The organism is Colwellia sp. BRX10-3, from assembly GCF_014077505.1.
Lineage (GTDB): Bacteria > Pseudomonadota > Gammaproteobacteria > Enterobacterales > Alteromonadaceae > Cognaticolwellia.
On the sequence record NZ_JACGWA010000002.1, the window covers coordinates 115,343 to 173,013 of the forward strand.

Genomic DNA, 57,671 nt, shown 5'->3' on the forward strand with positions numbered 1-57,671 from the left:
TACTATAGGCAGTTTGCTGTTCATATTTAGTGGTGGTTTGATGAAATAAATCTAATAAAGAACCATAACGATTTAAATCTACTTCATGAGCCACGTTTTCTGGATAGTTTTTCATCCAAGGTTTAGTCATGTTATTTCCTTTAGCACTAAATGCATTTATGCTTGAAAAACAGAGTTGAACAAGCAAAGTAGGTTGAAACTCTAAATTGAGTTAAATATTTATTACTCATTAAGTCAATTAACGAATAAATATTTTAAATAATAGTTGATGAATTTTATTACCAAATGGAGGGAATAATAATGAACCTAAGCTTATTTTTCCTCGTGATAGCACGGACTTTCCATGCGAGAAAGTTTTAAAACCTTCACTACCGTGGTATTGCCCCATGCCAGAAGCACCAATGCCACCAAAAGGTAAATCATCAATAGCCACATGAAAAGCAGCATCGTTAATGCAAACACCACCTGCATGGGTATTTAATAAAACTTGTTGTTGAAATGACTTGTCAAAACTACAAATGTATAAAGCAAGTGGACGAGGCTTACTGTTGATATAAGCAATCGCTTCGTTAATGTTGTTATAGCCAATAATAGGTAATAATGGGCCAAAAATCTCTTGCTGCATAATGGTCATGTCATCATTAACATTAGTTAGCAGTGTTAAAGGCATTTTTCTTGAAGCGCTACCATTACTGTCTTTTGATAAAGGCATTATCGTTGCCCCTTGCGCTTTCGCATCGGCTAATAAACTATCAAGACGGGCTTTTTGTGCATCATTAATTATGCAGCTGCAGTCATCATTCTCTTCAATATTAGGGTACATGCTTTGATAAGCGGTTTGAAAAGCTTGGGTCAATTCTTCTACTTTGCTTTGCGGGCAAAAAATATAATCGGGTGCAACACAGGTCTGTCCGGCATTAAGGGTTTTACCCAAAATTAAGCGGCTAACGGCAGTTTTTATATCTATATCATTGTCAATAATGGTGGGTGATTTACCACCTAACTCTAAAGTAACAGGCACTAAATTTTCAGCCGCGGCTTTCATTACGAGTCTGCCTACGCCGGTAGAGCCAGTAAAAAATAAGTGATCAAAAGTTAGGCCTGAAAATGCTGCTGCCATGTCAGACTCACCGCAAATAATAGCCACTTTATTACGAGGAAAAATATCTGCAATTAACTTGGCTAATAGCGTGTTGGTATTAGGCGTGTACTCACTCATTTTTATCATCGCAGTATTACCTGCCGCTAATGCCGTAGTTAATGGTCCCAAAGTTAGAAAAACCGGATAATTCCACGGCGCAATAATGCCGATAACACCTTTAGGTTGAAAAACTACCTCACCCTTTGCCGGTTGAAATAAAATCCCGATATGTTTCTTTTCAGGTTTCATCCATTTTTTCAGTTTTTTTATCGCATAGTTTATGCCCATGACGGTGGTGAGAATATCTCCTATTCTAGAGTCGGCGGCACTGCGATGGCCAAAATCTTGGCTCATGGCATCAATAAAAGCTTCTTGGTTATCAATAATAATGGCTTTTAACTTTACTAAGTCGCTAATGCGCTCTTGATAGCTAGGATAAGTATTACTCGCAAAATATTCTTTTTGTTGTAAAAAAGTATCAGTTAGTGCTGTTTTTGTTGTTATTTCTTTCATTACTTTTTATCCTTTTTAGAACCTATTTTGAGTAACCATGCAATAGCTGGAATAAGTGTTAGCGCACCTAACATGTTAAAAATAAACATGAAAGTGAGTAATATACCCATGTCAGCTTGAAATTTGATTGGTGAAAACACCCAGGTAGCTACACCAATAGCTAAGGTTATACCGGTAAAAGCAACGGCTTTACCTGTTTGATTTAAAGCGTAGCGATATGTCATGTATAACGACTTGCCTTGGGTGAGGGCCTCTTTAACTTTACTGAAAATGTAAATACCGTAATCAACACCAATACCTACACCTAAAGCAATTACGGGTAGGGTGGCGACTTTTACGCCGATACCTAAAATACCCATTAAACCTTGGCTCATAATACTGGTTAAAATTAATGGTGTGATGATACAAATAACAATGCGACCACTTCTAAAAGTGATTAAACAAATAATAATAACAATGGAATATACCCAAACTAGCATTTCAGTTTGTGCGTCTTCAATCACCATATTAGTGGCAGACTCTATACCTGCATTACCTGCAGCCATCAGAAATTCTATACCATCGACTGGGTTTTCAGCTTTAAATTCTTCTACTGCTTTGACAACATTATCAAGAGTTTGTGCTTTATGATCATTGAGGAAGACCAACACTGGCACCATTGAGCAATCTTTGTTCATTAAGCCTTGCGGTGTTTTTGACAATGAAGCGTTAGTCATTAATTGGTTACGGTTTAAGCCATACCATTTTAGTGAACCTTCATTCATGCCAAATAGCCCAAACTTTGAAACATCAGCAACAGACTTAACCGCTTGAACACCTGCAACGTTGCGTAAATGCCATTGAAATTGATCAACCCACACCAGATTTTGATATTGAGCACATTGCTCAACGTCAGTTTTTACCATAATGACAAATAAGTCAGTACTGGTACTGTAATTATCAACAATATAGGCGTTGTCTAAGTTGTAGCGAGAATCAGGTCTTAGCTCGGGTGCACCGGCGTCTAAATCGCCAATTTGCATGGCTTGAGAAAAGTAAATCCCTAAGCCAAAAAGGATTATACCAACCGCTATCGCAATTTTTGCTAGTGGTGGTTTGGCAAAGTTTTTAAACAAACGTTCAACAATACCTGTTTTATGAGCAGATTTTTGTGCGTATTTTAAACCGGCAGGTGAAACACCGATGTAACTCATGAGAATAGGTAGCGCAATTAAGTTGGTAACAATAATAATAGCAACACCAATACTAGCGGCTATGGCTAATTCTCGGATCACTTCAATATCAATTACCATTAAAGTAGTAAAACCGATAGCGTCACTAACCAAAGCGGTAATGCCAGCAATATAGAGTGAGCGAAAAGCAAGCTTGGCAGAATCAATCTTATTAGCGCCAGTTACGCTATGGTGAATAATTGAATTGATAATTTGTACGCCATGGCTAACACCAATAGCAAAGACTAAAAAGGGCACCAGCATTGAATATGGATTAATGCCAAAACCGAGCAAATTTAAGATGCCGAGTTGACAGCATACGGCAAAAATTGAGAAAACTAATACCGAAACCGTACTGCGTATACAGCGTGAATAAAACCATAATAATACAAAGGTAATAACTACGGCTAAAACGAAGAATGCAACAACTTGTAAAGCACCATCGATTAAATCACCCACCACTTTTGCAAAACCAACAATACGAATAGTGACAGTATCGCTACTGTATTTGTCGCGTATTTTATCTTCTAAAATTGATGATAGCTCCCGATAATCAAGCGGCAAGCCTGTTTCAGGATTAATGTCTTGTAAGGGGGCTAAAATAATTGCTGATTGGAAATTATTAGCAACCAGCACACCTATTTGCCCTGATTTAAAAATATTAGATTTAACGCGTTCAATCATCTCGTCAGAGCCGTCGTAACCGTCAGGTATAACAGCACCGCCTACAAAGCCTTCTTCGGTAACTTCTTGCCAGCGAACATTAGGTGTCCATAATGATTTAAGGCCGTCACGACTTACGCCAGGAATATAGAAAACTTCGTCGGTGACTTGCTTTAAAGTTTGTTGAAAGTCGGCATTGAAAATATTACCTTGTTTAGTTTCAACCACAATACGAACAACATTACCTAAATCAGCGAGTTCTTTTCTGTAGGTTAAAAAATTATTGACGAACGGATGGTCGCCGGGGATCATTTTAGTAAAGCTAGCTTCAGGTTTAACTTTAACGGCTTGTATGGTTAACAAAGCGATACAAACGACAACTATCGCCATCACTAATGCACGATGACCAAAAACAAAGTTCTCTATTAGCTGCTCTAATTTGGTCGGTGAATGAACGGTTTTATTCTCTGACATAAGCTTGCCCTTACTTCTTAAGTAACCAAGTTGAAATGCCGAATTGTCCGGCGAGAACTAATGAGTTTTCTTGTACTAAAATACTAGAAAGTGCGGCACCTGATGGATGTTTATTGATACGCAGTGTGGCTAGATTTTCAGGAAGGAAGTCAACAATTAATCCACCATGGCCCACTAAGTAGGCTTGACCTTGTTTAGAAAAATCTCCACCCAATAAACTTGCGCTAGTAGGCAGTTTTTTATGTTGCCAGTTTGCACCACCGTCAAGCGATACCATTAAATTTCCTTGCAAACCAAAAGCAACAAGCTGCTCAGGTTTTTCAGTATTGGCAATAATGCCAAATAAACTGCCGTAGTAAGGCATGGCCATCGTAGACCATGTTTTACCTTGGTTAACAGAATGAAAGCCCATGCCATTTTCGCCAACAATATAAAGTTGATCATTAGTGGTGACGATAATCGAGTTGAGGTGGAAGTTATCTGGGTTATCGAGTCGCTTACTTATTAAAGACCACGTTTCACCTTTATCTTCACTGGTAAGTAATGCGCCATAGGCGCCGCTCGCAAACAGCAAGTCGTTTGCGGTTCGGGCAACAGATAATAGGGGTTTATTTGGGCCAGACTTTAATTCAATTTGGTTGTCTTCAAGTGCAAAGGCAAAGTCTTCAAGTTGGAAGGTTAGCTCTTCAAGTACATCTTCATCTTGTGTTTCGCTTATCAAAAGCTTTAAAGCTGCTTGTTGCTTGGTGAGTTGCGCTATTTTTAACTTAGTTAGCTCTGCGCCAGTAAATACTTTGCGCCAAGTGCTGCTGCTATTTTCAGCTTTGAGGATAACGCCATCATGGCCAACAGCTATTTTACTGCCGTCAGACAATATCGTTACATTGGTGATGGAGACACTAACAGGGGATTGCTGTTGCTGCCAGTCGTCTTTATTATTCCAACTAATAATGTGACCACGTTCGCCAACGACTAATACGGTATTATTGATTGATGTCATCGCCATAAGCACACTTTTGCTTGCTAACGAGCTTTGCTTAGCGGGTAACTCAAGCAGATCTAAACTGCTTTTCGCTTCGGCTACATTAAGCTGAGCGAGAAAGAACAAGTTTATCACGCTAATGACAATATAAGATGAGCGCATAAAGATCCTAATAAGTTATATAAGTCTACTTACTAGTATTGATGAAAAAAAAATAATTGAGAGGTGTTAAACGTGCCAAATGATTATCTTTGCGACACAGAGTGTTTTTAATGAGTTTTTTTTAAGCAAAAACAGCCATAAAGCATGTTCTTAATATTAATTTAAATACATCATCTTCAAGGGTTTAAATGATTCTAAGCGCTAAATAGTTAAGATGAATTATCAATTTTTTATGCTTTAGACCAGAGCAGAATGATTGATTGTTTATTTCAACTGCTGTTTCTACCTTGTCTATAATCACCAGGTGTTTGGGTTGTCCAACGCTTAAAGGCGCGATTAAAATTACCGACACTCGAAAAACCAACTAAGTAACCAATTTCACTTAAGCTTAAGTGTTTTTGAGTAATGTAATTCATGGCTAACTTTTTGCGCGTGCTTTCTAATATTTCTTTATAACTTGTTCCTTGGTCATTTAGTTTGCGTTGTAAGTTACGCAAACTCATGCCAAGGAATTCAGCTATTTCAGTTTGTGATGGCGCGCCAAGCGGCAATAATTCAAAAATTTTGTTTTTAATGATATGACTTAAATCATTTTTATCAACTCTGGCCATAAATTCGTCAAGCATTTTTTCATGGCTGTGGGTTATTAAAGGGTTACCACACATTAATTTTTCTTTAGTTTGCTTAAGATCAAAAACAATAGCTGTTTGGCTGCAACCAAATTCTACTTCACAGTTAAAGAAATTTTCTAGATAAGACGTATCATAGCGAGGAGTAGGATAACCAAAACAAATTTTTAAAGGGGCAAAATCTAAAGTAACGAGCTCGCGGGCAAACCGAATAATAGTGGCTAAAAAAGTTTCTGCTGTTGCAAGGGGAAGTACGGGTCTATTGGTTGATTCATAGGTGAAAATGTTCATTTCAAACACTAAGTGTTCATTTCGCTGGTGATTAACCAATTTACAAGTATTTGAAACAACACGCTTGTAATGGGCAATTCGCTCTAATGCATCGAATAGTGTGTTTGATGACATCATTGCATAACCAAGTGCATGAAACATACCGGGGTGAAACTGCTCTGCTACCAACACAGAAAAATCATGACGGCCCAATTTCTTATTACAATATTCAAGTAAATGCGAAAATTTTTCTGCCGCAATACGAGATTCTTGGTCCGTTACTATGTCTTGAGAAATGTCACATTCGTTAAGCGCTTTTACAATATCAATCTTGTGCGCGTCCATAGCTCTAGAAATAGGGATCATCCAGCCGGTTAATGTTGAATAATAATCTTGCACTGCAGCACCTAAATTTTTGAGGATTTTCTATTCTACGAGATTTGCACGAAATGACAATAGGTTGGCACATTTAGCGAAATATTAATTAAATCATTGGCGTAATGTAATTGCGAGACTAATATTACATTACGTTTTACTAGACAATAAATAGGCGAATAATATGCAAAATAATAACTATAAAATCAAGCCCATAGCTTTGATGGTTGCCTTGGTTTTGGGGGCGTCTTCAGCCAATGCGGTCGACTTTAATCTTGGTGAAAACGAAGACATTTTATTGCAAATCAACTCTCAACTAGACATTGGTTCTAGCTGGCGACTTGGTGATGCTGATCCTCGATTTATTGGTAAAACTAATGGCGGAACAGGTGCCACAGCGACTACTGATGATGGTAACTTAAATTATGATAAACATGACGCTTACTCACAGATCATCAAAGGTGTGCATGATATTCAGTTGAGTAAAGACAATTTTGGTGCCTTTGTTCGTGTTAAATATTGGTATGACTACGCCCTTAAAGATAAAGATGTACCACACGGTAACTCCATTAATGGTTACACGCCTAATACTCCTTTGAGTGACGATGGCTTTGAAGATAACACTAAGTTTTCAGGTATCACCTTATTAGATGCTTATGTTTATGCTTCTTTTGATATTGGCGATTCACCGTTAGACATTCGTTTAGGCCGACAAGTTGTAAGTTGGGGGGAGAGTACTTTTATTCAAGGGGGTATGAACTCATCAAACCCTTTTGATGTTGCCGCTTTAAGACGCCCAGGTGCAGACTTAAAAGAAGGTATTTTGCCGGTAGGAATGTTATATGCCAATTTAGGTGTTTCACAAAACTTAAGTGTCGAGGCTTTTTATCAATATGAGTGGGAAAAAACTCAAATTGATGGTTGTGGTACTTATTTTTCAGGCGCAGATTTTGCAGCAACAGGTTGTGACTTTGTTTCTGTTGGCCCATTGGGCGACCAAGCAGGTTTAGCCGCAGGACTAGCGGCAGAGCGAAGAGCAGATGTAGAACCCGATGACGGTGGCCAATATGGTTTAGCGGCTCGCTATTATTCAGAAGCATTAAATGATACTGAATTTGGTTTGTACTATATGAACATTCATTCTCGTTTGCCGCTAATTAATGCAATTAGAACGAGTATCCCTTTAGCTACAGGTAATGCTGCACCAGTTTTTGTACCTAAAGCGTTTGACCCAACCGGTGGTGCTTTAGCTGCATTAAATCCAGCCTATGATATTGAATTCCCTGAAGACTTAAAGTTTTACGGGGTTAGTTTTGCCACCAATGTTGCTGGTGTCGCTTTGTCAGGTGAAGTTTCTTACAAGCCTGATACGCCAGTACAAATTAGTGGCCCTGAAATACTTAACGGTGTGTTATCTGAAGCACCATTTTTACGCTACACCTCAAGAGTCACCGGTGTAGGATATGGTCAAGAAGCTAAAGGTTGGGATGAGTTTGATGTCACCCAAATGCAAATGACCGCGATTCAATTTTTTGAAAATACTATGGGCGCTTCTCGTGTTACTGTTATCGCAGAAATTGGCGTAATTTTAACCAATGGTGTTGAAGACTCGAACCAACATTATGGTAGGAATTCAGTCTTTGGCTTAGGTGACTTTGATGCTGGCGGAGGCATAAACTGTACTAATTTAGTTGCTGGAGGCAACTTGTCCGGTGATTGTAGCGCCGATGGATTTACCACTGATAGTGCATGGGGATATCGTCTTCGTGGTGTTTGGGAATACTCTGATGTCTTTGCTGGAGTGTCATTAAAACCTACTTTATCTTGGGCGCATGATGTTAGTGGTTACTCGCCTGATCCAGGTCAGCAATTTCATGAAGGCCGTAAAAACTTAGGCTTTTCATTAGAAGCAGCGTATCAACAAAAATACAGTTTAACGGTGGGTTATAACAACTACTCAGGTGGTAGCCACAATATCTTAGAAGATAAAGATTTAATCTCGTTGGCTTTCGGCATTTCATACTAATCCAAACCTTGTATTTATTAGGATTTGAGAAAAGTAAATAAAAGAGAATGATAATGAAAAAATATATAACCACAGCAAGTTTACTGATGCTATCAATTGCATCAAGTACGGTGTTAGCGCAAGTTAGCCCAGAAGAAGCAGCAAAACTAGGTACAACATTAACGCCATTAGGAGCAGTAATGTCTGCAAATTCAGCAGGCACTATTCCTGCTTGGACGGGTGGATTAAATAGTAAAAACTCAACTAAAAGTGAAGACTCAGGACGACCTGCGCATCCTTTTGCGGAAGATAAGCCTATGATGGTCATTACTTCAGCAAACTATAGTGATTACCAAGACAACTTGAGCCCAGGGCAAATCGCCATGTTTGAAAAATATGCTGATTATAAAATGCCTATTTATAAAACAAGACGAACAGCAGCATACTCAAGTGACTTATATGATGTAGTAAAGAAAAATGCCACTACTGCTGAGTTAGTTCAATCAGGCAATGGTATTGCTAATTTTGATACTACAATTCCGTTTCCTCTTGCTAAAAATGGCTCAGAAGTTATTTGGAATCATATCACTCGTTATCGTGGCGGAGCAGCTAAACGATTTTTGACCACTATTCCAGTGCAATCAAATGGTTCATTTGTACCCGTAAAAATGAATGATCAACTTGTTTGGCCAGAATTTTTGAAAGATGGTCGTGATGCAAAAGAAGATGACAACATATTATTCTATTACCTACAGGAAATTACTGCACCTGCTCGCTTAACAGGTACAGCTTTATTGGTTCATGAAACTATTGACCAAGTTAAAGAAGCACGTAAAGCCTGGGTTTATAATGCCGGCCAACGCCGAGTTCGTCGTGCGCCTAATGTTGCTTATGACGGACCAGGTGCAGGTACTGATGGTTTAAGAGCCACTGATAACTACGATATGTACAATGGTGCGCCAGATCGTTATGACTGGAAATTAATCGGTAAAAAAGAGCTTTATATCCCATATAACTCTTATAACTTACTTGATACCACAGCAAAATATGAAGACCTAATTCAACAAGGTCATTTAAATGCTGATTACTTAAGATATGAGTTACACCGTGTTTGGCAAGTTGAAGCAACATTAAAGGAAGGTGCTAGACATATTTATGCTAAACGTACTTTCTTCATTGACGAAGATACTTGGGGCGCATCAGTGATTGATCAATACGACGGTCGCGGTGAGCTATGGAAATTATCAGAAGCCCACAACATTCAATTTTATGATGTTGATACACCTTGGATGGTTGCCGAAACCTTACATGACTTAAACTCAGGCCGTTATTTGGTTACAGGCTTAAGTAATGAAGAGCCAACCTTTATGATTTTTGGCGAAAAAGTTAAGCGTACTGATTTTTCAACTTCCGCGCTTAGACGCTTGGGTCGTTAATCAAAGTAAACCCCCTGCTGATTAATATTGTTGAATTAATTTTCAACCATATTAATCAGTTTTTTTTGTCTTTTTTACCACTTTTTAAGAGAAATAGCATGTTAAAACCTAGCTTTCCACTTCTTGGGTTTGTATATTGTACTTTGTTAGCCACTATGAGTGTTGCCAATGCTAATACAAATACCGAGCTAAAGCCCGCCAGTAAATATACTGTTGCTCATCAAGCAGAGTTATTAGAAAACTTACCATTTAGCGATAAACTTGATTTCACTTTGGCTGAGAAAGGCTTAATTAAACGACCAGAAAAGCTCATTATTAAAGATAAAGCGGGTAATGTTGTTTGGGAGCTCGGCAATTATCAATTTTTACTTGATAACCAAAATATTGACAGCGTAAACCCAAGTTTATTGCGCCAAGCTAAGTTAAATATGGCTTACGGTTTATATCAAGTAACCGATCGTATTTATCAGGTTAGAGGCTACGATCTAGCTAATATTACTTTTATTAAAGGTGATAGTGGTTGGATTATTTTTGATCCCCTATTAACCGCTGCTACTTCTCGAGCCGCGTTCGCACTTGTTACTCAAGAATTAGGTCAGTTTCCCGTAAAAGCTGTGGTATATAGTCACGCTCATGCCGACCATTTTGGGGGCGTAAAAGGTGTTGTTAGCCAAGCACAAGTTGATGCCGGTGAAGTAGAAATTATCGCTCCGCGTGGTTTTATGGAACACGCCATTAAAGAGAATGTATTAGCAGGCAATGCGATGACACGTCGTGCCACATATCAATACGGTAATGCGCTTGCAAAAGGTGTTAAAGGCCAAGTTGATGCCGCCATTGGTAAAGGCTTATCTACCGGCTTTATAAGTTTAATTGCACCGACTAGAGAAATTTTGGCTGACGAAGAAACTATCATTATTGATGGCATTGAAATGGTGATGCAAAACACTCCAGGTACAGAATCTCCTGCGGAAATGAATACTTATTTCCCACAATTTAAAACCCTTTGGTTAGCTGAAAATGTAACCGGCACACTACATAATATTTATACTCTACGCGGCGCTGAAGTTCGTGACTCGCAAGCGTGGAGTAAGTTTATAAACAAAGTTATTTACCGTTTTGCTCATGAAAGCGATGTGATGTTTGCCTCACACTCTTGGCCGAGATGGGGTAAGGAATATATTATTGAAGTATTAGAAAAACAACGAGATATGTACGGTTTTCTACATGACAAAACCTTAAATCTTGCTAATAAAGGTGTGACTATTAATGAGATACACAATCAATTATCGGTGCCTGATGTTTTAGCACATCAGTGGTATAACCGGGGTTATCATGGCTCTTATTCTCATAATGTTAGAGGCATTATAAATAAATACTTAGGTTTTTATGATTCTAACCCAGCCAACCTTAATAAGTTAAGTCCGACTGAATCATCCGTTAAATATATTGAGTTAATGGGCGGCGCAAAAAATGTGTTAACTCAGGCGAGCAAAGCGTTTTATAAAGGCGAATATCGCTGGGTAGCTGAGTTATTAAATCACTTGGTTTTTGCACAGCCAGACAATGAGCAAGCAAAAAATCTTCAGGCTGACACCTTAGAGCAATTGGGTTATCAAGCAGAAAATGCCGGCTGGCGTAATAGTTATTTAGCTGCAGCGTTTGAATTGCGTCATGGCATACCGACAACAGCTAAAGCCACAAAAGGTGGCCCAGATATGATCAGAGCAATGAGCAGTGAGCTGATTTTTGATTACCTTGGCGTACGGTTAAATACCGACAAAGCATTGGCACATCAGTTTAAAATTAACGTTATTTTCCCTGACCGTAATGAAAAATTCTTATTAGAATTGAAAAATGCCCATTTAAATAACATTGAAAATGTTCAAGACAAACAAGCTGATTTAACCGTAACGATTAACCGAAAAGATTTAAACCTTTTACTGTTAAAGCAATTGTCATTTCAGCAATTAGCTCAATCAGGAAAAATGCAGCTCGATGGGAATGGTCAAGTGTTCGGTCAATTATTAATGATGATGGATGAGTTTCCATTCTGGTTTAATATTGTTACGCCGTAACCTAATTAATTAGTGGATTGTTATAATAGAGGTGTTTTTTATGCAAACTCAAGCAAGCACAAATGATGAATATGATTACGTTATTGTCGGTGGCGGCTCCGCAGGCTGTGTACTAGCCAATAGATTAAGTGAATGTGGCAAACACAGTGTTTGTTTATTAGAAGCGGGTAGCGATAACAACAGCATGTTTGTTAACACCCCTGGCGCTTTTTCAGTCTTTATGTTTTTGAAAAAATTCAATTGGAGTTTTAATGCTAAGCCTAAGCGAGACATTCGTAATGGCGAAGCACTATTTGTGCCTCGTGGTAGAGGATTAGGCGGCAGCTCTGCAACAAATGCCATGCTTTATCTTCGAGGTCAAAAACAAGATTATGACCATTGGGCTGAATTAGGTAATAACGGTTGGTCGTTCGACGATATTTTACCTTATTTTAAAAAATCAGAAACTAACGAGCGTGGTAACAGTGAATTTCATGGTGACAGTGGACCTTTGCAAGTTACAGATCGTCCTGTTTTCTATGAAATTAGTAAACGATATATTGAGGCTGGCCAACAAGCTGGCTTTAAGTTTAGCGATGACTTTAATGGTGCTGATCAAGAAGGTGTTGGTTATTACCAGTGTACGATAAAAGATGGCAAGCGTTGTTCTGCTGCTCATGCCTATTTACTGCCGGTACTTGCGAGAGAAAACTTGACAGTATTAATCGATGCACAAGTAAGCAAAGTGCTAATAAAAGACAAACGAGCCTATGGCGTTAATGTTTTTATTAAAGGTGAACAACGCATCATAACCGCTAAAAAAGAGGTGATTTTAAGTGGTGGTAGTATCGCCTCACCCCAGTTATTAATGCTCTCTGGTATTGGCGAAAAAACTGAACTTACACATCATGGTATTACTTGCATACATGAACTTAAAGGAGTTGGGAAAAACCTACGAGAACATGTCGATGCCTGTGTATTAGTCAAAAGTAAAAAAACAGATGGCTTTACCGCATCAGCTTCAGGTTTACTGAAAATGCTGCCAGATGTTATTAAATATATCACCAGTAAAAAAGGCAAGCTTGCCAACAGTATTCTTGAAGCGGGTGGCTTTATTAAATCAAATGATGATATAGAAAGACCTGATATTCAATTACATATGTTGCCTTTGTTATATGACGATAATGGCAGAGATTTAAAACTTTTATCACAGCATGGTTTTTCATGTCATGTTTGTGTTCTTCGCCCAGAAAGTACAGGTACGGTATCGCTAAAATCAGCTAATTATAAACATGCACCAGAGATCGATTTTAACTTTTTTTCTGATGCTGGAGGAAAAGACCAAGCAGTATTAACTAATGGTATGCGTCAGCTACGTAAAATTTTAACCGCTCCAGCATTAGCTCAACATTATGAAAACGAAGTGCATCCAGGCAACGCTTTTGAAACCGATGAGCAAATTTTTGCTAAAGCAAAAGAGCGTTTAGGTACGGTTTATCATCCGGTAGGCACCTGTAAAATGGGTAATGATGATATGGCAGTGGTCGATAATCAGTTAAAAGTTCATGGTATTGAAAATCTTCGAGTGGTTGACGCTTCCATTATGCCAACACTTGTTAGTGGTAACACAAACGCGCCAACGATGGCGATTGCCGAAAAAGCTTCAGATATGATTTTGGCGCATTAATTTAGGAAGTTACAGATGTTAAATGTAGTTATATATAGTCTAAAAGCTTTACTGACGGGGTTATGGATCTTCGCAACATTAGGTTTATTGTCCTTGTCACCGCTGCCAACAGAAGTTCAATTTTATGTTTCACTATTAGCTTGTATTGCTCTTTTAGTGCACTTTATTGAGTTTTTTGCCATGAAAACTAAATTTAAAAACCAAAGTGGGTTAGAAATGAACTTTCTACAAACAATGCTTTGGGGATTTGGTTATTGGCTGCCTATTTTGAAGAGTTCTGCAAAGTAAGTTGATTAAGTGAAAATATTAACCCAAAAGTTTTAGGTCAAATAAAAAGCCACATTCGAAAACTGACGGTGGTTTTTTATATTGGTTCTTTATGGTTATACACTGTTTTAAAATATATCCTTAAGCATACAGATAGCATAATGAACATATAAAAAAGGGTTTGCAGTAAACACTGCAAACCCTTTTTAATTTATCTATTTGATTAATCAATCAAGGTTAATAACAACGCTTAATAAAAGTACAAGTTATCAAGATAAATGGTACCGGCACCAACAAATTTGAATTGAAATGCCTTGGTTAGATCTACTACGCCTGAATACGTGCTTAAAGGGATCTCAATACTCTTCCAGCCACCCTGAGTTGTCGTGATCGTGTGTGCAGTTTCTGCTGGACCTTCGCTGATTAGGAATACATCAAATGTGGTTGCATCTTCTGTCCAATAATCAAGGTGTAAGGTAGTTTTACCCGATACATCTTGTACAGAGTATTGTATACCTTGATAGTTTAAGTTTGCCATTTTCAGCGTATTATTTCCGGCAATGTCCATTTCAGTAGTTACTGTTGCTTGTCCCCAATTTGGGTTAGTGTCCACGTCTGCAACAGCGGTGTATGTATCACTGAATACAGAAATAACATCAGCTTGGGCTTGCATCGGTGCAGGAGCTCCAACCGTTGGCTCAGATGGAGCTACAACTGCTGCTGTGAAGAAGTACAAGTTATCAAGATAAATGGTACCGGCACCAACAAATTTGAATTGAAATGCCTTGGTTAGATCTACTACGCCTGAATAAGCACTTAACGGAATATCAATACTCTGCCAACCACCTTGAGTTGTAGTGATCGTGTGTGCAGTTTCTGCTGGACCTTCACTGATTAGGAATACATCAAATGTGGTTGCATCTGCTGTCCAATAATCAAGATGTAAAGTGTTTTTACCCGATACGTCTTGTACAGAGTACTCAATACCTTGATAGTTTAAACCAGCCATTTTCAGGGTGTTATTACCCTCAATATCGATTTCAGTAGTAACTGTTGCTTGTCCCCAATTTGGGTTTGTGTTCACACCGGCAACAGCAGTGTAACTATCACTGAATACAGAAATAACATCTGCCGTAGCTGCTGTTGGTGCGGGTGCTGCAATCGCTGGAGCCGTACCAGGATCACCTCCACTACCTTCTTGTGCAGAGAACATGATGTTATCAAAGTGATTCAGGGTATCTTGACTTCTAGTTGCTGTTTGATCAATGTGAATAGCAAAGCCATCAATAACACCCGTTTCGGCGTGACCAATCCAACCACAAGTATCGAAAGTTAACGTTTCCCATTGGTTAACAACGGTATTAGAAACAGCTACTGTACCCGCAGATCCCCAACCATCGCCATTATTTTTTTCAAACTTAACATGGGTTAAACCAATGGTGTCTCGGTAAACATCCATTTTAACTGTACAGTTTGTTGCATCTAATGCAAATGTATCAATACCTTCAGTTCTAGCTCCAGCCCATTCGCCATCACCTTGAAGCACCGTTAATAAAGCAACAGTAGCAGAGGTGTTGATACCAGTGGTAACTGGGTTATCAACATACTGAACAGGATTAGTATCAAAAGATCCCCAAGTTAGTTGTGGCCCCTCAAAATCAATACCCATAGCGGTTGTTGTTGTTGCACCATCGCCTGAATCGCCTGGCATAGTAGCTACAGCATCAGGATCAATATGAAACACTACGTTATCAACACTAAACTCTGCACCATTACCAGTGCCCCATGCAGGGAAAATCATGATTAGGTCAACATCTGAAAGGCTTACATTGAAGCTGTAATGCATCCAAGTATCTAATACAGGAACATGTCCTTCAACGCTGTCTTGTAAATTAACTTCTGAAAAACCTTCCGCGCTATCTTCTAGTTTTAATTTCCAATCTGTGTCGACAGTGTCAGGCATGGAAGTTACTTTTAAATCAAACTCTAAAGTAGTGCCTGTTGGTGTATCAAAAGCAACACCATCTATTGCATCACGGGCATTGAAACCCATAACAGCACCTGCCGTACCATTATTGATAATGAATTGAGCAACCAGACCGTGGTCACCATCTGTAATAATTACAGGTGGTGCACTATCAGTGTTCTCCCAAACTGGCCAAAGTGGGTTATCCATCTCTTCATAAACCACTAATGCAGGTCCCTCAACTGCAGCTTCATCAACTGTAATGGTAAAGGTTTGCATAGTTTCATCAGTATCGTCAGTTACTGTTAAGGTGATCTCTGTAGCAGCTACATCGCCTGAAGCGGGTGTTCCAGATAATACACCTGTTGTCTCATCAAACATTAACCAAGAAAGCTTTCCTGGAATGGTTGTTGACATGGTTAACATATCATTGTCAGCATCGGTTGCTACTAATGTATAAGTATAGGCTTCACCAACCGTTGCACTTATTATTGCTGTACTGGTAATTACAGGGGCATTATTTTCTGCAACAGGCATGGTTACCGTAATGGTAAAAGATTGCGTTACCTCGGCAGTGCCATCACTAACCGTTAATGTTATTGCATGGTCGCCTATGTCGCTTTGAGCCGGTGTGCCGCTCAATACGCTAGTTGCGCTGTCAAAAGAAAGCCACGCTGGTAAATTAGCTGCTGTGGATGTTAATACGTCACCGTCGGCATCACTTGATACTAACGTATATGAATATAGAGAGCCCGCGACTACCGTATTAATCCCTGTGCTAGAAATTACAGGTGCTGAGTTTACGACCGGTTCCGGATCTTTTTTTGAATCTGAACCACCACAAGCACTAAGGGCTAAACCCAAGCTTATGGTGATAATTGTTTTAACAAATTTACTCTTTGATTTATTCATTTGCTTTCCCCAAAAATGAATAGAAGCTTTTCCGTAATTATCACAAACACACACTGAAAATTGTATTTACATGATTAATAAGGATAATCTTTGCTATTGTTAGTGTAGTTATAATTTTAAATAGCGAAGTTTAAGTTATTCACATTGCAAAATCACAGAGTAAAATACTTTAACTAGTGCCTAAATTTACAGTACAGTAATTAACCACTATAACTATGGGGATTCGGTGAAAGGGTATATTTATCTAGATGAAAAGGTGAAGCGTTACATAAATAGGCTAAGTGGATAAGTCAGTTATTACAACCTCGTAGAACTTGTTAAATTTAAGCGCTAAAATTTAGAAAACATGCTAGATTAATATTGTATTTACTGTTTAAGATAGAATGCTCAGCCTTTTTGTAGAGCGTGTTTTATAGCTATCAATAAAAGGATCTAATGCACCGCTAAATATTATAATAGCTTGCAATTTGTTTAGGTGTAAAAATTTACTATTGAGTGTTTACTGTGCTGATTCGCTATTTATTTACACTTTTAGTTGTAGATTTTTTATTGATATTATTAAAATAAAACTCACTAAGTTCTTATATGTTTAAATTACCGCTAGATTTAATATAACGGGTTAGCTGATTTAGAAAGTCCCTTTTTATAGGTTTATTAATTTTGTTTTTAATGAAAAAACTTACAGTATTTACAATTTTTTTGATGTTCGCTTTTTATAGTCAAGCGAACACTGAATATGAAAATGTCCACATTGTTACCGAACACTTAGCCCCATATCAAATCGGTGAAAACTATGAATTGATCGGCGGTGCTGTTGGCGTTCAAATGCAAAGGCTTTTTAACAAAGTGCTGCCAAAAAATAAGATAGAAGTTTTACCTTGGGCGCGTGCATATCAAATAGCGTTAGATCGCCCTAATACCATTATATTTTCTATGGTCAGAACACCAGAGCGTGAAAACAAATTTATTTGGATTGGTAAAGTGGCGCAAGTGACCACGGAGTTAATTACCTTAAAAGATAGCAAATTACAGCCTATTAAATCACTGTCAGAACTTAAAGGAATTCCGATTGGCGTTAAGCGACTTGATGCAATTACCACATTTCTTATTGATAGAGGGTTTCAATTTAATAAAGAATTAGTCGAAATTATAAATACATTTTCGACCATGCAAATGTTAGAAAAAGGTCGAATTGAAGTTATCCCATCTAACAAACAGATAATTGACTTTTACTGTCAAGATACTGGATGTAAAAATTCAGACTTTAAAACTATTTATACCTTGAAAGAACTATCAGAAGAATTTTATTTAGCAGTAAGCTTGGGCACAGATGAAAATTTAGTTAAACAACTTAGAGCTGAATTTCCTATGTTAGATTTACCCGTTCAATAAAATCTGTCTATTTATCGTTATAATCAAACGGAGTTAGTCACTTATTTATCAAGTATATACTGAAACTTAGCACCAATATTCATATTAGTGCTAAGTTTATCGAGGGTAATTCTTACTTACTTTGTTCAATACGTAAAAGTTCGGTTTGCCGAGCATTTAACTACCACACACTGATTAATCCAATATCGCATCTTCTTCTGACATGATTATAATTACTTTTTTATCACTAGATTTACACTCAATTGTTCTACTTAATTCGAGCAAGCAGTATTTCAGTAATCCTAAGCTTGTAGCTATTCAAGCTTAGCTCGTGTTTTGTTCATTAGCCTAAAATTTAGCCCCAACCCAGAGCCAAACTTTATCAGTATCAAGGTTACCTGCGGCTGAATCACCTGCTGAATAAGCCGCGTACTTTATACCTGCGCTATAACTTTGCGCGAATTTTTTCGTGTAAACTGCGTTAATTTCGCTGCCTAAATCGTCAACTGTATCGGTTGATTCATCAGCACTGTAATCATGAACTGTTACAGTCCAACCACCGCCGAATGCTTTACCTGAGATTGAGGCATAAAGATCAACCAAACCTTCTTTTGGTGTGCCTAAAAACTGATCTGCCCAGCCATTGAATTTATGCAGTGTTGCGAGTGGTGTTGAAAATCCGTACATTGCTTCATCACTGCCCAATACCTCTGCACCTAATTTAAGGGTCACAGTATCAAAACTATATCCACCTTGAATGGCCATATAACTTGCAGAATAGTCAGTTCCACCGTTTTCTGAATCTTGAGTAGCAAATTCGGCTGAATATGAAAACTTGTCTTTTTTTCCGTTAAAACTTACACCAAAAGTATCTAAGCTATTAGCCGTACCTTCATCAACTTCTAAAAGGTAGCTGTAAGCTGTTAGTTTGCCGTAACTTGTTTTGTAGGCGATATTAAGTAAATGATCTTTCGAATTAAAATCTTTTTCATCGGAAAAAATACGATTACGTTTATTAATGTAGCTATAGCTCATTTTTATATTGTCTAAGGCTGAATAAGTTATGGTTGCGGCATCAAATGTTTGTCTATCTTGACGCCATCCTACATGCCCAACATAACGATGGTTATCTAAGGTTAGTACTTGGCGACCAACTTTTGCGGTTACGCCATCTTTTTTGTATTGCACATAAGCTTGGTCTAATTCAGTCGTTTCTGGATCGGCGATAACAGAATATTCCGTATTATTTCCAACGGTATCGTTATAGTTGTTAACACCAGCTACTTGGCGTGAGTCTTCAAATTCAATAACAGCGGTAAAATCATTGTAGCTAGCACTGGTGTAATTTAGGCGAGTTCTTAGCGTTAACGCTGAGGCATCTTTTTTTGCATTGTCTTGATCAACCGTTTCATATCGCAAGTTTAAATCTATACTGGCTTTAGCGTTAGTCTCGCTATTTGCGTTTGCTGAAACACTTGTACTGGCTAATAAAATCAGTGCAGTAATTTTTGAGAGTTTATGAACTGTTTGCATGGTTTGTCCCTTAAAGTTTTTTAAATAAGTTTTATAATTTTTAAATTTAGCTAAATGTATTAAGCAACACTGGGCGCTTTTTGTTTTGCTTGCGTTTTTTCAGTTGTTTTGGTCGATTCAGTTGCTGGAATAACTTCAACTTTTCTTTGTTTTTCATACAAAAAAGTTAAAACAGCTGAGCGTAAACGGTTATATTCAACATCTTCTGCCAGTGCTAAACGATTTCTTGGATGAGGTAAGTTGACGTCTAATATTTCGCCTATTGTCGCTGCTGGCCCATTGGTCATCATGACAATGCGATCTGACAATAAAACAGCTTCATCTACGTCATGGGTGATCATGATTACGGTGTTGTTTAGCTTTTGCTGAATTTCCATTAATGAGTCTTGCATATGAGCTCGCGTTAAAGCGTCGAGTGCACCAAAGGGTTCATCCATTAAAAGTACTTCAGGTTTCATTGCTAAGGCTCTGGCAATGCCAATACGTTGTTTCATACCGCCTGAAATTTCGTCAGGACGCTTGTCTTTTGCATGATCCATATGAACTAAGCGTAAGTTATGTTCGATCCATTCTTTCATTTCGGCGGGAGACATCTTATTTTTAAAGACTTGCTTTACTGCTAATTCAATATTTTGATAGGCGGTTAACCAAGGCAATAATGAATGGTTTTGAAAAACAACCGCACGTTCAGGGCCGGGTTCTGTTACTTCTTTGTTATTTAATAACACGCCGCCTAATGTTGCTCTGTGCAAACAGGCAACAATATTTAATACGGTTGATTTACCACAACCTGAATGGCCAATAAGTGAAATAAATTCGCCTTTTTTAATTTGTAAGTCAACACCCTTTAACGCGGTAAAGTCGCCCTTAGGGGTTGGAAATACCATATCTACTTTACTGATGTCTAAAATAATACTCATGTGATTTCCTTTATCCTATATTGACTATAGTTGTGCACTTGATTTGTCCCAAGACAATATTCTTTGAAGTTGCAGCATGGTTCTGTCAAGCAGGTAGCCAATAAGACCAATCGTTAATACTGCGGTCATAATGCGACTAAGAGATTGCGAGCTGCCGTTTTGGAATTCATCCCAAACGAATTTTCCTAACCCTGGGTTTTGTGCCAGCATTTCAGCCGCAATAAGTACCATCCAAGCAATGCCTAATGACATTCTCATACCCGTAAAAATGGCAGGAATGGAAGCCGGTAGAACAATCTTTTTAATATGTGCGTGTTTAGGCAGGCTTAACACTTTACTGACATTCACCCAGTCTTGGTTCATTGAAGCCACACCAAAAGAGGTGTTGATGACCATAGGCCAAAGGCTACATAAAGTTACCGTGATTAAAGAGGTGATAAATGATTTAGCAAACATAGGCTCAGGAGATACATAAAGCGCACTGACTACCATGGTTACTATGGGCAACCAAGCCAAAGGTGATACAGGTTTGAAAATCTGTATTATGGGGTTTATAGCCGTGTTGAGCGTTTTGCTTAAACCAATGGCAATACCTAACGGAATAGCAATAACAGCAGCCACTAAAAAACCACTTATTACGGTGATTAAACTGGTAAATATTTGGTCTAAAAATGTCTCTTTACCGGTATAAATGCGTACTTTGGGTTGATAATTTGGATCTTTTGCCATGCGCACTTTATTGCGTGCGTCTTGGCGAATATAAAAAGCGTCTTCTTTGTCGCGTTCAGCATTATGCTCATCAATTAAATTAACCACTTGAGTAGCCACAGCACTGGGTCCAGGGAACTTACCGAGCGAAGTATCAATGCTACTAGCCGTAAACGACCATAGCAACATAAAACAGAAGATACCGGCCATAGGTAATATCAACGCTTGTGCCTTTTCTGAAATAAAGGACCTGATCATTTTGTTATCACTCAAAGGGGCAATACCTAATGTTTTTTTGCTAATTACAGCAGTCATTTTTGTTCTCCTATATGCGTCACCTATGTATAGGCAACGCATTACTACTTACCAAAGTTCGGGGTAAAGCACGACAACGTTCTAAAGTTTATCACCAGCTTTTAAGCCAATTTTAAACTTGTTGATATAGGCGTTTGGCTGAGTTCCGTCATAAACAATATTGTCAATAAAGTGTTTTTGAGGAGCACGGAAACCGTCTTCGCCGACTAAGTCTGAAAAGTCGCTTTTAGATAATATTTTGTCATCAACTAATGATTGCGCTGCAGCCATGTAAATATCAGGGCGGTAAACTTTTGCAGCAATATCTTTGTACCAACTATCAGGCATGTCATCGCTAATTTGTCCCCAACGACGCATTTGTGTTAAATACCAAATAGCATCTGAGTAGAACGGGTAAGTGGCGTTATAACGAAAGAATACGTTGAAGTCAGGCACTGAACGCACATCGCCTTTTTCGTACTCGAAGGTACCTGTCATACTGTTTGCTATAACGTCGTAATCAGCACCAACATAGTTCGATTGAGATAAAATTTTCACTGCTTCTGGACGGTTAGCATTGTTGTTTTCGTCTAACCATTTTGCTGCACGAATGAGAGCACGTGTTAAGCGAATGGTAGTATTTGGGTATTTCTCAGCAAAGGCTTTAGTAATGCCAAATACTTTTTCTGGGTTGTTCTTCCAAATTTCATAATCGGTAACGACTGGTACACCGATACCTTTGAATACGGCTTGTTGGTTCCAAGGTTCACCTACACAATAACCATAAATAGTGCCGGCTTCCATTGTGGCTGGCATTTGTGGCGGAGGCGTTACTGACAACAGCACTTGCGCGTCAATTTTTCCTGATGTATCACCTTTATGCGGGGCATAGAATCCCGGATGAATATCACCAGCCGCTAACCAATAACGTAATTCATAGTTATGTGTCGACACTGGAAATACCATACCCATGTTGAAAGGTTTACCTTCATCAAGATACTTTTCTACAACAGGTTTTAAGGCATCAGCTTTAATAGGATGAACAGGTCTTCCATCGGCTTGCTTAGGAATATTTACCTTCATTTGTTTCCAAATTTCATTAGAAACAGTAATGGCATTGCCATTTAAGTCCATTGAAAAAGGCGTGATGATTTCAGCTTTAGTCCCGTAACCAATAGTTGCTGCAATTGGTTGGCCAGCAAGCATGTGAGCACCGTCTAATCGACCATCTATAACGCCATCAAGCAATACTTTCCAGTTAGCTTGTGATTCAATCGTGACGTATAAGCCTTCATCTTCAAAAAATCCTTTCTCATAAGCAATAGCGATAGGGGCCATATCAGTTAATTTAATAAAACCAAATTTAAGTTCTTCTTTTTCTGGGTAGCCTAGCTCTGCTGCTTGTAAAGACGAAGTCAGTAGGGAGCCAGAAATACATAGTCCTGCAATAACAGTACGGCATAATTTTTTACATTCATTTTTTAAAGTTGTTTTCAAAATACCTTTCTCCAAATAAAAAATCCCACAGTACTTTGGATACAATCCGAGTACTGTGGGCTTCAATGCCAAACTAATAATGACTACGTCGTTGCAGTGCGATTAGTTTTAACGAAATAAGTTTTTAGTCAATTTTCACTTTATGGTTAAAACAACCGCTGTTGATTGAATTAACATGAAAACGCTATTAACTATAAAGCACAATTAGTGCCATCTATTAATTGCATTTAAAATCAGTGATTTACTTTGTTTTATGTTTTTTTGATTAAATACTTTGCTCCAACAGTGAGAAGTGTTTGCACTATTTTGGTGTCTATATAGAGCTGCAGGTAGATACTCCACTTTAGTAAAGGCTCTTCTTATCCTTATATATTACAGCTTGATAAATATCTTCCCTGTAGATCGAAGCAATGTCTAGATCCGTTATTTGTTGTGTGTTTATGTGCCCACACGCTTGCATTAATTTGGCAATGTTTTCACCGTAATGATGTGCTGGCTTATTGAATGTGGGATCACCTAAGGTTGAAAATTGTTGATAGCTTTCTACTTTACGTGGTGATGTATTGTTAAGGGTTAGGCAACTCCCCATTAATGAAGGCGCAATTACGTCGATATGTGTGTCTAAATACTTTGCACGACTCAAGAACCTCGCTGCTTCAAAGCGATTGGGAATATTTTCAAGCCATTGGCATGCTTCATATAAAGCAGATACTAAGGCAAATGTTGTTTCTGGGTGCTTAACTTGCCAATCAGACATTAACCCAAGTACCTTCTCAGGTGAATCTTCCCATAAGTCAGAAGAAGTAACACCTGTGATGCCAACACCTTCTCGAACCGCTTTAGCATTCCAAGGGCTACCCACGCAAAAGCCATCAAGATCACCTGAATGCATAGAAGGCACCATGTCTGAAGGAGGGACAATTAATAAATTAATTTCTGATGGGCTAATGTCACTATTTTTTAGCCATTCAATAAGTTGATAATAGTGACAGCTGTAAGGAAAAACGACAGCTAAGGTTAATTTATTACCTCCTCTTTTTCGTTCATCTATTTCATGCTTAAGTATGTTGGCCGAAAACGGCATACTGAGTGCATTCGTATCATGTTGTGATAATATTTTTTGATAGAGTTTAGTCGATAACGTGATGCCATTACCGTTACGGCTCAATATCATTGGGGAAATTACGGTTGATTTTTGTCCGTGTAAGCCTATGTTACTGGCAATGGGCATAGGGGCTAACATTTGGGCGGCGTCAATAACTCCGCTATGCAATTTATCTCTTAATGTGGCCCAAGAATTTTGTTTAGTTAGGTTAACGTTAAGTCCCCATTTTTCAAAAATTCCCATTTCATGAGCAATGACTAAGGGGGCACTATCTGTTAATGGCATAAAGCCTAGGGTAATATTTTTCTTTTCAATACTAAACATGATTTATAGTCTCTATAATGCCTTAAAACGCTTTTGAATTATCTAAAAAATGCTGGCGACAGAGAGGATGTTTTTGGCAACATCATCCATTTTCTGGCTGTTATCCATCGCTATTTTGCGAATGAAGTGATACGCATCTATTTCAGACAGTTGCTTTGTTTCCATTAACCAGCGTTTAGCTTTATCGATGTTTTTCTGACTGGACAGTTTTTGTTTAGTGTCAGCAAGTTCTTGTTTTAGTCCTTGAAAAAGGTCAAATCTCGCAATGGCAACATCAATGATCGACTTCACTCTTACTTGGTCAACTTCTCCAACAACATAAGCACTAACCCCCGAATTAACCATTTGATTAATCGTTGTATTGGTATTTTGTTGTTCTGAAAAAACCACGATAGGTTTAGGGGCGAATTGGGATATTTGATTGAGATTTTCAAGCATATCTCTATTAGGAGATTCTATATCTATAATAATGACATCAGGGTTAAGCTGCTTAACATCTCTTAGCAAAGGTACGCCAGAATGAGCAATATGATAAATGTCATATTGTCCATTAGTCAGTACGCTCATTAATGCCTTTGCTTTTACATGGTTAATTTCTGCAAGTAATACTTTTAACCCTGAAGGAGCATCTTGAATTAGTGTGTTTTTTTTAGGTGAAGATAACGTATTTTTTTTCAATTTATTCCAATCAAAATCAATAATTCAATCTACTTTTAATAATAAGGCAGAATTCGTGCCAGTAAATCAATTTGCTTAATATCAATGCCTTAGTTGTTATTTTTAATTTTATTAACTGACTTTTATTAGTTTGTGATGCAAGGGTGCACCAAAATAACCTGTTCAAGGACTGAATTGATTTATGCTTATGAACGAAGGCGCTTTATGACACTTTATATGCGAGTAACCTTACGCGTGAATCCAATGATGAATGATTAAAAATAATCCCAACTTAGTCCACTAAGCTGGGATTATTAACAAAAACATACAGTGAAGTATCTAACCTAATATTTCTAATTTTCCGTCGCTAACACGTGTTTCATAAGTTTTAATGGCAAAGGCATCATCATCTAAACATGCACCAGAATTTAAACAAAAACGTTGTTTTAATAAGGGTGAAGCAACGTAAACGCCACCTTTAGTTTCGCCAATTAAACCGCGATATAAAACGTTCGCTTTCCCACATGGGTCAAAGTTAGAAACGGCATAAAAGGTGTCGTTGCCTACTTGAAATAAGGCAACTTGTTCTTCGTTTGCAAGTAAAGCACAAACACCTGAATTTTTTATTAAATCACTTGTTGGGCAGATGGTTTGCCACGTATTTTTTGTTGTCATTTTACTTTCCTTCCTTATTCGTAAACGTTACTTATGCAGGTGTTACATCAACAGCTTGAATTTGAACGCCGTATTTTTTCTCTTCACCCTGCGCTGGACGAATTTGATCACGCTCAGTAACGAATTCGATGTTGCCATCAACTGTGTCAGAGTTTACAAATTGACGGAAACGCTTTAATTGCTCTGTACTTTCAATAGTTGTTTTCCACTCACATTGATAGGTATCAACCACATTTTGCATTTGTTTTTCTAATTCAGCATTGATACCTAAATGATCGTCTTTAACTATTTTTTCCATATAAGCTAAACCGCCTTCTAGGTTCTCTAACCAGACAGAAGTACGCGTTAAACGATCTGCTGTACGTACGTAGAACATTAAGTAACGATCAATATATTGAACTAAGGTTTCATCATCTAAGTCAGTAGCGAATAAATCACCATGGCGAGGCTTCATGCCGCCATTACCACTAACGTATAAGTTCCAACCATTTTCAGTGGCGATGACTCCAATATCTTTACTTTGCGCTTCAGCACACTCGCGAGTACAACCTGAGACCGCAAACTTAATTTTATGAGGGGAACGTAAACCTTTGTAGCGATCTTCTAAGAAAATGGCCATTGCCATGCTGTCTTGCTGACCGTATCTGCACCAAGTACTGCCAACACAAGATTTAACGGTACGTAATGACTTACCGTATGCGTGGCCTGTTTCCATACCTGCATCAATTAAGCGTTTCCATATAGCGGGTAATTGGTCAACACGTGCACCGAATAAATCGATACGTTGGCCGCCAGTTACTTTAGTGTAAAGGTTGTATTCTTTCGCGACTTCGCCAATAACAATTAATTTATCCGGTGTTACTTCGCCGCCAGGCATGCGAGGAACAACAGAATAAGTGCCATCTTTTTGCATATTACCTAGGAAGACATCGTTGGTGTCTTGAAGTGATACATGGTCTGGTTTTAATATATAATCGTTCCATACAGAAGCAAGAATAGACGCTGCTGCAGGTTTACAAATTTCACAGCCTAAACCTGAACCGTGCTTTTCTACTAACACGTCAAAGGTTTTAATTTGCTCGGCTTGTACAATGTGAAATAACTCAACACGGCTGTAAGCAAAATGTTCACAAAGATCAGTACTAATTTCAACACCACGTTTTTCTAGTTCGTGATCAGTAACTTTCTTTAATAAGGCAGTACAACCACCGCAACCAGTAGCGGCTTTAGTTGAAGACTTAACTTGACCAACATCAATTGCACCACAATCTATCGCCGCAATAATGTCGCCTTTGGTCACGTTTAAACATGAACAAATGGTGGCTGTATCAGGTAAGGCATCTACGCCTAATGTAGGTTTTTCACCTGAACTTGGTAAAATTAAACCGTCAGGATTTGTGGGTAATTCAATACCATTTAAGGCGTATTGTAATAATGAATCGTATTCGCTGGTATCACCGACTAACACCGCACCTATTAATTCTTTACCGTCTGGGCTAACGACAATTTTTTTATAAATTTGATCAGGTTGGTTTGAGTAAACATAACTTTTGCAACCTTCGGTTCGCGCATGGGCATCGCCAATTGAACCTACGTCCATGCCCATTAACTTCAACTTAGTGCTCATATCAGCACCGGTGAATTGTTGCACACCGCCAATAATGTTATCGGCAGTAACTTTAGCCATGGTGTAACCTGGAGCAACTAAACCGAAGATGAAGTTATTCCATAAAGCACATTCACCAATAGCGTAAATACTGTCGTCAGAGGTTTTACAGTGGTTATCAACCACAATACCGCCGCGTTCGCCAACGGCTAAGTCAAACTCTCGTGCTAAGTTGTCGTATGGGCGAATACCCGCAGAAAATAAAATAACATCAGTTTCTAAATGCGTGCCATCAGCAAAATTCATCCGGTGAACACACTCTTCGCCGTCGACAATCTCGCTAGTTGCTTTTTGGGTATGCACTTGAACGCCAATGCCTTCAATCATTGAACGAAGCAAAGCACCGCCGTCTTTGTCTAATTGAACACCCATCAGTTGTGGAGCAAATTCAACCACGTGTGTTTCTAAGCCTAATTCTTTAAGTGCGTTAGCGGCTTCTAGCCCTAATAAACCACCGCCAACAACTACACCAACTTTGCCGGCTTTAGCTGACGCTTGAATGTCGTCTAAATCTTGAATCGTACGGTAAACCAAACAATGATCACGTTCTTTTCCTGGTATAGGGGGAACAAATGGATACGAACCTGTAGCCATAACAAGCTTGTCGTATGCGTAAGTTTCACCCGTTTCTGTGGTTACCTCTTTCGCAGCTTTATCAATGTGAGTTACTTTTGCGTTGGTAAAAAACTTAACACCAATGTCGTTGTAATATGCTGGCGAAGTCATTGCTAAATCTTCAGCAGTTTTTCCAGAAAAATACTCTGATAAGTGAACACGGTCATAAGCTAAACGATCTTCAGCTGATAATACTGTAATTTCATAGCCTTCATGTTTAGCCATTTCATCAACAAAGTGATGGCCAACCATACCATTACCAACGACGACGATTTTTCGAGGTTGTGTGTTCATATTTTACAATCCTATTGCTTTAAATTAGTGCTTTATTAGCGGAACTAGATAATGACTTAGTGATTGCAATAAACGAACCAGATGTTTTTTGTTATTAAATTCAAAGGAATAGGGTTTTCATTATTAATGGGATAGAGGTTTTGCACTATTGTGAAGAAGTTACCGCACCAAGGGTGTGCGCTATAAGTATGAGTAATAAAGAGATAAGTTACCGTGCGCTGGGTTAGTTGATCAAAGCTACAATTAACCCAATAAACAATAGCGCTGATAATGATTGCCAAAACAAAATGGGGTTACGTTGTAATAAAGGCTGATTTTTATATTCTTCAACTGCGTTAAGTCTTGGGTTGCTTAAATCAGAAAAGAATTCTGAAAATGCTTTATAGCGTAGCTTTGGATCGGCCTCTGTTGCTGTTTTTAAGCTTAAATCTAACCATAACGGTAACTCAGGTCGAAACTGTTTAATACTGCGATATTGCATGTCTTTATAATCTTTAATGGTTACTTCAGCCCTTTGCATTGGTTTGTAAGGCAATTCGCCTGAAAGCATTTCATAACAAATAACGCCCAATGAGAATAGGTCGCTTTGATTATCTGCTTTCATGTGCAGTAAGGTTTCAGGTGCAATATAGTTTAACGATCCGAATGGCACTTCTGCTTTAATTGTTTCTTGATTTTCATCAAGTGACGCAACAAATACAGTGCCATAATCAATCAATTTAATGTGGCTATATTGATCGATCATTATGTTGTCTGGTTTTAAGTCGCGATGTACTAAATCTAATCGTTGAAACGCTCGTAATGCGCTGATAACTTGTTTCACTATATCGCGTACTTGTGCAACGCTTGGTTTAGGGTTGTCATGTAACCATTCACCTAAGGTTTGCCCTTCAAGGTATTCACAGACATGATATAAAAACTGACTGTTTTTTCTGCCAGATAGAACACGCATTACGTTACCATGCTTAATGCGTTCGCCCACCCAAGCTTCACGCATGAAACCTTGCAAATAAATGGCATCGTCTGAAAAATTCAGTGACGGCGCTTTTAAAACATAAGGTTTATCTGTTTCAACATCGACTACAAGATACAAATGTGAGCGAATGCTAGCGTGGATCACTTTTTTAACTATGTAGCCATCCAATTTCTGGCCAACTTTTAAAGCCGGAGGGATCGTCTTTTCACAGAGGTCACGTTGAATTTCGGCTAGTTTACGGTTAGGTACTGCCTTAACATAGACTAATAAACAGGTAACATTGTCATTACTACCGCGCTCAAGTGCAGTTTCAACAATTTTTTTAGAAAGAGCTTCTAAATCAGACTTTTCTGGCGATAACGGTAATGTATCAAAGAGCGCTTTAAAAATAGGTTTTGTTATATAGTCATGAATTCCATCGCAGCTTAGCATGTATAAATCACTCGACTGTAAACCAATTTGATGCACATCAACTTCTAAACGATTGTCGGCACCTAAAGCGCGCGTTAATAAAGCCTGTTGCCCCATTTGCTTACGATTATGATCACGTGTAATGACTTCCAACTGATGATGACGATATTTTGTTATTCGGGTGTCACCAACATGAAAGATATAACCCGTGGTTGATTTGGCAATAAACGCTGAAAAAGTCGTTAGCCATTGTGGAGAATTTTCATCTGCTAAGCCTTCAACAAACCCGCTTTGTGAATATAACCAGTTATTTAAGCTGGTTAATACTTTTGCCGCAGATTTTTGTGTTGACCATGTTTCAGGGGTCGCGAGATACTCTTGAATAAATTGAGTTACCGCAAGTTGCGAAGCCTCAGCAGCTTTATTCGCGCTAGAGAGTCCATCAGCAATGGCCGCAACCGCACCTTTAGCACGTAATTCATGATTTTCAGGTACAATAGCAGCGAAAGCGTCTTGGTTTTCGGCTTTCAAACCTTTAGAAGAAAAACCGCCAATGCACAATTGCAAATCTGCAGCCGTGCTATGGCATGTTTGGGTTTTACTGATCATGTTTTACTAATGACCCACATTAATTAATTCTACAGTGCCATCTTCACGTACTTCGGTAATAGAACCTTTTGGCTCTTCCATAAAGAGTAATGTAGCAAATCCTATCACAGCAGTGCCTGCTATCACCATAAAGAAGGTTGAATAATCAACCATGGTTAATACCGTTAAGTAAACTACTGCGCCGACGTTACCGTAAGCGCCAGTCATACCAGCAATTTGACCAGTTAAACGACGTTTAATTAATGGTACCGCAGCAAATACGGCACCTTCACCCGCTTGCACGAAGAATGAACAAGCCATTGCCGTGACTACCGCTAATGCTAAAGGCCATTCACCCGTGATTTCAGACATGGCGAAATAACCAACTGCTAAACCGGCGGTTAAAATTAATAACGTCTTCTTACGACCATACTTGTCTGATAACCAACCGCCACCAGGACGAGACATTAGGTTCATAAAGGCATAAGTCGACGCTAACATGGCAGCGTAAACCATACTTAATTCGAAGGTTTCAGCGAAAAATAACGGTAACATTGACACAACTGCTAACTCTGAACCAAAAGTCGCAAAATAAAGAATGTTTAAAACCGCTACTTGTCTGAATTTATAACGATGAATTTCTTCAACTGGCTTTGAAAATAAATGACCGTTTACTTTAATGGTTTGTTTTACTTCTATAGCAAATAAAACCACTAAACTAAGGTAAGCAATAATGGCACTTTGTGCTGTTAATAAGCTTACGCCAGCAGGTGATAATTTCCAAGCAAGTAAAGCTAAAGCACCATACATAGGAAGCTTCATAACTAATAACAGAAAGAAATCGCCTGTTGAAGTAACTTCCATAGCGCCTGTTTGTTTAGGTTTAAAGTAGGTTGAACCTTTAGGCGTATCTGTTACGTTTTTATACCAGATAATACTGAAAATTAAGCTTAATGCACCTGTAAAGGCAACCGCGTATCTCCAACCGTCTTCGCCACCAAAAGCTAACGCAAGGGTCGGTAAAGTCATGGCAGCAGCAGCTGATCCAAAATTACCCCAACCACCATAAATACCTTCAGCCGTTCCTAATTCGTTAGCAGGGAACCATTCAGACACCATACGAATACCGATAACAAAACCAGCACCGATAAAGCCTAGTAAGAAGCGAGATAATGCCGCTTGTTCAAAGCTAGTTGCAAAAGCAAACATAAAACAAGGAATGCTGCATACCGCCAGTAATACGGTGAAGGTTAAGCGAGGGCCGTATTTATCGGTAAGCATACCAATGACAACACGTGCCGGAATGGTTAACGCTACATTTAATAGCATTAATGTTTTTATTTCAGCATTCGTTAACCCTAGTGAGTCAGCAATTACTGACACTAAAGGGGCAAAGTTAAACCAAACAGCAAAAGTAATGAAAAACGCTATCCAACTCATATGTAAGGTTTTCATCTTACCTTTGAATGAAAATATATTGAGACTATCTTGACCGCTCATGCGACAACTCCTAAAAATTAAAATTTGGTTTCTTTATTAACGGATGACATTTTTCTTGGCTGTTAATAATAAAAATGAGTTTTCTATTAAAGTAGTAGTACGAATAACTTTATTGAACAGTGAACTGCAAATGTAATGCCATTCGCATGCTAATCCTCTATCTTTATGATTTAATTGGTTTTAGCCTGTTTTTTATGCGGGAAGATAACTGTGATTTGTTTTTTATGCACAATACAATAACGATTACGCACACATTGAGTGCATAAAAAATAATAAATAGTCACAGCACTATTTAAAACAGCATCATTTAAGCAAAAGTTAGTCGTAACGGATAAATTAATACACTCGGCAAAGACTAGATGAAATAAATAAATTAGGGAGAAGAGGGGAGGTGGAAATTTATGCTCACTAGTAAATTAAAAACTAATGATACAAACACCGCTTTTGAATATAACACTGCAACCAAGCACCAGAAGAGTGCAAAAATCTCAATAAAATAAGCGTCATTTATCATTTTTTTATTATATTTTTACATTAAATCCTTTTAATACAATGAAGTAAAACTAAATAAAATATCCAAAAGTACATGGCACATTATCTGCATTTTGCTGTATAGATAAAGTTAAGTAGCGATGTGGATAACATTCTCACATTCACAAACAGCATAACTTCCACAAACGTGAGCAGTACAATGGCCAATACCGCAAACCCAAGAGCTGATATGTTAAAAAATCAGCAATGTGAATCGATTACTCAGATCAAACCATCTTTGGTGATCATTGGTAACGGTATGGCGACAGGTCGGTTATTAGATGAAATAATTAAACGCACACCCAATAAATATCAAATTACCGTGATCGGTAAAGAACACTTTGGTAGTTACAATCGTATTATGTTATCTGCCGTTTTAGCAGGTGATGCCACAATCGATAGCATTATGCAAAAACCACCTGCATGGTACAAACAGCATAATATTAATCTCTTAAGTGGCAGTGAAGTTACTTATATAGACAACAAAACTAAGGTCGTGACATTAGCCTCAGATGTGCAGATTCATTACGACGAACTCATCATAGCTACGGGATCACGTACCGCTAAAATACCCGCTAAAAATCAAAATATTGCAGGTATATTCAATTTTCGCAATATTTCAGACACAGAAAAAATTCAAGCCTTTGCTAAACAAGCCGGTTCAAACTCAAAACAAGCCATTGTGATTGGTGGTGGTTTACTCGGGCTAGAGGCGGCTTACGGTTTAGCGCTTAGTGGTGTGGAAGTTACGTTAGTTCACCGTAATAAATGGCTGCTTAACCGGCAGTTAGATAAAGTTGCAGGCTTTATGCTGCAAAGTATCATGGAACAAAAAAATATTAAGTTTGCTTTAGGCCATGAAGTGGCTGCTTTTGAAAGCATAATTGCGACTAACGCCGAAATAACATCAGAAGATAGCTCAGAAATACTATCAGGTGTTAGGTTAACTAGCGGTGAGTTTATTAGCGCACAAATTGCCGTTATCGCAACGGGTATTACGCCGAATAAAGAATTAGCTGAAACCGCTAACATTGACTTTAACCGTGCGATTTTAGTCAACAATTATATGCAAACGAGTGATGCCGCAATTAGCGCTTTAGGTGAGTGTTGTGAACATAATCACGCTACCTTTGGTTTGGTTGACCCTATTTGGGCACAATGTATTACGCTTGCTGAACGTTTATGCAACAACGTCCAAAAGCCATTTCAAAACGCACCCGTACCAACCAAATTGAAAGTTTCAGGCGTACAGCTCTTTTCAGCTGGCGATGTTGAAGTGTCAGAGGGGAGCCAATGTTTTACCTTATTGGATAACAAAGCACTTATTTACCGTAAGATCATCGTTAAAAACGGCAAAATAAGCGGTATTGTTCTATTTGGTGATGTTAGCTCAGGCATGGCTTACTTCGAGTTAATGCAGCAACAAATAATCGTGAATACTATGATGCCAGAACTACTGATTGGCGATGAATTTGTAACAACTATAGAAGATGAACAAAAAGTCAGTATTGCTTAGCGTTGACTTTGCCTTCGTTCAGCTCGAAGAAGGCTAAACTCGACTTTTTCATTCATTAAATAGCTTAATTTAAAATTTTATCAACTAGCACTTTCCTAATGAAAGTTAATATTAACTATCGTTAGTTAACGTTTGAGAAATTCATGAACGACATTATTTTTACCGATAAACAATCTCCAACTTCAATAACTGGTCAAACAATCAGTAAAACAAATTGCCCATATTGTGGCGTTGGCTGCGGTATTGAAGCTACTGTCGAAAACAATAAAGTCATTGCCGTAAAAGGTAATGCAGAACACCCAGCTAACTTAGGACGTTTATGTGTAAAAGGGTCTTCACTTCATGAAACACAAGGTTTGCAGAATCGAATTTTAAGTCCTCGTATTCAGGGTGAAAATGTGAGTTGGGATGAAGCAACATCAACGGTTGCTAAACACTTTCAAGAAACAATAGCGAAATATGGCCCTGACTCTGTCGCCTTTTATTTATCCGGCCAGTTACTTACTGAAGATTATTATGTCGCCAATAAGTTAATGAAAGGCTTTATTGGTTCAGGTAACGTCGATACCAATTCTCGCTTATGTATGGCTTCAGCAAGTACTGCTCACAAACGTGCTTTTGGCGAAGATGTAGTTGCAGGCTGTTATGACGATTTAGACTCAGCCAATGCTGTTTTTATTATCGGAGCTAACCCCGCTTATGCACATCCTATTGTTTATCAGCGCATGATTAAAGCGCGAGAAGAAAACCCAACTCGTAAAATAGTGGTTATTGACCCACGCAGAACCGCTTCAGCCAAAGATGCTGATTTACATTTAGCGATAAAACCCGGCAGCGATGCCTATTTTTATAACGGCTTATTAATGTATTTAGCCGAACAAGGTAAATTAGATAAAGATTACATCGCAAAACATTGCCATGGCTTCGAACAAACATTACAAACGGCACAAAGCCAATTTTCTGATATTTCAGCCGTTGCAACCGCTTGTGACATTGAGCTTTCATTATTACTTGAGAGCTACCAAATTTTTGCTGAAACTGACAACGTGGTGACTTTTTTCTCGCAAGGTATCAATCAGTCATCAACCGGTGTAGATAAAGGTAATGCTATTATTAACTGTCATTTAGCGACAGGAAAAATAGGGCGAGAGGGCGCAGGTGCCTTTTCAATTACCGGACAACCGAATGCTATGGGAGGCCGTGAAGTTGGCGGTTTATCAACTCAACTTGCTGCGCATTTACATTTTGAAAACTCAAATGAAATAGCATTAGTTCAACGCTTTTGGCAAGCCCCCAACATTGCTACTAAGCAAGGCTTAAAAGCGGTTGATATGTTTGACGCGGTAGATTCAGGAAAAATTAAAGCCATTTGGATCATGGCAACTAATCCTGTGGTAAGTATGCCAAATGCTAACCTTGTTAAACGAGCTTTAGAAAAATGCCCAATGGTTGTGGTGAGTGAATGTTATGAAAATACGGATACGATAAATTATGCTGATGTCGTATTACCCGCAAGTACGTGGGGCGAAAAGCAAGGTTCTGTCACTAATTCAGATAGAACAATATCTGTGCATCAAAGTATGATAAAAGCCCCTGGTGAAGCAAAAAATGATTGGCAAATAATTACAGATGTTGCACACAAGTTAGGTTTCAAAGATGCCTTTAATTATCAGCACCCTGTTGACATATTTAGAGAGCATGCGGCATTGTCAGGCTTCGAAAACAGTCATCCTCTTGCTGAAAAAAGAGATAAAAATGATATTTATCGTATATTTGATATTTCAGCCTTAGCCAATATTTCACAAAAAAATTACGAAAACTTTATACCCACTAAATGGCCAATTAATACGGAGAATCCAAACGGATTAAAGCGTATTTTCACTGATGGTGTTTTTGCTACAAAAAACCAAAAAGCGAATTTCATTCCGATTATTGCACAGTTACCAAAAATATTACCTGATAAAACCCAAGTGGTCATGAACTCGGGTAGAATTCGTGATCAATGGCATACTATGACGAGAACGGGCCGTGTCGCTAAGTTAATGACTCATTCTGACGAGCCATACATTGCAGTAAATCCTGATGACGCCCAACGTTTTCAATTAGCTGACAAACAACTCGCCGTACTTTCAAATTTGGGCGCTGAATATATTGGTCGAGTGAACATTACTAACGAACAACGGACCGGCGAAATTTTTGTACCTATCCATTGGAACGATAACTTTTCAGCTTCTGCCCGTGCATCGGCACTGGTTAACCCAATAACCGACTCTCTTTGCGGGCAGCCGGAATTTAAGCACAGCCCCGTTAACATTAAGTCGTTCAATTCAGTATGGTCGGGTTACTTAATTTCTTCACAAGCAGTTAATTGCTCAACAACTTACTGGAGTAAAATTCAGCTTAAGCAAGGTCACAAATATTTATTATCTGATCAGCAAGAATTAGGCGATGATGAAACTATTTTAGCCAATATATATCCACAAATTGATGATTGGATAGTATTAAAAGATGCTCAACAAAATGTATTACGTATTGCGGGTTTTATTGATAACAAGTTACATTGTTTTTTTGCTGCAAGCACCGATTTAACCCTGAAATTTAATAGCCGCTTTATTGAAGATCAATTAAATAAAACACATACTATAAAAACCCGTTTCAAATTAATGTCAGGTATAGATAGTGATGGTAAAGGTGACGTGGGTGATATGATTTGTTCGTGTTTTCAAGTTGGTGAAAAAACCATAAAACAAGCGCTTAAATCAGGGCAATGTAAATCTGTAGCAAGCTTAGGTGAGAAATTGCAATGTGGTACTAACTGCGGTTCTTGTATTCCTGAATTGAAAACATTTTTCACCTAAAAAATACCATTCAATAGTAAGTAAACTATTCAGAGTATGAAGTAAGCTGTTTATTTTAATTTATTGCTGTCACTTAAATTTCCAAACATACTTACCTTGACGCAGTTATTTAGAAAATACTTTCTTGAGTAGTTCAGTAGTTCGTTTTTCTGGATTCTCACGAATAGCCGCTTCTTCTTTGGCTAAATATTCAAATATGCCTGACAACGCTTGGGTTTTAACTAATTCAATTAAATCACTACTTATATCAGGAACAAATGGCAACGATTGATATTCTGATATTATTTTGTCGTATAAGGTTAATGCGCCTACATCAGCTAAGCTTTGTTTTATGATGGGATCCATTGCTTGTGCGATTGGACCTGACATTTGTGCTTTAAAATATTGTGTTGCTGCATCGCTTTCACCGTTATAGATTGTTTGAATATCGACCAGTGTTAAGTTGTTTATTGCGTTTGATATAATAGGGCCTGCTGCAGGTATCGCTTTTTCTGCCGCCTCGTTCAACTTAGCTTCAAGTTCATCCGTCCATTGTCCCATGCCTATTTTATCTAATATTTTCCCAGCACTGGCCAATGCTGGTGGTAAATCGATATGCAAGTTTGGATTATCAGCAAATGCACCACTTTGTTGTAAGGTTTTTATTACTGATTCTGAACCAACAGACAGTGCTTGTTTAAGCGCTTTAGCTATTTGCTCGTCACTTAGCACTAGCTGAGTAACATTATCCTCACCGGAGAGCAATTTTTTCGCCTTGTCCCACCAGCTATCTTGAGCAATAGCGGGTGAAAGGAGCAATATTGAACACAGGGTAATAACAGAAATTTTAGCGTGTTTTTTAGTGTTTTTCATAATTGTTTTTTCCAAGTTAAGCCACCAACATTGATGATTAGTTTCTGACAAGATAGCTATTTAGCCCAAAAGTCCTTTTAGCTTGTCTTTGAGCTTATCTTTTACTTTGTCTTTTACTTTATCTTTTACTTTATCTTTGGTTCCTGAACTAACATCGGGGCGTATTTTAATGTTATGAAATGGCCCCGTAATTTTTATCGGGATCACAACACCAGAGTCACTAATTTCTGCAGCTTGCCCTTGAGTTGACGCCACTATTTTTGATTTTATTTGCAGGTTAACTTTGGTTTCAGGCAAATTTATATCACCGGTACCCGATATTCTGATAAAAGGGTTATTCAAAGATAAATTATCAGTATTAGCCACACCATTATTAAGCTTGAATTTACCGGTTAAGGCAGCAAAATCTGTTTTATCAGCGTTGCTAAAGTCACTATCCAAACTGACCGCAGATAAGTTACCTTGCATAATACTGCTGGCGCTCTTGGCAATAGCAGCTAAATTTACGCCTTTAACAGCACCATCAATAAAGTTAATGTCAATGTGACCATTAAGTTGCTTTATGAAGTCACGTTGGCTAATGCCTTTGGTTGATAGATCCCATGTTAATTGTCCTTTGCCCAATAATTTATCAAAGCCAACTGCATCGTTAAGTAACGGCTCTGCATTAATATTGGCTAAATCAAATTTAGTGGTTATTTGGTAAGGTTTTTTATTGGCATTAACCTTAATCGCGCCACTTCCACTACCTTCATAACCCTGAAAGCTTTTCAATTGCACATCAGCAATACCTTTATTTAAGGCCACTGCTATCTCATTTTTACCCAGTTTAATATCTCGTACTAATAGCTGAGTCGATTTGATTAATATGTCGGCATTTAATGAAGCCAGAGCTGATAAATCAAGCGCAGTATCATCCCAGATAATAGGTTGACTAGCCGTATCGTCCGGCGGTGTTTCTTCTAAGCTTGGCTCAGGTAAATAAGGGTTAAGGTCGAGTATGCCTAAATCGATATTACTGGTGATTTTCAGTGGCGTAGATAAGGTAATGGCTGTTGAGCCTTTAAACTTCAATGCGTCTAAGTTAACCGTTAATTGATCAAGGTTGAGTTTATCGTTAGCAAAGCGCATATTAGTACTAAATGAAAATTTATTAAAAGCTTCATCTTTCGCCACTAATGCGATGTTCTGCCAGTCTAATAACTGTTTAACAGAGTCTCCTGAAACCGATAATTCACCACTTAGTTCTTTGCCTTGTTGTACTACTTTACCTTGATAATTTAACTTAACTAACGCAGATGTTAAGTCTAATTCGACTGAAAATGGTTGGTTATTAATAGCTTTTGCTGGAGTGGTAATACTTGATTTAATTTCAAGTACTTGCGCCATATATCGGACACTGCCTGACAGATTAAGTGGTTGTCGTAAAGAAGGAAGTTTTACCGCTAAATTTAACTGATCAATTACTTTAGTTTCTTTACTTTGGTGATTGATAAAAGTGAGCTTGCCACCATTAATTTCTACTTGACCAAGACTGATATCAAAAGCTTCAGGTAAAGTAATTTTGTCATCATTAGTTGGCGACTTTTCAGTTGTTTTTTCTGTGCCAGCCAAAGGTGAGAACTGCCAGTTGACCGTACCATCGATATTTTTTTCTAGCAGAATATTTGGATTGTTAAGAATAAACTTTTCAATGGCTAACTCACCAGAGAATACTGAAAACCAAGGGATATGGATCAGTAATTCGCTAATACTTGCCATATCTGGTTTAGAGCCGCCTTCAACATTAGAAAAATGCACGTCGTTGAGCGCTAATGACAACGAAGGGAATACACTTAGACTTTGTTCGCCATTAACCGTTAACGTTCTACCTGTCGATTGCTCTACTTTAGTACTTACTTGATTAAATATATCCTCAGTCGATATTAATTGCGTTGCAACCACAATTAATAAAACAATGATAAATATAATTATTGCGACGGATTTTAAGAAAATTTTCATAGCTGCACTTAATTAACAAAAGTTAATGTCTACTATAGTAAATAAGTACAATTAATTCATTGAATTGGAACAAAATCTAAATAGATGTTCTTTTTATAAAGAGCTATGACAAAGTTAGAGGGCTTAAACTAGCCTCATTAAGTATGTGGTCTTGTTGTTTGCAGAAGCAAAATATCAAGGTAACGCTCATGAGTACCAGATAATCAATCACCTTCTGAGGATAGCTATTACTGAAGCAAACTCATTACATGAAGCTATGAAACAATGTGTCTCAGCTCCTTTATGTAATGAGTTCGTGAAAATCAGTTTATAAATTGATGTTATTAGTTTTATTAAAAGGCAAACGTAGTCGATTTAATAACACTCAAAAAAGCTGCGGATAAGCCAAGATTGAGCTATTTGAATTCAAATCCGACAAAGCTGATTTTGCCTGCTATAACTTAGCTAAATATACATTGGCTTTGCATATGCAATGGCAACGTGAAGGACTATTTACTTTTTAGTCAAAGTCTATTTTTAAATATTCTTGGTCATTGTGATACGAAAGCAACCGTTTCATTAATTGATTTTTATGGTATTAAGCCTATGGCTACTGGGATATTTTCAGGACGCTGCACCCTTTTAACAGCGAGATAAAAGGGGCTATTATTTTAGGGTTCTTTAGTCTAATATTTATTGAGGATATATTTGATAAAATAGAAGTAGTGTTGAAGATTCTAATCGTAATATTTTTAATATTGTTCAATATGCCCACTTCTCATGCTGGCAACGAGAAAATTATTGCTTGTATTGACGATTACCCTCCTTACCAAGTCTTTGGAGAAGTTCCTTATGGCTCGCACATCACAGCACTTAATCAGTTAGCTAAAATATTAAAAAAGCAACTTCACTTTATCGAAGCACCAAATTTTTCACGTTGTGTGATAATGCTAAAACTTGGACAAGTCGATGTAGTTGTGGGGTTAAATCAAAATAAAGAAAGAGATGAATTTGCTTTTTACGCGCCTTATAAACTAGAAGATGATCATGTATTTATTTCATCAAAAAAAAATGCAATTTATCACTATAGTGATCTTCAAGGAAAAATCATTGGCGTACCTCGTGGCACGACCTATTTTGAAAAATTTGATAATGATACATCATTAGAAAAAATATCAATTCAGAGTGTTAATATTGGTATTCAACTATTATTAAAAGATCGTATTGATGTCATTATCACATCAATATTTGTCGCTGATTTATTGTTAGATGAATTAGCAAGAGAGCGTTTACAAACGACAACTATAAAACGAAGTCATTATAAGCGTTTTATATCATTTTTTGGTTTTAGTAAAAAAAATCGGTTAAATTTAACCGAAGAAAAAATAATTGCACTGACTACTGCTGCATTTGAACAAGGCGTTTTCAAAGTTCAAACCACTCAATAAAATAAAAATTTCGAATGTTATATTAATATTAGGTATTGGGTATTACTGCCTATCATGCGGATTGCTTTTTATTACTAAACCATATCATAGGATCAGTAATCCTTTGTTACCTCACCATAACAGTAACTCACAATCTACAGGGGCATTGTTTGTTTTAGAAATGCTCTTGGGTGTGTTTGCCAGTACGATTTTTGCTTGGTTTTCTCGAAAAAGAGAATTCCGTGCAGATATCGGTGGTGCTCAATTGGCAGGTACTGCTGCGATGCAAGTTATTCAATTAATTGAATTAGCACAATTAACTAGTAATCAAGAAAATAATAAAAGTAAGTAACGCGACATAAATCTGTGAGCTCCCTCAGGAGCTGCTCCTAGATTACAAGCGCGCTGCCTATGCAGATTGTATACTTTTATTGATATTTATTGATAACGGGCAGCGCAGAATATGAGGACTTTGGCATGATCTATAACTTAGCTTTTTAACTTTGGTGCTAGTCGTTCAATTAATTTAAGTTCAGCTTTACTAACACATGATCGTGTCTGACTTGAAAGTTAAATTGCATCACAGTGGGATAAGTAGCAAGTTCGTAAGTTATTTACGATAACTTACGAACACTAAAATGGAGATTTGAGTAGTTTAGGTCAGCTTATGTTTCACAGTCCACAGGTGTGCTAGTTCTAAAGCAATAGTCGCAGCTGCTAAGGCGGTAACTTCACTATTGTCGTACGCCGGTGCTACTTCAACTACATCCATGCCAACGATATTAATGCCTGCTAAAGCGCGTAAAATCTTTAGTACCTTATCTGTAGATAAACCGCCACATACCGGAGTGCCTGTCCCCGGCGCAAAGGCAGGGTCTAAGCAATCAATATCAAAGGTTAAGTAAACTGGCATATCGCCGACGCTGTGTTTAATTAATGTGCTGATCTCATTAACACTCATATCATTGGCTTGCATGGCGTTGATAACAGAAAAGCCATGATCTTTCTCTTGGTAATTCGTACGAATACCCACTTGAATAGACTTATCTTTGTCAATAAGATTTTCTTTCGGCGCATGATAAAACATAGTGCCGTGGTCATAACAACTGCCGTTGTTGTACGTATCGGTATGGGCATCGAAGTGAATCAGTGCCATTGTGCCAAACTTTTTCGCATGAGCGCGCAGTATTGGTAAGGTAACAAAATGATCACCACCCAAGGATAAAACGGTTTTACCTGACGAAAGTATTTGGTCAACCGCTGTTTCAACCTGTTGACAAAAGTGTGCGGCATCGCCCGGTGAAAAAACCAAGTCACCAGCATCTATTATTTTACAGTGCTTTAATAAGTTAAAATGCCACGGAAATCGCTTGCCTTCCCACGCTAAATTCACTGACGCTTGCCTAATAGCTGTAGGTCCCATTCGGGCGCCTGAGCGCCCAGTTGTAGCCATATCAAATGGCAAACCTAATACCACGATGTCTGCTGATGACTCAATTGGATTTTGCCCCAAAGGCTGACGTAAAAATGTCATCGCATTAGAGTAAAGTGAATCATCAACTTGATTGAATATGTTTTTCATCATAATTACCTTTAAAGATCTTCAAGGTAGGTGTAGCCTTTAAGGCCATCAACTAACTCTTTAAAAATTTCTTCACCTTCATTTTTAGGTAATCTAGCCTCTATAAGCTCGGCATAAGTTTGTTGAAATAGTTTTGCATCTAAATGTACATAATTCAACATGTCTTCAACCGTATCACCTTCATTAATTTCAGTTATTTCTGCTTCACCGTCATCATTTAGAAATACTACCGCACTGTGTGTGTCGCCGAATAAGTTATGCATATCGCCTAAAATTTCTTGATAAGCACCCACTAAGAAAAAGCCTAATAAATAAGGTTCATCTTCGGTCCATGCCGGCACTGGTAGTGTGCTTTCAATGCCTTGACCATCAACGTAATGGTTAATAATTCCATCTGAATCACAAGTAATGTCTAATAACACAGCTCTTTTTTCATGTGATTTATGCAAGTTAGTTAATGGTAAAATCGGAAAAACCTGATCTATTCCCCACGAATCGGGTAAAGATTGAAATAAAGAAAAATTAACAAAAAATTTATCGGCAAGTTTTTCAGATAAATCATCAATGATTGGTCGATGAAAACGATTTTTACTGTCCATTAATTGGTTTAATTCATAACAAATACGCAGGTTAACTTGCTCTGACCAAGCGCGTTGAGTTAAATTTAATAATCCCATAGAAAATTGGCTATGTACTTCAGCCAAGTCACTTTGAGTGTCATGATAAATTTCAATAAGCGCGCGGTCATCTTGTCGATCTTTTAATTGCTCTAACGAACGCCACATATTATTTAAAAGCACAGATTCTTCACGTAAAGGCGCGATTATGTTTTCTGGCTCATAAGATTCCGTACCAATGACATTAGAAATAAGTACGGCATGATGTGCTGTTAATGCTCTACCAGACTCTGAAATAATCATCGGCATAGGTTGATCGTAGCTTTTACAGATATCACCAATGGTATTAACAATATTATTTGCGTACTCTGCTAAACTATAGTTCATGGAGTTATGTGACTGGCTGCGTGTACCATCATAGTCTATGGCCAAACCGCCACCAACATCCATACATGAAATGCCCGCACCAAGATGGCGAAGCTCACAATAAAAACGTGCGGCTTCACTAACGCCTAATCTCACATCTCTTATATTAGCTATTTGTGAGCCTAAGTGAAAATGAACTAACTTTAATGTATCAAGCATATTTTCTTCTTTAAGTACTTTAACAACGTTAAGTACTTGTGAGGCTGATAAACCAAACTTTGATTTTTCACCACCACTTGCTTGCCACTTCCCTTTACCTTGAGAAGCCAAACGCACACGTATGCCTAAACGAGGCTCAACATTCAATTTTTTCGCTTCGGTTAAAATCATCGTCAGTTCAGACATTTTTTCTAAAACAATATGAACTTTATGTCCTAACTTTTCGCCGATTAACGCTAAACGCACATATTCGCGGTCTTTGTAACCATTACAAACAATAACAGATGAAACCTTTTGAGCCATCGCCAAAACAGCGAGTAATTCAGCTTTACTACCAGCTTCAAGACCTAGCTGGGTATATTCTTTGTTATGTTGGCTAGCTAAAATTTCATCCACAACTTCGCGCTGTTGATTAACCTTAATAGGATAAACCAGTAAATATTTATGCTGATAATCATATGCCTCTATCGCATTATTAAAAGCTTCACATAAACTGTGAATGCGATGATGGATTATTTGCGGAAATCGAACTAAAGCAGGCAAAGTTAAGCCTTTAGCTTCAATCATTTTAGCAATGGTAGTTAAATCTACCGTGTGATTTTGATTATCAAACTTAGGCGCAACATATACGTTACCTGTATCGTTGATACCGAAATAGCCCTGACTCCAATGACGTACATTGTAATGTGTACGTGCGTGATCAAGATTATCTTTATTCATTGGTGTTCCTTTAGCCTTTTTATTTAATAACAGAAAGGGAGTTTATCGTGGGTAATGGGGCGCGAATTAGAAGTTAACAGCGGCTTAATGTCCAACAAAAAAAATAACATTTGATGACAATTATTATTGATTAATCACTGGTATTTAAATAGCTCTTGAAAACTATAGGTTATCTTTTATTTATCATTATGCATTTTTTTTGACAAAGTACAGACAATCAACAGTCGAGGAAAGCGAGCCATAATGTACTCCTTTACATTTACTTGGTATTAAAAGTGTAATTAATAATTTCATTTATACAACTTAACTGCTTTCAACGAACCTGACCCCATTGGTTTTTTAAACATGAATTACGTCTTCAATATTTTTTGTTAAGTTAATTAAAAAATTGATGTTGAACTTTGTTAATAAAAGTGCAAAATCAGGCTAATTTTTTACTTAGGTTCGAATTTTTATTGTTGCTAGATAACGTATATAACGAAAAGTTAAAGCAATATAACTATTCTATAAATCTCATTTTTTAGTGATATAAAACTCACCTCGTGGATAGGATGGTTGAAATTAAGAGTTAATTAGGAATTGAAAGCAGAGTAAAAAATAATACTAAGGCAATTTATTGAGTAAGTGAGACAAGCTAGTGTAGCTTGTCTTGAAAACATATTAATACAGTAATAATAAAGAAATTTAAATGAGTAACCATGGAACAACTAATGACAGATAATAACATCGCATTTAGTGATAATAAGTTATCTATTTACAATTTTGGTGATGATTTTTCATCAGCGAATTCGAATATAGACAAACGCTTTTTTGAAGGCGGAACCCGTTATAGAGACGCAGTGCAAATAGTTGTAGCAACTGGAGAGTATTGGTTGTTTGATTATGGTGTAGTGGTGTTTTGGGCAGTAGATAAAACTGAGCGCCAAGCTTTAATCAACAACCTTAAAAAAGACAATACAACGCATTTTGAAAAAATTGAAGAGCATTTAAGTTTCACTTTTTCTAACGAATTAATGATTAAAAAAGATGTTATTTCGTTGCCAGATCACGATCCTTTAATACGTTTAGCAATAAGCCATGCATTAGCACAATCGAGCAAGCTTATGGAATATGAAGTTCAAGCGCAAAACTCGATAAAAGACTATTCTCATATTCCAGAAGAGTTAGCTAAGTTTGGCAAAATATCTATTAGTCAGAAAGAAATCGCTAAAATTAGAGGGACGTTATTAAGCACTAAAAGCGATATTATTTTGCATTATGGTTTACTAGATACTCCCGACTTTTTTTGGGAATATCCAGAATATGAAGCCACTTATGAACGTATGGCGCGTTATATGGATATACGCCAGCGTGTTGAATTATTGTCGAAAAAACTCTCAACCATTCATGAACTATTTGGAGTGCTAGCTGAAGAACAAAAACATCAACACTCATCATTTTTAGAATGGATTATTATCGTGTTGATCGGCATTGAAATTGTTTTATTTTTTGTGGAAGAATTGAAAGACTTAATGGTTTAATTTACCTGGAATGCTACCTTGCGTATTTCAAGCAATACACCCGAAAAATGTCTTTGTTTAGTGTTTTGCTTGATAACGGAGCAACTAAGTACTTTTTATCGGTGTCGGTGAAATCTGTGGGATTCAGGTTCGTTGAAATATACTGTGTTTATGCTGACTACTGATTTAGTCAGTAGCTCACCACTTCTTGCATGTAAATGAATGAGTAACAAAATCTAGACGAATAAAACCTTAACATCGCTGCTAAGGTTTTATTTTTCACTTTCGGAATGAATGGTGCTGACTGCCGGAGTTGAACTGCTGGGGTTATATAAGCTACTGATTCAATCAGTGTCAGTTTTTATTAAGACAAATAAAAAAGCCTCAACATTGCTGTTGAGGCTTCGTTATGAATGGTGCCGACTGCCGGAGTCGAACTGGCGACCTACTGATTACAAGTCAGTTGCTCTACCAACTGAGCTAAGTCGGCACACGAAAACGTGTGCGATAATTATATTCTATTGAACTAACTATCTTGGCACCGAATCAACATCGGAACTTGTTGATTCTACATTTAACTTAATTAAAAGCTAAAAGTGTAAATGGTGCCTCGACCCGGAATCGAACCAGGGACACGAGGATTTTCAATCCTCTGCTCTACCGACTGAGCTATCGAGGCACATTAACAACCATAATGATTGTCTTGTACATTGTCTTCTTGGCTGTGCCTTGAAGACGGGGCGTATTAAACTGTTTTTCGTTTACCCCGTCAACCCTTTTTTTTAAATAAATGTTTGTTTGCCGTTTTTTTCAACGTATTGTGCTTTTATGGAGCAATTTTGCCGAAGTTTTTCTATTTTTAACACTATATATCACAATCAAGCGGTGTATAAAGTGTAAGCCCCTATGATGATAAATCCGCAGCCGGCGATATAAGAAAGTACTTTTTCGTCAATATAGGCGGATAAAAAACTACCAACTAATACGCCAACAGCCGTTGCAACAATTAATGCAGCAGAGGCTGCGCCAAAAACCATCCATTTACTTACGTCTTTATCTGCAGCAAATAGCATGGTGGCAAGTTGGGTTTTATCGCCAAGTTCTGCGATAAACACCGAAACAAAAATAGTAGCAAATATTTTCCAGTTAATGGCAAATTCCACTTATTTTTTCACAGGTGTGTAGCCTTCAATCTCAGGTTCTTTACCTTCAAACAGATAAGCGACCATGGCTGATTCTAAAAACGCTCTGTCGTCAGCGTTCATCATGTTCATTTTCTTTTCGTTAATCAGCATAGTTTGCTTTTTTTGCCAATGTCCCCATGCTTCTTTACAAATGTTATCAAAAATACGTTTGCCTATTTCGCCCGGATAAAGTTGAAAGCCAAGGCCTTCGGCTTCTTTTTGTAAATTTTGGCAAAAAACGGTACGACTCATAATAAATTCTCTTTTTGTCTAGTGTATGTGTAAATGTGTAAATTAATTAAACAGGCAATTGCTCTAGCTGTTTAATTAATTTTTGCGTTGATGCGGCTAAACCCACCGACGCGACTGTGGCTAAATTGTACCATTGCAATGTGCTATTTTCGCTAATTTCTTTTGCTGGTAGCATTTTACAATCTACAACAATTGCTTCTATGTCGAGATGAAAGTGGCTAAAGGTATGGCGAAATTTATCTAAAGCAAATGTTGTGGTTTGTTTAAGGTTTAATTTAGCTAACAAGTCAGGTAATTCATTAATCTCTGATAACTCTAAAAAACACCATAACCCGCCCCAAATTCCAGCAGGAGGGCGTTTTTCCATCAGCACTTGTTGATTCACACGTGGAATGACCATAATGGTGTGTTTTTCGGGAATCGTTTTTTTCGGTTTCTTTTGTGGGTAATATGCTTGCTCATCGCTGGCATTCGCTAAACAACTGCGATTAATCGGGCAAATTTCACATTTAGGTTTAGATCGCGTGCAAACCATAGCGCCTAAATCCATCATGGCTTGGTTGAACTGTGCTACGCCAACTTTGGGCGTTAGTGCGTCAGTAATCGGCCACAAGGTTTTTTCATATATGGCTTGGCCAGTATGACCTTGCACTTTATAGCAGCGCGCTAACACACGTTTTACGTTACCGTCTAAAATCGCATGATGTTTATTGAGCGCTAAGCTTAATATTGCGCCTGCTGTTGAGCGGCCAATACCGGCTAGTGCGATAACTTCGTCAATATTTTCAGGAAAATTTCCTTGGTAGTCGTCACGTATTACTTTGGCTGTTTTGTGTAAGTTTCGGGCCCGTGCGTAGTAGCCAAGACCGGTCCAGTGATGAAGCACGGTGTCTTCATTGGCATTGGCTAAATCGATAATGTTAGGAAAGCTTTCCATAAATCTTAAATAATAAGGAATAACAGTAGCTACTTGCGTTTGCTGCAGCATTATTTCTGATATCCAAACTCGATATGGAGTTTTGTCTTGCTGCCAAGGCAAGTGTTTTCTACCTTGTAACTGAAACCACGATAAGACTTGGTCACTGAATACTTGGGCAGATTTGGCTGAAATTTTAGTTTTATTTGTCATAGCGGCGCCAGTGTAACTAAAGGGTAAAGTAGACTCAACCAGACAATTTCATCCTTATTCTACAATCGAAAGCATATAAATGTATTTCATCAGAAAAATCAGCTTAAAGTTTGCTTGTGAACATGCTTTAAAACATTATTAATCACTGTTGATGATTAACACTTGGCGAAAGTGTTTTATGCGGCTATAAATAATAAAGCCACTGCGAGCATCGCTCGTTTTTTAACGATAAATCAAATGAATACGAAGTTATTCGCGTTCAAACGACTCAAAGGGCATTTACTTATGCACAGATCAAAAGTTATCGCGACATTTCGTCCACCATTTTTATTACTAACACCAATTTGTGTCGCTTTGGGTTTGGCGCTGGCGATGTTTAACGCAACCGAAACTGATTACCTCTTAGTAGTGGTAGCACTTGTTGGTGCATTATCGGCTCATATTAGTGTTAATACCTTGAACGAATATTTTGATTTTAAAAGTGGCTTAGATTTACAAACCACGAAAACACCCTTTAGTGGTGGCAGCGGTGCTTTACCTGAACATCCTGAGTTGGCTTGGTTAACCTTAATTATTGGCCTGGTAACTTTGTTATTTACTGTGCTCGTTGGTGGCTATTTTATCCATAGGCTAGGCATGATCATTTTTCCTATTGGACTGTTAGGTGTGATGATTATTTTAACCTATACCCAGTGGCTAAATCGTAATCCAGTTTTATGTTTGTTATCAGCTGGCCTTGGCTTTGGCTTTTTGATGGTGGTTGGCACCTATGTGGTACTTGCTGGAAGTTATCATAACCTTGCTTGGTGGGTTGCTTTAGTACCATTTTTATTGGTGAATAACTTGTTATTACTCAATCAGTACCCTGATATGCAAGCAGACCGTGCCGTGGGTCGAAGAACATTCCCGATAGTTTTTGGTATAACTGCTAGCAATTTGGTTTATGCGCTGTTTATGGTGGCCGCTTATGGTGTGGTTTTGGTGTTGGTGCAGCAAAAGCTACTACCGACCTTCAGTTTAATCGCTTTAATTCCGGCCTTTTTAGCGCTGTTTTCGCTAGCTGGGGCGATCAAATATGGTGAAGACATCGCACAAGTGCCGAAATTTATGGCGGCAAATGTAGCAGCTGCTTTACTCACACCGCTATTATTGGCAGTATCTTTGGTTATATCGTGATCTAAGGAGAATTAAGCAGAACAATAATGCGCTTAAACCCGCTACCGTTGGCTGTATAGTATAATCCTTCACCTTTTCTTAAGCTTTGGTTAGGGGAGGTGATGTGCAATGCCCTTATGGCAATCAATACAGGTGTCACCGCTTTCTGCTATTCGTTCCGGGTTATGTTGTTTTTGTGCGCGTTTTGACTGCGCGCTTAAATCCATGGTTTCGAAAGCATGGCAATTTCGACATTCGCGAGAGTCAGTCGCCTTCATTTGTGACCAAACCCGCTCTGCCATTATTTCTCTATGAGCGTTATATTTTTCCGGTGTGTCTATGGTGCCTAACATTTTATGCCAGACTTCCCTGCTGGCTTCGATTTTTCTAACCACTTTGTGGATCCAAGGTTTAGGCACATGGCAATCAGGGCAGCTGGCTTTGACGCCGACTCTATTTTGATAGTGAATGGTGGTTTTGTATTCTTGAAAAGCGTTGTCTTGCATTTCATGGCAACTGATACAAAACTCTTCGGTATTGGTGATCTCTAAGGTCCAGTTAAAGGCACCCCACGCCATGACGCCAAATAGCGCCGCTAAAAGGGCACCGATAGGCAAACCAAATAACCACCATTTTTTACTTGGTATCCATAATCCTTTCCGGTTCATTATATACTCCTCAGCTTATTAAGCTTAGTTGTTGTTGACTGGGTTATTGCTGGCTGGCGTAGAAAGCAATCAAGGCATCCCAATCCCCAGCTTTTAATTGCTCGGTCATTTGGCGCATTTTTCTGTCCATTTCACGACTACCATCAAGGTAATATTTTATCGATTGTTGTAAGTAATGACTGTGCTGACCGGCTAAAATGCCAGAGTCATCGTAGGGATCACTGCCACCGTCGTTGTGACACCTTTTACACTTGCTTTCATGAACGCTTTGACCTTTAGCAACTAACGCTTGATTGAATGTTTGCTTGGCAGCAATAAATGGCTTTTTAGCATAAAAGTTAGCGATTTTTGCAATTTGTGTATCGGTTAATGCATCAACAATTTTTTTCATGTCAGTTGCCGGTTTGCTAGTATCACCAAAGCGATAGCTTGAGGTGACGGCGGGCCGAACACCATCTTTGTATGCAAATAATGTCGATTCGATATATGTGGCAGAAGCACCTGCGATGGTTGGCATATCGGCTTCTGGGTTAAAGCCTTCCTTACCATGACAATCCATACAGTCGGTAATATATTTTGCCGGCGTTGATGCACTACAAAAAACACTACTTACTAGCGGTAAAAATATGATCAACGCTAAGGTTTTCTTATTCATTTTTTTCTTATTCATCTATAGAACTCCTCAATATAAGATAAACATACTTTGTCATACTGGCTAAGTCCCCTATCGCTATGTCCTTTATAGCTAAGCTCAGCATGGCAAAGAGTTAAAATTGGTATGTTAAGCCCAAAATAAAATAATTAACTTGATAATGATGACTAACCGCGCCAAAGGTTAATAAATTATCGACGGTATTAACGTCGACATAGTCAATGGCAAAGTCATCGTTCTCTAACCGCTGGTGTTGATATTGTAACTGGGCTTGTATTTGCGGATTAATTTGATAACTAAACTTAAGGTTAAATTGCTGCCAAACACTGTTTATTTCAGGCAATTTATCTTGGCTTGGGCTGCTTAATGTTGTTGCACTTGAGCCATCAGAGATTATAGCTTGCAACGATAGCGCGAATTTTTCATCTAGCCATTCTTTGATGTCAAGGGTCAGACCAAAACTATCGACCCGCTCTTTAGTGTCGTTACGCCATAATGAGCCATTATCACTGGCTTTGGCTTGAGATCTAATATCTTCAATTTGAAAGTAAGTACTCAGCGTTGTTTTTTCATCAACTTGCCAACTAAGATCAGCGCCATAATGATAGCGATGATTATTTTGTAAGCCTAAGCTTGACGCTTGATAGTTTTGTTTACTTAAGGCACCAGAAATACTAGCGTATAGTTGTTCGTTTAGCGCTTTACTCAGTTGCATGCTGAGTTTGTTTTGCACGCGTGCGGCAAGGTTGTAGCGCTGTAATAAGGGGTTTTCATCGCTTAGTTGTGTGCTTAAGCGCATCGGCAATTGGGCATCGCGATTAAAATGGCTGGCACGAATAGTTAATTGCGCGCCCGTCTCACTTTGCAGTAATAATGAGCCAGTTACGCCTTGATTGTCTGTTTTATGTTTGCTGATGCCTTGTTCGGTTTTTGAGCTTTGACTGAACTCAATGCTGGCTTGCTGACTGGGTAAAAATCGCCAAAAAGTTGCCAAGGATAACTGTTGTTTTTTAGTGTCATACAGCGTGTTTTGCAACGGCTCTGAGAGGTAAGTTTCGCTAAACACTGGTGTGAAGATAAATTGTTCACTTTGATTGTCGCGTTGATTAAATTGATATTTAGCTCTAAAAGATAAACGGCTAGACCAGCGAGAATAAAAGCGCAGGGCATAATCTGTGGTGGCTACTTTCGCGTCAAAGTTATTACTTGGTAAGCTTTGCTGTAAAAACGCATTGCTGGAGTAGGGCAACAGGCTGTTGTTCTGACGCATTTGTCCAAATGCCGCGTATAGTTTTAAAGAACTCGCTGGCAGTAGCTGATAATTTACCTTAAGCCGGATTTTATAAGCATGATTATCGGGGTCATGAGCAATTTCTGCCATTTCAGCACCGGCCACATAACTGGAAAATGGATTTTCATAATGTATTGATTGATACTCATTGCTAAAACGCGATAAAAAGTACGATAAATTAATGTTTAAATCGTTAAATTGGTAGCTGAGTTGAGCATCTATTTGCTCTGTTTGCTCATCTATTGCCAGTGGTAAGTAACTCGCATTTAATATTTGCGCAGCAGAAAATTGCTCAATGCCTGATTTTTTAAGTTTTTGATAATTAATGGCATAGTCTAGGTGCTGATCGGTAAAATAGCGCCAACTTAGGGTTAATTTTTGCCAATCGACACCGCTATTGAATTGACGCCAAGTTGTGGTTTCAAGTGTGCTGGTGCGTTGATCTAAATATTGCCAACTATCGGGTAACAATAAGGTGTTATTTTGTTGCTGAAACGGCGTTAATAATGCAGGGTTTTGGCGCAATGGTATTTCTTGATAAGCGAAAGCAAATTGATAGTGGCCATAATAGCCCAGTTTAGTGGTTAGTTTTAACGCATCTAAACCCGCATTATCGACTGAAAGTTTGGCATAGTTTCCTTCTTCAGTGAGATAGTTAACCTTAGTGGATAAAAACAAGTTATTGTTCGACTCGATGCCAGAGTAATGGCCAAAATGATAAGCATCGTCAGACAAGTAGCCGAAATTAACCTGAACATTGCCGGAAAAGGTCTTGGTCTTTGGACAATATTCACATTGCCAATCAGCATTAATCTGTTTTAGTTCTGTTGATGCTGCAGTTGAAGTTGATGTATGGCTTGCTATGCTTTGTTCTTCACTTTCTTTCTCCTTTACATCCGCATGAGCAAAGCTGATTCCCAAACTCAAAGCTAATAAGGTTAATATTGAAATTATCGACAGTGATAAGTGCTTCATAATGTGCTCCTAGCGTTGCAACCGTGAGCCAGAAGGATGGTTTGAACCATGAACTTTCGAATGACAATTATTACAACTGCGGCCAAGCAAAAAGGCCGAAGGTGATTGTTGTGGCAAGCTTGAGGAGCCAAAACTAAAACTTGGGTGACCTTGAGAGCTATGGCAATTTTGGCATAAATACGGCGCCCGTTGTGTTAGTAAACTTGCTTGATTACTGCCATGAGCTTGATGGCAATTAAGACAACTGTCAGTGACGGGTTCATGTTCCCACAAAAATGGTCCACGCTTTTCTGCATGGCATTGAAAGCAGGTTTCATTGACGGAGTCGGCGATTAATAGGTTATCGCTATTACTATCATGAGGTTGATGACAATCGCTACAGCCCATTTGTCCGCTGCGTAATGGATGTGTTGAGGCGCGATGAGCCATCAGTTTTGCATTTTTATGACATTGACCGCATTGCTCAAGCTGATTACTTTTAGTTAATATTGGATCTTCACTAACATGAATTTGGTGACAATCATGGCAAGTTAAATTATTGGCTTGGTGGCTGCTGCCTTGCCAATGTGTTGCTGCAGACTTTTGGTGGCAAGATAAGCAAATGGCCGATTTTTCTTCGGAGGCAATGTTATCTCGCGCGCTAAAGGCGATCATCGGCGCGCGCTTCTCCCCTTTACGTAAGCGTTTTACTGCATGCTCACCAACAGCGCCATGACAAGCTTCACATTGTAAGCCGGTCGTTGAAAACGGTGCATTCTTGCTGTCCTTAGTACCATGAGCCGAATTAAAAATGGCCATTACTGGAAAGTTTGAAGCTTGGTCGTGACATTGTAAACAGGTATCGGCACCATCTTTAGAGTAGTGTTCTGCCTCGCCTATTTCTTCGGCAGAGAAGGCTAAATTGCTATAAAAAATTGCTAAGCAAAATGTCATCGTTAAGCAAAATTGGCTAACTAGAATGCCATTTTTTGCTAGCATTTTCATACAGTCATCTACACTAGCTTTTGTACTTAAGCTACTGCGAATAAGGGCACTGGCATCAAACCATGTTACTAGCTTCTGCTCGTGCTTGAATGCGAGTTGTTTCAATAAGGTCTTTGCTGCTATTTGCACTGCTATTTCACCCCGTGCACGACTTTGACATCGCTGAGTGCGCCATCACCATGACAAAAAGCACAAGTTTCGACCACGTCAAAGTTGTCGATTGCGTCTTGGCTGGTACTAAAAGATGCGCCGCCATTTTGCAGCATATGTGCTTTTGATAAAGGGTCGTCATGACATGACGAACAAACCGCTGCCGTTGGCGTAACTTTCAAATCATCTGCTCGCGCAGCTAAGCTTGCGCCGGTATCAATTGTTGTGCCTTGTACTTGCGGCTGTAGTGGCAATTGATAACTGTCATCGACATGGCAGGCTTGGCAATTGTTTAATTTTCCCGGGTAGGTGACAGTACTAAAGTCATGTTTTGAATTACCAAAACCATAAACAATAAAGGGTTTCTCTCGTTTTCCACTGGCGTGGATTGCGTGGATCATATGCTTAAAATCAACTGATTGTTCTTTTAAACCATCAGATGGGGATGCAGGGCGACGATTTATGTCGGTAGCGCTGGGGTTGTGACACATTAGGCAAGCGGGGATGTTGTCATTGCGGTTATCGCCGTGCAGACTTAAATTAACATGGCAAGCTTGACACTGCTCAATAGTGACCACCTCACGTCTAGCTATCGCGCTAAAGTCGGTAATCGTAAAATAGCTCACGGCCGTTTTTACCGGCACTCGATCGGTAAAGCTGCCATCATTATCTAAATCAACGGCCGGGTGGCCTTCAAGTGCTACCGAACCAGAGCCTTTTTGACCTGTAGGGATGGCGGTTGTCGAGGTTACGGTAAAGCTGCCATCGCCATTGTCAAAGGCGCTGGTTAATGGATTTAACGATAATGCACTAGCGACTAAAGCTCCTGTGCCTTCGTTGCTATATTCTGTTGTACTCCAAGCGATATCAACGGCAATGCGTGAGGCTCCACCGCCAGCGGTAAACTCTGCATCATTTAAAATGTCATAGGCGGCATCGGCCGCTGATGGATTAGTAATGGAAAAAGTCACTTTAGGAAATTCATTTGGTGCGGTATTAGTCACCGATAAAATATTAAATTTAAAATTATTAGCGGCAATTTGTCTGGTTATTTGATGTGAATCGGCAATGCTGCCAACAAAAGCTCCTGCTCTATGACAGACACTACATTCACTATTATCGGTCATTATACCGCCCGCATGACCACCGGATTTTCCTAAGGCAAAATCAATATCGTCGTGACATGAGCCGCAGGCTGCTATTGTTGGAGTGCTTTGCCAATTCGCCGTATTTGGTGTTGCTGGATCTGAGCTGTCATGGCATTTGCTACAATTGCGAATATCCATCGGCAAGGTGACCTCAGAATAATCATGCTTAGTATCTCTAAAACCCCAAATCGCATATTCATTGCCGGCAACAACGCTAGGTAACTGCTCACCACGATGAATTTTATGCACCATCACCGTGTAATCAAGGGTATTGCCACTGTTGGCATCAAAGCTTCCAGGATTATGACAAGTGACGCACAACTTGCTCTCAACCCGGCCACCACCGTGCAGAGCTAAGCCATCATGGCAAGTATTACAGCTTTGGGTTTTAACTATTTCTCGGCTAAAAATATCGCTGGTTGCGCCATCAGCAGGTCGCCAATCATAAATTACATTGGTTACCGGTTGCTCATTGCCACTGATTTGAATCGCCAGTCGATGGCTTAACTCTGGCTGATAAGTTACGGCTATTGGGCTAGTTATTTCACTGATATTGTTACTAAAGGTATAGCTATAACTACCATCTTGATTATTGGTTAAAGTGCCAGTACGGTCTTGGGTCGCTTGAATTGTGGTCTCTGTGCCAGGTCCGTTACCATCGGCGTTTTCAGTGTTGTTAATATAGCTTTGCCACGCACTACTGTTACCGTTGGTACCAGGAATTAATTTAGCCAGCGAAAAGCGTGGTTCGGATAGATTAACCACAGGTAAGCCTACTTGATCGGCGACGGAGAAATTTACTACCGTAGTAGTGTCAATGGCGATTGAGTTTATCGTTACCGTTAAAGCGGTGGCGTTGGTGGATACTTCGGGAATAATTACAGGGACTGGCCCTGGTTCGCCAGGAATACCATTTTGACCATCTTTACCATCACTACCGCAAGCTAATAGTAATAAGCTGAGTAAAACAGTCAGTAAAATAATCAAGCCTTTTTTTAACCATAAAGGTGGTTGGAAACTGGAGTATTGAGCATTGGCCATGAAGTTTATCCCAAGAGAAAAGTCATTTTTATTATCAAGCAATTATTATTATGGCCGCTATAAAGAACAGCTAACGCCCTGATCTAAAGATAGTACAGCAAAGCAGTTTCGCGAATATTGTTAACATTTTAAAGCGTATAAACGCGGTTAAAGGCAGCAAGCTTGATCTAGATCATATTCGTTGTGCTGATCGATATAATTGCTCGTACTGGACAATGCTCATACTATTTTAAAATTTTTTTAGTTAAGTTATTGGCAAACACCGCGCTTAGTACTAGACTGCCGAACAAAACCAATATTCACAGTTTTAGCAGCAATGACGGGAAGTAAAATGAAAATAGATGCAAAAAATCGTAGTAATCGTTTACGTAAAAAATTACGTGTTGATGAGTTCCAAGAATTAGGTTTCGATATTGCTTGGAAACTAGATGATGGCACTGACAATGAAACAGTAGATGCATTTTTAACTAAGTTTTTCGACGAAGCGATCGATCCAAACGGCTTAGGTTTTGGCGGTGAAGGTGATACCTTGTGGCATGGCTTAATTTGTACTCAACAACTAGGCAAATGTACTGAAGAACATCGCCAATTAGTAGAAAAGTGGTTAACGGATAATGGCGCAAGCTCAGTTACCGTTGGCCCGTTATATGATGTTTGGTGGGCAGAGTAGTCCTTAGCAAACTAATTTAACTTAAAGTTAGTATACGGGCGTAAAATTAGATCTTGATTGGCATTAAGCCGTGATTGAAATTCAGTCATTAAACAAGGATAATATGCGCCCTAATTTCGATGACGAAACTAAATAATAGATAGCATTATGACTGACAGAAACCACAAAACCGTTGAACAAGCAGAAAAAGAAGGCAAGTACATTAGAAAAGTACGCAGCTTTGTTAAGCGTGAAGGCCGCCTTACTAATGGTCAAGCAAAAGCTTTAGAGCAGTTTTGGGATACTATGGGATTGAACCATCAAGATGGATTAATTGATCCT

At 38.5% G+C, this 57,671-nt stretch carries 42 protein-coding genes and 2 tRNA genes (2 of these 44 running past the window's edge); 14 read left to right on the plus strand and 30 right to left on the minus strand.

From position 1 onward, the window contains the following. From H4J38_RS05620 to H4J38_RS05640, 5 genes are all read right to left on the minus strand, one after another. Window positions 1-130: the beginning of an AMP-binding protein gene (locus H4J38_RS05620; RefSeq protein WP_182130381.1), read on the minus strand. Its footprint begins 1,499 nt before the window's first position; the window shows 130 of its 1,629 coding nt (coding positions 1-130); the start codon lies at window positions 128-130; its stop codon lies beyond the left edge, outside the window. 108 nt (window positions 131-238) lie between these two features. Next, complete coding sequence (locus tag H4J38_RS05625) at window positions 239-1,654, minus strand: coniferyl aldehyde dehydrogenase (protein ID WP_182130383.1); 1,416 nt, start codon at window positions 1,652-1,654, stop codon at window positions 239-241. After that, on the minus strand, window positions 1,654-4,002 hold the full coding sequence (locus tag H4J38_RS05630) for an RND family transporter (RefSeq protein ID WP_182130385.1): 2,349 nt from the start codon (window positions 4,000-4,002) through the stop codon (window positions 1,654-1,656). Before H4J38_RS05630 ends, H4J38_RS05625 begins: the two co-directional genes overlap by 1 nt. A gap of 10 nt (window positions 4,003-4,012) precedes the next feature. Then, window positions 4,013-5,146 carry a YCF48-related protein gene (locus H4J38_RS05635; protein WP_182130387.1) on the minus strand — a complete coding sequence of 378 codons (1,134 nt, stop codon included), beginning with the start codon at window positions 5,144-5,146 and terminating at the stop codon, window positions 4,013-4,015. A 269-nt stretch (window positions 5,147-5,415) separates the two neighbouring features. Continuing rightward, window positions 5,416-6,444, minus strand: a complete 1,029-nt coding sequence (locus H4J38_RS05640) for an AraC family transcriptional regulator (RefSeq protein ID WP_182130389.1) — start codon at window positions 6,442-6,444, stop codon at window positions 5,416-5,418. Window positions 6,445-6,604: 160 nt separating this feature from the next. Here H4J38_RS05640 and H4J38_RS05645 point away from each other — a divergent pair, with 160 nt between their 5' ends. The 5 genes from H4J38_RS05645 to H4J38_RS05665 all read left to right on the plus strand — a co-directional run bounded on the left by H4J38_RS05645 (window position 6,605) and on the right by H4J38_RS05665 (window position 13,893). Then, a complete protein-coding gene (locus H4J38_RS05645; RefSeq protein ID WP_182130391.1) occupies window positions 6,605-8,446 on the plus strand; it encodes a DUF1302 domain-containing protein in 1,842 nt (613 codons plus the stop codon). 53 nt (window positions 8,447-8,499) lie between these two features. Further along, window positions 8,500-9,861, plus strand: coding sequence for a DUF1329 domain-containing protein (locus H4J38_RS05650; RefSeq protein WP_182130393.1), 1,362 nt, complete (start codon window positions 8,500-8,502; stop codon window positions 9,859-9,861). Window positions 9,862-9,959: 98 nt separating this feature from the next. Beyond that, the gene (locus tag H4J38_RS05655) at window positions 9,960-11,939 is read left to right on the plus strand and encodes an alkyl/aryl-sulfatase (RefSeq protein WP_259365409.1); all 1,980 of its coding nucleotides are present in this window, start codon (window positions 9,960-9,962) and stop codon (window positions 11,937-11,939) included. Window positions 11,940-11,979: 40 nt separating this feature from the next. Then, on the plus strand, window positions 11,980-13,605 hold the full coding sequence (locus H4J38_RS05660; RefSeq protein WP_182130395.1) for a GMC family oxidoreductase: 1,626 nt from the start codon (window positions 11,980-11,982) through the stop codon (window positions 13,603-13,605). 15 nt (window positions 13,606-13,620) lie between these two features. Continuing rightward, window positions 13,621-13,893: a DUF1145 domain-containing protein gene (locus tag H4J38_RS05665; RefSeq protein WP_182130397.1), complete on the plus strand. Its 273-nt coding sequence runs from the start codon at window positions 13,621-13,623 to the stop codon at window positions 13,891-13,893. A 229-nt stretch (window positions 13,894-14,122) separates the two neighbouring features. Here the strand turns inward: H4J38_RS05665 and H4J38_RS05670 are convergent, their stop codons facing one another. Beyond that, window positions 14,123-16,750, minus strand: coding sequence for a putative Ig domain-containing protein (locus tag H4J38_RS05670; protein ID WP_182130399.1), 2,628 nt, complete (start codon window positions 16,748-16,750; stop codon window positions 14,123-14,125). A gap of 669 nt (window positions 16,751-17,419) precedes the next feature. Here H4J38_RS05670 and H4J38_RS05675 point away from each other — a divergent pair. Next, complete coding sequence (locus H4J38_RS05675; RefSeq protein ID WP_182130401.1) at window positions 17,420-18,142, plus strand: ABC transporter substrate-binding protein; 723 nt, start codon at window positions 17,420-17,422, stop codon at window positions 18,140-18,142. Between the two features lie 327 nt (window positions 18,143-18,469). Here the strand turns inward: H4J38_RS05675 and H4J38_RS05680 are convergent, their stop codons facing one another. The 10 genes from H4J38_RS05680 to H4J38_RS05725 all read right to left on the minus strand — a co-directional run bounded on the left by H4J38_RS05680 (window position 18,470) and on the right by H4J38_RS05725 (window position 31,884). Beyond that, window positions 18,470-19,654 carry an alginate export family protein gene (locus tag H4J38_RS05680; protein WP_182130403.1) on the minus strand — a complete coding sequence of 395 codons (1,185 nt, stop codon included), beginning with the start codon at window positions 19,652-19,654 and terminating at the stop codon, window positions 18,470-18,472. Between the two features lie 59 nt (window positions 19,655-19,713). After that, complete coding sequence (locus H4J38_RS05685) at window positions 19,714-20,574, minus strand: ABC transporter ATP-binding protein (protein ID WP_182130405.1); 861 nt, start codon at window positions 20,572-20,574, stop codon at window positions 19,714-19,716. A 24-nt stretch (window positions 20,575-20,598) separates the two neighbouring features. Beyond that, window positions 20,599-21,540, minus strand: a complete 942-nt coding sequence (locus tag H4J38_RS05690) for an ABC transporter permease (protein ID WP_259365424.1) — start codon at window positions 21,538-21,540, stop codon at window positions 20,599-20,601. A 138-nt stretch (window positions 21,541-21,678) separates the two neighbouring features. After that, on the minus strand, window positions 21,679-23,025 hold the full coding sequence (locus tag H4J38_RS05695; RefSeq protein WP_182130803.1) for a CmpA/NrtA family ABC transporter substrate-binding protein: 1,347 nt from the start codon (window positions 23,023-23,025) through the stop codon (window positions 21,679-21,681). 391 nt (window positions 23,026-23,416) lie between these two features. Beyond that, window positions 23,417-24,502, minus strand: coding sequence for a CmpA/NrtA family ABC transporter substrate-binding protein (locus tag H4J38_RS05700; RefSeq protein ID WP_182130409.1), 1,086 nt, complete (start codon window positions 24,500-24,502; stop codon window positions 23,417-23,419). Window positions 24,503-24,544: 42 nt separating this feature from the next. Next, window positions 24,545-25,180 carry an ANTAR domain-containing response regulator gene (locus tag H4J38_RS05705; protein ID WP_220465451.1) on the minus strand — a complete coding sequence of 212 codons (636 nt, stop codon included), beginning with the start codon at window positions 25,178-25,180 and terminating at the stop codon, window positions 24,545-24,547. 318 nt (window positions 25,181-25,498) lie between these two features. Then, window positions 25,499-25,834, minus strand: a complete 336-nt coding sequence (gene nirD / locus H4J38_RS05710; RefSeq protein WP_182130411.1) for a nitrite reductase small subunit NirD — start codon at window positions 25,832-25,834, stop codon at window positions 25,499-25,501. Window positions 25,835-25,865: 31 nt separating this feature from the next. After that, complete coding sequence (gene nirB / locus H4J38_RS05715) at window positions 25,866-28,409, minus strand: nitrite reductase large subunit NirB (RefSeq protein ID WP_182130413.1); 2,544 nt, start codon at window positions 28,407-28,409, stop codon at window positions 25,866-25,868. Window positions 28,410-28,632: 223 nt separating this feature from the next. Beyond that, window positions 28,633-30,405 carry a bifunctional protein-serine/threonine kinase/phosphatase gene (locus H4J38_RS05720; RefSeq protein WP_182130415.1) on the minus strand — a complete coding sequence of 591 codons (1,773 nt, stop codon included), beginning with the start codon at window positions 30,403-30,405 and terminating at the stop codon, window positions 28,633-28,635. 6 nt (window positions 30,406-30,411) lie between these two features. Beyond that, complete coding sequence (locus tag H4J38_RS05725; RefSeq protein ID WP_182130417.1) at window positions 30,412-31,884, minus strand: NarK family nitrate/nitrite MFS transporter; 1,473 nt, start codon at window positions 31,882-31,884, stop codon at window positions 30,412-30,414. Between the two features lie 691 nt (window positions 31,885-32,575). On the opposite strand from H4J38_RS05725, the gene H4J38_RS05730 reads away from it, so the two are divergent. Together H4J38_RS05730 and H4J38_RS05735 are read left to right on the plus strand one after the other, a co-directional pair. After that, window positions 32,576-33,931 (plus strand): NAD(P)/FAD-dependent oxidoreductase, encoded by a 1,356-nt coding sequence (locus H4J38_RS05730; RefSeq protein ID WP_182130418.1) that lies wholly within the window; start codon window positions 32,576-32,578, stop codon window positions 33,929-33,931. 143 nt (window positions 33,932-34,074) lie between these two features. Further along, window positions 34,075-36,789 (plus strand): nitrate reductase, encoded by a 2,715-nt coding sequence (locus H4J38_RS05735; RefSeq protein WP_182130420.1) that lies wholly within the window; start codon window positions 34,075-34,077, stop codon window positions 36,787-36,789. Between the two features lie 105 nt (window positions 36,790-36,894). Here the strand turns inward: H4J38_RS05735 and H4J38_RS05740 are convergent, their stop codons facing one another. Both H4J38_RS05740 and H4J38_RS05745 read right to left on the minus strand, forming a co-directional pair. Next, complete coding sequence (locus H4J38_RS05740) at window positions 36,895-37,641, minus strand: DUF4197 domain-containing protein (protein WP_182130422.1); 747 nt, start codon at window positions 37,639-37,641, stop codon at window positions 36,895-36,897. A gap of 60 nt (window positions 37,642-37,701) precedes the next feature. Beyond that, window positions 37,702-39,642 carry an AsmA family protein gene (locus H4J38_RS05745; RefSeq protein WP_182130424.1) on the minus strand — a complete coding sequence of 647 codons (1,941 nt, stop codon included), beginning with the start codon at window positions 39,640-39,642 and terminating at the stop codon, window positions 37,702-37,704. Between the two features lie 704 nt (window positions 39,643-40,346). Here H4J38_RS05745 and H4J38_RS05750 point away from each other — a divergent pair. Together H4J38_RS05750 and H4J38_RS17145 are read left to right on the plus strand one after the other, a co-directional pair. Next, entirely contained in the window at window positions 40,347-41,069 is a 723-nt protein-coding gene (locus H4J38_RS05750) for an ABC transporter substrate-binding protein (RefSeq protein ID WP_220465452.1), read from the plus strand. Window positions 41,070-41,172: 103 nt separating this feature from the next. Then, the gene (locus H4J38_RS17145) at window positions 41,173-41,400 is read left to right on the plus strand and encodes a M48 family metalloprotease (protein WP_259365410.1); all 228 of its coding nucleotides are present in this window, start codon (window positions 41,173-41,175) and stop codon (window positions 41,398-41,400) included. 303 nt (window positions 41,401-41,703) lie between these two features. On the opposite strand, the gene speB is transcribed toward H4J38_RS17145, so the two are convergent. Both speB and speA read right to left on the minus strand, forming a co-directional pair. Continuing rightward, complete coding sequence (speB, locus tag H4J38_RS05760; RefSeq protein WP_182130809.1) at window positions 41,704-42,630, minus strand: agmatinase; 927 nt, start codon at window positions 42,628-42,630, stop codon at window positions 41,704-41,706. 11 nt (window positions 42,631-42,641) lie between these two features. Continuing rightward, complete coding sequence (speA, locus tag H4J38_RS05765) at window positions 42,642-44,552, minus strand: biosynthetic arginine decarboxylase (protein ID WP_182130427.1); 1,911 nt, start codon at window positions 44,550-44,552, stop codon at window positions 42,642-42,644. Window positions 44,553-45,262: 710 nt separating this feature from the next. On the opposite strand from speA, the gene H4J38_RS05770 reads away from it, so the two are divergent. Continuing rightward, the gene (locus H4J38_RS05770) at window positions 45,263-46,072 is read left to right on the plus strand and encodes an RMD1 family protein (RefSeq protein WP_220465453.1); all 810 of its coding nucleotides are present in this window, start codon (window positions 45,263-45,265) and stop codon (window positions 46,070-46,072) included. Window positions 46,073-46,465: 393 nt separating this feature from the next. Here H4J38_RS05770 and H4J38_RS05775 read toward each other — a convergent pair. The 5 genes from H4J38_RS05775 to mutY form a co-directional block, all read right to left on the minus strand. Then, a tRNA-Thr gene (locus H4J38_RS05775) sits at window positions 46,466-46,541 on the minus strand. A 113-nt stretch (window positions 46,542-46,654) separates the two neighbouring features. Then, window positions 46,655-46,730 (minus strand) — tRNA-Phe (locus H4J38_RS05780). 199 nt (window positions 46,731-46,929) lie between these two features. Then, window positions 46,930-47,214: a TMEM165/GDT1 family protein gene (locus tag H4J38_RS05785; RefSeq protein WP_220465454.1), complete on the minus strand. Its 285-nt coding sequence runs from the start codon at window positions 47,212-47,214 to the stop codon at window positions 46,930-46,932. Then, on the minus strand, window positions 47,215-47,487 hold the full coding sequence (locus tag H4J38_RS05790) for an oxidative damage protection protein (RefSeq protein ID WP_182130429.1): 273 nt from the start codon (window positions 47,485-47,487) through the stop codon (window positions 47,215-47,217). 46 nt (window positions 47,488-47,533) lie between these two features. Then, a complete protein-coding gene (gene mutY / locus H4J38_RS05795) occupies window positions 47,534-48,616 on the minus strand; it encodes an A/G-specific adenine glycosylase (RefSeq protein WP_182130431.1) in 1,083 nt (360 codons plus the stop codon). A 285-nt stretch (window positions 48,617-48,901) separates the two neighbouring features. On the opposite strand from mutY, the gene H4J38_RS05800 reads away from it, so the two are divergent. Then, window positions 48,902-49,792, plus strand: coding sequence for a prenyltransferase (locus H4J38_RS05800; protein ID WP_182130433.1), 891 nt, complete (start codon window positions 48,902-48,904; stop codon window positions 49,790-49,792). 89 nt (window positions 49,793-49,881) lie between these two features. Here the strand turns inward: H4J38_RS05800 and H4J38_RS05805 are convergent, their stop codons facing one another. The 5 genes from H4J38_RS05805 to H4J38_RS05825 form a co-directional block, all read right to left on the minus strand. Next, window positions 49,882-50,439 (minus strand): NapC/NirT family cytochrome c, encoded by a 558-nt coding sequence (locus H4J38_RS05805; protein WP_182130435.1) that lies wholly within the window; start codon window positions 50,437-50,439, stop codon window positions 49,882-49,884. A 43-nt stretch (window positions 50,440-50,482) separates the two neighbouring features. After that, entirely contained in the window at window positions 50,483-51,109 is a 627-nt protein-coding gene (locus H4J38_RS05810; RefSeq protein WP_182130437.1) for a c-type cytochrome, read from the minus strand. A gap of 97 nt (window positions 51,110-51,206) precedes the next feature. Beyond that, window positions 51,207-53,357: an MtrB/PioB family decaheme-associated outer membrane protein gene (locus tag H4J38_RS05815; protein ID WP_182130439.1), complete on the minus strand. Its 2,151-nt coding sequence runs from the start codon at window positions 53,355-53,357 to the stop codon at window positions 51,207-51,209. 9 nt (window positions 53,358-53,366) lie between these two features. Further along, window positions 53,367-54,470, minus strand: a complete 1,104-nt coding sequence (locus tag H4J38_RS05820; protein WP_182130441.1) for a DmsE family decaheme c-type cytochrome — start codon at window positions 54,468-54,470, stop codon at window positions 53,367-53,369. Between the two features lie 2 nt (window positions 54,471-54,472). Then, entirely contained in the window at window positions 54,473-56,680 is a 2,208-nt protein-coding gene (locus tag H4J38_RS05825) for an OmcA/MtrC family decaheme c-type cytochrome (RefSeq protein ID WP_182130443.1), read from the minus strand. A 331-nt stretch (window positions 56,681-57,011) separates the two neighbouring features. Between H4J38_RS05825 and H4J38_RS05830 the strand changes: the two genes are divergently transcribed. Beyond that, complete coding sequence (locus H4J38_RS05830; RefSeq protein WP_182130445.1) at window positions 57,012-57,350, plus strand: YggL family protein; 339 nt, start codon at window positions 57,012-57,014, stop codon at window positions 57,348-57,350. Window positions 57,351-57,497: 147 nt separating this feature from the next. Beyond that, window positions 57,498-57,671: the 5' portion of a tRNA (guanosine(46)-N7)-methyltransferase TrmB gene (gene trmB, locus H4J38_RS05835; RefSeq protein WP_182130447.1), read on the plus strand. Its footprint extends 552 nt past the window's final position; the window shows 174 of its 726 coding nt (coding positions 1-174); the start codon lies at window positions 57,498-57,500; its stop codon lies off the right edge, out of view.

Bases quoted from the DNA above. Each gene is read 5' to 3' on its own strand.
- speB (WP_182130809.1), bottom strand. From the start codon at position 42,630: ATGAAAAACATATTCAATCAAGTTGATGATTCACTTTACTCTAATGCG.
- H4J38_RS05720 (WP_182130415.1), bottom strand. From the start codon at position 30,405: ATGATCAGTAAAACCCAAACATGCCATAGCACGGCTGCAGATTTGCAA.
- nirB (WP_182130413.1), bottom strand. From the start codon at position 28,409: ATGAACACACAACCTCGAAAAATCGTCGTCGTTGGTAATGGTATGGTT.
- H4J38_RS05625 (WP_182130383.1), bottom strand. From the start codon at position 1,654: ATGAAAGAAATAACAACAAAAACAGCACTAACTGATACTTTTTTACAA.
- H4J38_RS05740 (WP_182130422.1), bottom strand. From the start codon at position 37,641: ATGAAAAACACTAAAAAACACGCTAAAATTTCTGTTATTACCCTGTGT.
- H4J38_RS05830 (WP_182130445.1), top strand. From the start codon at position 57,012: ATGAAAATAGATGCAAAAAATCGTAGTAATCGTTTACGTAAAAAATTA.
- H4J38_RS05770 (WP_220465453.1), top strand. From the start codon at position 45,263: ATGACAGATAATAACATCGCATTTAGTGATAATAAGTTATCTATTTAC.
- H4J38_RS05745 (WP_182130424.1), bottom strand. From the start codon at position 39,642: ATGAAAATTTTCTTAAAATCCGTCGCAATAATTATATTTATCATTGTT.
- H4J38_RS05805 (WP_182130435.1), bottom strand. From the start codon at position 50,439: ATGAACCGGAAAGGATTATGGATACCAAGTAAAAAATGGTGGTTATTT.
- H4J38_RS05825 (WP_182130443.1), bottom strand. From the start codon at position 56,680: ATGGCCAATGCTCAATACTCCAGTTTCCAACCACCTTTATGGTTAAAA.
- H4J38_RS05790 (WP_182130429.1), bottom strand. From the start codon at position 47,487: ATGAGTCGTACCGTTTTTTGCCAAAATTTACAAAAAGAAGCCGAAGGC.
- H4J38_RS05670 (WP_182130399.1), bottom strand. From the start codon at position 16,750: ATGAATAAATCAAAGAGTAAATTTGTTAAAACAATTATCACCATAAGC.
- H4J38_RS05730 (WP_182130418.1), top strand. From the start codon at position 32,576: ATGGCCAATACCGCAAACCCAAGAGCTGATATGTTAAAAAATCAGCAA.
- H4J38_RS05685 (WP_182130405.1), bottom strand. From the start codon at position 20,574: ATGAGTATTATTTTAGACATCAGTAAAGTAGATATGGTATTTCCAACC.
- H4J38_RS05810 (WP_182130437.1), bottom strand. From the start codon at position 51,109: ATGAATAAGAAAAAAATGAATAAGAAAACCTTAGCGTTGATCATATTT.
- H4J38_RS05680 (WP_182130403.1), bottom strand. From the start codon at position 19,654: ATGCAAACAGTTCATAAACTCTCAAAAATTACTGCACTGATTTTATTA.
- H4J38_RS05690 (WP_259365424.1), bottom strand. From the start codon at position 21,540: ATGATCAGGTCCTTTATTTCAGAAAAGGCACAAGCGTTGATATTACCT.
- H4J38_RS05800 (WP_182130433.1), top strand. From the start codon at position 48,902: ATGCACAGATCAAAAGTTATCGCGACATTTCGTCCACCATTTTTATTA.
- H4J38_RS05725 (WP_182130417.1), bottom strand. From the start codon at position 31,884: ATGAGCGGTCAAGATAGTCTCAATATATTTTCATTCAAAGGTAAGATG.
- H4J38_RS05700 (WP_182130409.1), bottom strand. From the start codon at position 24,502: ATGTTTAGTATTGAAAAGAAAAATATTACCCTAGGCTTTATGCCATTA.
- mutY (WP_182130431.1), bottom strand. From the start codon at position 48,616: ATGACAAATAAAACTAAAATTTCAGCCAAATCTGCCCAAGTATTCAGT.
- H4J38_RS05650 (WP_182130393.1), top strand. From the start codon at position 8,500: ATGAAAAAATATATAACCACAGCAAGTTTACTGATGCTATCAATTGCA.
- H4J38_RS05735 (WP_182130420.1), top strand. From the start codon at position 34,075: ATGAACGACATTATTTTTACCGATAAACAATCTCCAACTTCAATAACT.
- H4J38_RS05630 (WP_182130385.1), bottom strand. From the start codon at position 4,002: ATGTCAGAGAATAAAACCGTTCATTCACCGACCAAATTAGAGCAGCTA.
- nirD (WP_182130411.1), bottom strand. From the start codon at position 25,834: ATGACAACAAAAAATACGTGGCAAACCATCTGCCCAACAAGTGATTTA.
- speA (WP_182130427.1), bottom strand. From the start codon at position 44,552: ATGAATAAAGATAATCTTGATCACGCACGTACACATTACAATGTACGT.
- H4J38_RS05675 (WP_182130401.1), top strand. From the start codon at position 17,420: ATGAAAAAACTTACAGTATTTACAATTTTTTTGATGTTCGCTTTTTAT.
- H4J38_RS05635 (WP_182130387.1), bottom strand. From the start codon at position 5,146: ATGCGCTCATCTTATATTGTCATTAGCGTGATAAACTTGTTCTTTCTC.
- H4J38_RS05655 (WP_259365409.1), top strand. From the start codon at position 9,960: ATGTTAAAACCTAGCTTTCCACTTCTTGGGTTTGTATATTGTACTTTG.
- H4J38_RS05665 (WP_182130397.1), top strand. From the start codon at position 13,621: ATGTTAAATGTAGTTATATATAGTCTAAAAGCTTTACTGACGGGGTTA.
- H4J38_RS05645 (WP_182130391.1), top strand. From the start codon at position 6,605: ATGCAAAATAATAACTATAAAATCAAGCCCATAGCTTTGATGGTTGCC.
- H4J38_RS05815 (WP_182130439.1), bottom strand. From the start codon at position 53,357: ATGAAGCACTTATCACTGTCGATAATTTCAATATTAACCTTATTAGCT.
- H4J38_RS05660 (WP_182130395.1), top strand. From the start codon at position 11,980: ATGCAAACTCAAGCAAGCACAAATGATGAATATGATTACGTTATTGTC.